Source organism: Pseudomonas sp. K2I15, assembly GCF_002204795.1.
GTDB lineage: Bacteria > Pseudomonadota > Gammaproteobacteria > Pseudomonadales > Pseudomonadaceae > Aquipseudomonas.
Window position 1 is genome coordinate 57,672 of sequence record NZ_NIXO01000014.1, and the last position, 57,671, is coordinate 115,342.

The 57,671-nt window shown below is 59.8% G+C and carries 47 protein-coding genes and 1 pseudogene (2 of these 48 cut by a window edge); 13 read left to right on the forward strand and 35 right to left on the reverse strand.

From position 1 onward, the window contains the following. Positions 1 to 265, forward strand: partial view of a GNAT family N-acetyltransferase gene (locus tag CEC48_RS11475; RefSeq protein WP_088423833.1) — the 3' portion only. It extends 227 nt beyond the left edge of the window; only the last 265 of its 492 coding nucleotides appear in the window; the start codon falls outside the window, past its left edge; its stop codon occupies positions 263 to 265. A gap of 101 nt (positions 266 to 366) precedes the next feature. On the opposite strand, the gene CEC48_RS11480 is transcribed toward CEC48_RS11475, so the two are convergent. The 4 genes from CEC48_RS11480 to CEC48_RS31550 form a co-directional block, all read right to left on the reverse strand. After that, positions 367 to 588, reverse strand: a complete 222-nt coding sequence (locus CEC48_RS11480; RefSeq protein ID WP_088423834.1) for a hypothetical protein — start codon at positions 586 to 588, stop codon at positions 367 to 369. Between the two features lie 151 nt (positions 589 to 739). After that, positions 740 to 2,974, reverse strand: a complete 2,235-nt coding sequence (locus CEC48_RS11485) for a TonB-dependent siderophore receptor (RefSeq protein WP_088423835.1) — start codon at positions 2,972 to 2,974, stop codon at positions 740 to 742. Positions 2,975 to 3,120: 146 nt separating this feature from the next. Continuing rightward, positions 3,121 to 4,863, reverse strand: coding sequence for a phosphoethanolamine transferase CptA (locus CEC48_RS11490; protein ID WP_088423836.1), 1,743 nt, complete (start codon positions 4,861 to 4,863; stop codon positions 3,121 to 3,123). Between the two features lie 153 nt (positions 4,864 to 5,016). Continuing rightward, a complete protein-coding gene (locus CEC48_RS31550) occupies positions 5,017 to 5,193 on the reverse strand; it encodes a DUF6026 family protein (protein ID WP_176438704.1) in 177 nt (58 codons plus the stop codon). Positions 5,194 to 5,437: 244 nt separating this feature from the next. On the opposite strand from CEC48_RS31550, the gene gnd reads away from it, so the two are divergent. The 3 genes from gnd to CEC48_RS11505 are packed head-to-tail and all read left to right on the forward strand — an operon-like array spanning position 5,438 to position 8,786. Then, entirely contained in the window at positions 5,438 to 6,445 is a 1,008-nt protein-coding gene (gene gnd, locus CEC48_RS11495) for a phosphogluconate dehydrogenase (NAD(+)-dependent, decarboxylating) (RefSeq protein WP_256579701.1), read from the forward strand. Beyond that, positions 6,442 to 7,965: a glucose-6-phosphate dehydrogenase gene (gene zwf, locus CEC48_RS11500; RefSeq protein WP_088423838.1), complete on the forward strand. Its 1,524-nt coding sequence runs from the start codon at positions 6,442 to 6,444 to the stop codon at positions 7,963 to 7,965. Before gnd ends, zwf begins: the two co-directional genes overlap by 4 nt. Further along, the gene (locus CEC48_RS11505) at positions 7,962 to 8,786 is read left to right on the forward strand and encodes an HAD family hydrolase (RefSeq protein WP_088423839.1); all 825 of its coding nucleotides are present in this window, start codon (positions 7,962 to 7,964) and stop codon (positions 8,784 to 8,786) included. Before zwf ends, CEC48_RS11505 begins: the two co-directional genes overlap by 4 nt. A gap of 136 nt (positions 8,787 to 8,922) precedes the next feature. Here CEC48_RS11505 and CEC48_RS11510 read toward each other — a convergent pair whose 3' ends face one another. Beyond that, on the reverse strand, positions 8,923 to 9,183 hold the full coding sequence (locus CEC48_RS11510) for a hypothetical protein (RefSeq protein ID WP_088423840.1): 261 nt from the start codon (positions 9,181 to 9,183) through the stop codon (positions 8,923 to 8,925). Positions 9,184 to 9,524: 341 nt separating this feature from the next. On the opposite strand from CEC48_RS11510, the gene CEC48_RS11515 reads away from it, so the two are divergent. Next, the gene (locus tag CEC48_RS11515; protein WP_088423841.1) at positions 9,525 to 10,853 is read left to right on the forward strand and encodes a sigma-54 dependent transcriptional regulator; all 1,329 of its coding nucleotides are present in this window, start codon (positions 9,525 to 9,527) and stop codon (positions 10,851 to 10,853) included. Positions 10,854 to 10,918: 65 nt separating this feature from the next. On the opposite strand, the gene CEC48_RS11520 is transcribed toward CEC48_RS11515, so the two are convergent. The 7 genes from CEC48_RS11520 to CEC48_RS11550 form a co-directional block, all read right to left on the reverse strand. Next, complete coding sequence (locus tag CEC48_RS11520) at positions 10,919 to 12,232, reverse strand: hypothetical protein (protein ID WP_088423842.1); 1,314 nt, start codon at positions 12,230 to 12,232, stop codon at positions 10,919 to 10,921. A gap of 49 nt (positions 12,233 to 12,281) precedes the next feature. After that, positions 12,282 to 13,028: a hypothetical protein gene (locus CEC48_RS11525; RefSeq protein WP_088423843.1), complete on the reverse strand. Its 747-nt coding sequence runs from the start codon at positions 13,026 to 13,028 to the stop codon at positions 12,282 to 12,284. 37 nt (positions 13,029 to 13,065) lie between these two features. Beyond that, positions 13,066 to 13,746 carry a C39 family peptidase gene (locus CEC48_RS11530; protein WP_088423844.1) on the reverse strand — a complete coding sequence of 227 codons (681 nt, stop codon included), beginning with the start codon at positions 13,744 to 13,746 and terminating at the stop codon, positions 13,066 to 13,068. Between the two features lie 61 nt (positions 13,747 to 13,807). After that, a complete protein-coding gene (locus tag CEC48_RS11535; protein ID WP_088423845.1) occupies positions 13,808 to 14,503 on the reverse strand; it encodes a hypothetical protein in 696 nt (231 codons plus the stop codon). A 78-nt stretch (positions 14,504 to 14,581) separates the two neighbouring features. Further along, positions 14,582 to 15,139: an adhesin gene (locus tag CEC48_RS11540; protein ID WP_088423846.1), complete on the reverse strand. Its 558-nt coding sequence runs from the start codon at positions 15,137 to 15,139 to the stop codon at positions 14,582 to 14,584. Position 15,140: 1 nt separating this feature from the next. Beyond that, positions 15,141 to 15,587, reverse strand: a complete 447-nt coding sequence (locus CEC48_RS11545; RefSeq protein ID WP_088423847.1) for a hypothetical protein — start codon at positions 15,585 to 15,587, stop codon at positions 15,141 to 15,143. Between the two features lie 320 nt (positions 15,588 to 15,907). Continuing rightward, positions 15,908 to 16,903 carry a FecR family protein gene (locus CEC48_RS11550; RefSeq protein ID WP_088423848.1) on the reverse strand — a complete coding sequence of 332 codons (996 nt, stop codon included), beginning with the start codon at positions 16,901 to 16,903 and terminating at the stop codon, positions 15,908 to 15,910. Positions 16,904 to 17,055: 152 nt separating this feature from the next. Here CEC48_RS11550 and CEC48_RS11555 point away from each other — a divergent pair, with 152 nt between their 5' ends. Beyond that, positions 17,056 to 17,325 carry a PepSY domain-containing protein gene (locus CEC48_RS11555; RefSeq protein WP_088423849.1) on the forward strand — a complete coding sequence of 90 codons (270 nt, stop codon included), beginning with the start codon at positions 17,056 to 17,058 and terminating at the stop codon, positions 17,323 to 17,325. Positions 17,326 to 17,381: 56 nt separating this feature from the next. On the opposite strand, the gene CEC48_RS11560 is transcribed toward CEC48_RS11555, so the two are convergent. Beyond that, a complete protein-coding gene (locus CEC48_RS11560) occupies positions 17,382 to 22,481 on the reverse strand; it encodes a dermonecrotic toxin domain-containing protein (RefSeq protein WP_088423850.1) in 5,100 nt (1,699 codons plus the stop codon). Positions 22,482 to 22,651: 170 nt separating this feature from the next. Between CEC48_RS11560 and CEC48_RS11565 the strand changes: the two genes are divergently transcribed. Continuing rightward, the gene (locus CEC48_RS11565; protein WP_088423851.1) at positions 22,652 to 23,689 is read left to right on the forward strand and encodes an Ldh family oxidoreductase; all 1,038 of its coding nucleotides are present in this window, start codon (positions 22,652 to 22,654) and stop codon (positions 23,687 to 23,689) included. A gap of 39 nt (positions 23,690 to 23,728) precedes the next feature. Here CEC48_RS11565 and CEC48_RS11570 read toward each other — a convergent pair whose 3' ends face one another. Beyond that, a complete protein-coding gene (locus CEC48_RS11570; protein ID WP_003217958.1) occupies positions 23,729 to 24,049 on the reverse strand; it encodes a YqjD family protein in 321 nt (106 codons plus the stop codon). Between the two features lie 176 nt (positions 24,050 to 24,225). On the opposite strand from CEC48_RS11570, the gene CEC48_RS11575 reads away from it, so the two are divergent. Continuing rightward, complete coding sequence (locus CEC48_RS11575; protein ID WP_088423852.1) at positions 24,226 to 24,477, forward strand: hypothetical protein; 252 nt, start codon at positions 24,226 to 24,228, stop codon at positions 24,475 to 24,477. Between the two features lie 70 nt (positions 24,478 to 24,547). Here CEC48_RS11575 and CEC48_RS11580 read toward each other — a convergent pair whose 3' ends face one another. The 5 genes from CEC48_RS11580 to CEC48_RS11600 form a co-directional block, all read right to left on the reverse strand. Then, entirely contained in the window at positions 24,548 to 25,681 is a 1,134-nt protein-coding gene (locus CEC48_RS11580; RefSeq protein ID WP_088423853.1) for a lactonase family protein, read from the reverse strand. A 131-nt stretch (positions 25,682 to 25,812) separates the two neighbouring features. After that, entirely contained in the window at positions 25,813 to 26,769 is a 957-nt protein-coding gene (locus CEC48_RS11585; RefSeq protein ID WP_088423854.1) for a 2-hydroxyacid dehydrogenase, read from the reverse strand. 32 nt (positions 26,770 to 26,801) lie between these two features. Beyond that, positions 26,802 to 27,560 (reverse strand): SDR family oxidoreductase, encoded by a 759-nt coding sequence (locus tag CEC48_RS11590; protein ID WP_088423855.1) that lies wholly within the window; start codon positions 27,558 to 27,560, stop codon positions 26,802 to 26,804. A gap of 42 nt (positions 27,561 to 27,602) precedes the next feature. After that, entirely contained in the window at positions 27,603 to 28,295 is a 693-nt protein-coding gene (locus CEC48_RS11595; RefSeq protein ID WP_088423856.1) for a fumarylacetoacetate hydrolase family protein, read from the reverse strand. 98 nt (positions 28,296 to 28,393) lie between these two features. After that, on the reverse strand, positions 28,394 to 29,743 hold the full coding sequence (locus CEC48_RS11600; RefSeq protein WP_088423857.1) for an MFS transporter: 1,350 nt from the start codon (positions 29,741 to 29,743) through the stop codon (positions 28,394 to 28,396). Between the two features lie 585 nt (positions 29,744 to 30,328). Between CEC48_RS11600 and CEC48_RS11605 the strand changes: the two genes are divergently transcribed. Next, positions 30,329 to 31,261 (forward strand): AraC family transcriptional regulator, encoded by a 933-nt coding sequence (locus tag CEC48_RS11605; RefSeq protein ID WP_088423858.1) that lies wholly within the window; start codon positions 30,329 to 30,331, stop codon positions 31,259 to 31,261. A gap of 120 nt (positions 31,262 to 31,381) precedes the next feature. Here the strand turns inward: CEC48_RS11605 and CEC48_RS11610 are convergent, their stop codons facing one another. From CEC48_RS11610 to CEC48_RS11620, 3 genes are read right to left on the reverse strand one after another with little or no spacing between them, the layout of a single operon-like run. Then, a complete protein-coding gene (locus CEC48_RS11610) occupies positions 31,382 to 31,930 on the reverse strand; it encodes a GNAT family N-acetyltransferase (RefSeq protein WP_088423859.1) in 549 nt (182 codons plus the stop codon). A gap of 22 nt (positions 31,931 to 31,952) precedes the next feature. Continuing rightward, entirely contained in the window at positions 31,953 to 32,414 is a 462-nt protein-coding gene (locus CEC48_RS11615; RefSeq protein WP_088423860.1) for an LEA type 2 family protein, read from the reverse strand. Between the two features lie 13 nt (positions 32,415 to 32,427). Next, positions 32,428 to 33,855, reverse strand: a complete 1,428-nt coding sequence (locus CEC48_RS11620) for a nucleobase:cation symporter-2 family protein (protein WP_088423886.1) — start codon at positions 33,853 to 33,855, stop codon at positions 32,428 to 32,430. A 235-nt stretch (positions 33,856 to 34,090) separates the two neighbouring features. Between CEC48_RS11620 and CEC48_RS11625 the strand changes: the two genes are divergently transcribed. Beyond that, on the forward strand, positions 34,091 to 35,716 hold the full coding sequence (locus tag CEC48_RS11625) for a methyl-accepting chemotaxis protein (RefSeq protein ID WP_088423861.1): 1,626 nt from the start codon (positions 34,091 to 34,093) through the stop codon (positions 35,714 to 35,716). Positions 35,717 to 35,825: 109 nt separating this feature from the next. Here CEC48_RS11625 and CEC48_RS11630 read toward each other — a convergent pair whose 3' ends face one another. From CEC48_RS11630 to CEC48_RS11650, 6 genes and pseudogenes are all read right to left on the reverse strand, one after another. Next, positions 35,826 to 36,803 (reverse strand): NAD(P)-dependent oxidoreductase, encoded by a 978-nt coding sequence (locus tag CEC48_RS11630; RefSeq protein WP_088423862.1) that lies wholly within the window; start codon positions 36,801 to 36,803, stop codon positions 35,826 to 35,828. Continuing rightward, positions 36,803 to 38,098, reverse strand: coding sequence for an MFS transporter (locus CEC48_RS11635; protein ID WP_088423863.1), 1,296 nt, complete (start codon positions 38,096 to 38,098; stop codon positions 36,803 to 36,805). The genes CEC48_RS11630 and CEC48_RS11635 overlap by 1 nt, the downstream gene beginning before the upstream one ends. Before the next feature lie 44 nt (positions 38,099 to 38,142). Next, a pseudogene (locus tag CEC48_RS31830) lies at positions 38,143 to 38,262 on the reverse strand (outer membrane lipoprotein carrier protein LolA); the annotation flags it as partial. Beyond that, a complete protein-coding gene (locus CEC48_RS11640; RefSeq protein ID WP_088423864.1) occupies positions 38,210 to 39,172 on the reverse strand; it encodes a sugar kinase in 963 nt (320 codons plus the stop codon). The pseudogene CEC48_RS31830 and the gene CEC48_RS11640, both read right to left, overlap by 53 nt. Continuing rightward, positions 39,165 to 39,947, reverse strand: a complete 783-nt coding sequence (locus tag CEC48_RS11645) for a sugar phosphate isomerase/epimerase (protein WP_088423865.1) — start codon at positions 39,945 to 39,947, stop codon at positions 39,165 to 39,167. Before CEC48_RS11645 ends, CEC48_RS11640 begins: the two co-directional genes overlap by 8 nt. A gap of 45 nt (positions 39,948 to 39,992) precedes the next feature. Continuing rightward, positions 39,993 to 41,012, reverse strand: coding sequence for a LacI family DNA-binding transcriptional regulator (locus CEC48_RS11650; protein ID WP_088423866.1), 1,020 nt, complete (start codon positions 41,010 to 41,012; stop codon positions 39,993 to 39,995). 272 nt (positions 41,013 to 41,284) lie between these two features. Here CEC48_RS11650 and CEC48_RS11655 point away from each other — a divergent pair, with 272 nt between their 5' ends. The 3 genes from CEC48_RS11655 (at position 41,285) to CEC48_RS11665 (ending at position 48,013) form a co-directional block, all read left to right on the forward strand. After that, positions 41,285 to 43,243, forward strand: coding sequence for a hypothetical protein (locus CEC48_RS11655; RefSeq protein ID WP_141099667.1), 1,959 nt, complete (start codon positions 41,285 to 41,287; stop codon positions 43,241 to 43,243). A gap of 127 nt (positions 43,244 to 43,370) precedes the next feature. After that, entirely contained in the window at positions 43,371 to 45,467 is a 2,097-nt protein-coding gene (locus CEC48_RS11660; protein ID WP_141099668.1) for a hypothetical protein, read from the forward strand. Positions 45,468 to 45,748: 281 nt separating this feature from the next. Next, positions 45,749 to 48,013: an autotransporter outer membrane beta-barrel domain-containing protein gene (locus tag CEC48_RS11665; protein WP_088423869.1), complete on the forward strand. Its 2,265-nt coding sequence runs from the start codon at positions 45,749 to 45,751 to the stop codon at positions 48,011 to 48,013. A gap of 60 nt (positions 48,014 to 48,073) precedes the next feature. Here the strand turns inward: CEC48_RS11665 and CEC48_RS11670 are convergent, their stop codons facing one another. From CEC48_RS11670 to CEC48_RS11700, 7 genes are all read right to left on the reverse strand, one after another. Further along, complete coding sequence (locus tag CEC48_RS11670) at positions 48,074 to 48,538, reverse strand: hypothetical protein (RefSeq protein WP_088423870.1); 465 nt, start codon at positions 48,536 to 48,538, stop codon at positions 48,074 to 48,076. Between the two features lie 267 nt (positions 48,539 to 48,805). Continuing rightward, positions 48,806 to 49,405 (reverse strand): LysE family translocator, encoded by a 600-nt coding sequence (locus CEC48_RS11675; RefSeq protein ID WP_088423871.1) that lies wholly within the window; start codon positions 49,403 to 49,405, stop codon positions 48,806 to 48,808. 55 nt (positions 49,406 to 49,460) lie between these two features. After that, the gene (locus tag CEC48_RS11680) at positions 49,461 to 50,300 is read right to left on the reverse strand and encodes an AraC family transcriptional regulator (RefSeq protein ID WP_088423872.1); all 840 of its coding nucleotides are present in this window, start codon (positions 50,298 to 50,300) and stop codon (positions 49,461 to 49,463) included. A 168-nt stretch (positions 50,301 to 50,468) separates the two neighbouring features. After that, on the reverse strand, positions 50,469 to 51,110 hold the full coding sequence (locus tag CEC48_RS11685; RefSeq protein WP_088423873.1) for a DUF1345 domain-containing protein: 642 nt from the start codon (positions 51,108 to 51,110) through the stop codon (positions 50,469 to 50,471). A 40-nt stretch (positions 51,111 to 51,150) separates the two neighbouring features. Then, complete coding sequence (locus CEC48_RS11690) at positions 51,151 to 54,246, reverse strand: efflux RND transporter permease subunit (protein WP_088423874.1); 3,096 nt, start codon at positions 54,244 to 54,246, stop codon at positions 51,151 to 51,153. A 14-nt stretch (positions 54,247 to 54,260) separates the two neighbouring features. Next, positions 54,261 to 55,418, reverse strand: a complete 1,158-nt coding sequence (locus tag CEC48_RS11695) for an efflux RND transporter periplasmic adaptor subunit (RefSeq protein ID WP_088423875.1) — start codon at positions 55,416 to 55,418, stop codon at positions 54,261 to 54,263. Between the two features lie 145 nt (positions 55,419 to 55,563). Further along, on the reverse strand, positions 55,564 to 57,671 hold the 3' portion of the coding sequence (locus tag CEC48_RS11700; protein ID WP_088423876.1) for an efflux RND transporter permease subunit. Its footprint extends 991 nt past the window's final position; 2,108 of the gene's 3,099 nt are visible here — the last part of the coding sequence; the start codon falls outside the window, past its right edge; it ends in the stop codon at positions 55,564 to 55,566.

A 57,671-nucleotide genomic window follows, 5' to 3' on the forward strand; every position in this document is an offset into this window, starting at 1 on the left:
TGAAGGGTTTTCCACTTTTGCCTGCCGCCCGCTGGTCAATGTGCACGACGTAGTGGTGATGGATAAATTCCGTGGCTTGGGGCTGAGCCAGAAGATGCTGCAAAAGGTCGAGGAGATCGCTCGCCAGCGCGGCTGCTGCAAGATCACCCTCGAAGTGCTTGAAGGCAATGCGGTGGCGCAGTCGGCTTATCGCAAGTTTGGTTTCGACGATGCGGTATTTGATCCGGGGCATGGCCGGATGTTGTTTTGGAGTAAGCCGCTTTAATTAATGTTTATTTAATCAAAGGCAAAAAAAGGCGCCAGCAAGTGGCGCCAAGTTGGCCTTAGCTATCAGAGCGGAATAGCACAGGGTATTACAGGTAAGCATCAGCTGTTGGGTTGTTGCATCTCGGTAGTTTGTTCGGCAGAAGCGGGCTTTACGGACTTGCCGTCGGCCAGTGCTGTTTGCTTATCTGCGCCGTGGGTTTGTTCCTGGACGAAAGTGAAGTTGTTGTAAAACTCCTTCGAGCGCTCGGAGCCGCCTTCTGCAAAGGCTGCTACGGAGGTCATGGTCATCAGGCCGGCAAGGATAACAGTCGAAATTTTCATGGCAGTGTCTCATTAAGTGTGTGGGGGTCCGCGCGTTGTGGTCAGCGGCGGGATAGGCAGACTGTGGGCCAATAATATTAAGTAAGGGTTAACCTCTTGCTGGCCGAAAGTTAACGATTTTGTTAACTTCGGGTTCGGCGAGGGGGAGTGCTTAAAGCTTCCAGTCCAGTGCCAGCGTTACGGTGCGCGGGTCTCCCCAATAAACGCCGTTATAAAAACCGACGTTGTTGTAATATTTCGTATCAAACAAGTTGTTTACGTTCAATGACGCCGACAGGTGCTTATCAAACTCATAACGCGACATGAGGTTGACCAACGCATAAGCCTCCTGACGGATGGCCGTGCTCTGGGTCATGAGGCTGCCATTGGCATTACGGCCCACGGGGCGGCTGGCGTAGCGATAGATGTCGCTCTGCCAATTGACACCGCCACCTACCGTCAGCGCGCGCCAGTTGCCGGGCAGGCGATACGTCGTGGAGGTACGCAGCAGGTTGAGGGGCTGGGCGGTGTTGTTGCGTTCTTTTTCGCCATTCACGGAGTGGGTGTAGGTGTAACCGGCTTTTACGTTCCAGTCGGGCATTACTTCGCCTGCGACCTCCACTTCGAAGCCCTGCACCTTGTTACCCTTGCCGCCGGACTTGTAATACTGCTCGCCCTTTGGGCCCAGCGGGATGGAGTCATCGACCTCCGCCACGTTGTCCTGAGTCGTCCAGAACACGGCGCTCGACAGGGTCAGGCGATCATCCAGCAGGCTGCCCTTGAGGCCCAACTCATAGCTCTTGCCGACAATCGGCTCCAGGTATTTGTCGCTTACGTCCTTTTGCGTCTGCGGTTTGAAGATGTCGGTATAGCTGACATAGGCCGTGAAATCCTGATTGATGTCGTAGAGCAAACCGGCGTAGGGCGTCCAGACGTCACTTTGGGTCTGGCTGCTGTGACGTATGTTCACCAACTGCCGTTCCTCGTACTCATAATTGGAGCTGGTGGACTTCCAAGAGCCGTAGCGGCTGCCCAGCACGGCATGCCAGTCGTCGCTCAGGCTCAGGCGCGTGGCCAGATAACCGGCCTTTTGATAGGTGCTGCCGGTGCTCGAATCCATGCCGGTGGTTTCATCGGCAAATTCAGGGATGCCTCCGGTGTCTGCCCAGTCCGGAATTTGCAGATAGCTGTCGGGCCGATCGCCAATAATGTAGGGCGAGGAGTCTCGGTGGCGCGCCTGACCGTAGCCGACCATGGCCTCATGCTCGCGTCCCAATAACGAATAAGGCCCCGCGACGTTGAAGTCCACCGCATCCATTTTATCTTTGCCTGCGAAATGGCTGCTGTAGGCGCTGACGCCGCTGCGGTCGGCGCTCGGGTAACCGCCGCCGCCGTAGTAGACCTTGCCGTCGGTTTCGCTTTGCCGGTGGGTGTAGGCGGCTTTGAAGCGCCAATCATTGGCCAGTTTCTGGTCAAGGGTCGCGAAGGTGGTGCGGTCGGTCAGCGGCCAGTTGCTCCAGGGTGTGGTGATGTTGTTGGAGCGTGGCATGTTGGCCTTGCCGCCCAGCGAGTTCCAATACGGCACGCTGCCCCAGGTTGCGCCTTGAACCTGTTTGTCCTGGTAGTCATAACCCACTGCCAGCACGGTGCTGTCGGTCAGGTCGGCTTCGAGAATGCCGTAGCCTACCTTTCGCTCAAGGGCATAACGGTCGCGAAAGGATTTGCTGTCACGGTAGGCCAATACTGTGCGGCCACGCAGGCGCCCGTCGAAGGCGAGGGGGCCGCCCACATCGACGTAGCTGTAGTAGTTGTCGTAGCTGCCGGCACCGGTGCCGACGTTGGCTGCCCATTCGGCGGTAGGGCGTTTGCGCACCATGTTGATGGTGCCCGAGGGGTCGCCGGCGCCGGTGGTCAAGCCCGTGGCGCCGCGTACCACTTCGATGCGGTCATAGATGATGGTGTCAGAGTCGGACTTCAGCCCGGTAAAGGTGTTGAGCATTCCATCGATCTGGAAATTCTGGATGGCGTAGCCGCGCGAATAGAAGTTGAAACGTTCGGAGTCGTTTCGCTGTACCACCACGCCGGTGGTCTGGTTCATGACTTCGCTCAAGGTGCCCAGCTTGAAGTCGTCCATCTGCTGACGAGTGATGACCGAGACGGACTGCGGGGTTTCCTTGATCGACAGGTTCAGGCGTGTAGCGGTGCTCATGGCGCCGGTGGTGTAGGAACCGGTGCCTTCGGTGTCGGAGCCAAGGTTGGCAGCTGTGATGTTGGTACTGGCCAACTCCAGCGCTTTGGCGGTTTCTTCGGTTTCCTGATAGGGGTCGTCAGCCAGCAGGTCGGTGCTCAGCCCTGCGCTGAAAAGCCCGAGGGTCAAAGTCATGGAACGGGTAATAGGCGCTAACATTGCAGCGAATTCCTTGTCGTCTTTAAATTGATCACGCGATTTAAAGACGGTGGGGAACGGCGTACTTTAGGTTTGGATGAGAATAAGTCTTATCCGTATGTTGCAGGCTTCAGCGCATTGCACGCTGAAGCCTTGGGGTGAGGGCGTTACTTGGCGACCCAGTCAGTGGAGTCGGTTTTCTTTGGCTTGAGCAGGCTGAAATCGATCAAGGCCTTTTGTTGGCGTTCGTAAGGATTGCCAATCAACAGCGGCCGGGGCTTGAAGCTGTCGCTGACCAGGCTCTTGCTGTGGTCCAGTTCATCGAAGCTCAGCCCCGCCATGTCGGCCCAGGTATGGATCAACTGCGAACTGCTGTAGGGCCGCTGCAAGTCGCCGCCAAAACTCCAGTCATGGCTTTCACGCCACTTGGGCGATGCATAGGCCATGAACGGAATGGTGTACATCGGTGCCGTCGGCTTGCCTTCGTTGCGGCCGAGGGTGCTGTGGCCGGCCGAGTCGAACACGTCTTCACCGTGGTCGGAGAGGTACAGCAGGAAGCCGTTCGGGTCAGTCTTGGCGTAGTCCTTGATCAGGCTCGACACCACGAAATCGTTGTACAGCACCGCGTTGTCGTAGCTGTTGTAGGTCGGCAACTGCGCGTCGCTGATCCCGGCAGGCACGCCCTGGCGATCGGTGAACTTGTCGAAAGTCGGCGGGTAGCGGTACTGGTAGCTCATGTGGGTGCCCAGTAGGTGCACCACGATGAACTTGCGCTCTGCGGTGTCAGACATGGCCTTGGCGAACGGCTCCAGCACGTCGCCGTCGTACTGGCGGGCGTTCTGGTTGCGGTTGTTGTTGAGGTACACCTGCTCGTCGGCCTGTTCGGAAAAGGTCGTGAGCATGGTGTTGCGCTTGGTCATGGTCTGCTGGTTGGTGATCCAGAAGGTCTTGTAGCCGGCCTGCTTCATCACGCTGACGATGGACGGGGTCTTGAGGTACAGGTCAGGGTTTTCTTCGTCGGCGAAGGTCAGTACCTGTTGCAGCGCCTCAATGGTGTACGGGCGCGGGGTAATGACGTTGTCGAACACCGCCAGTTGGTCGCGCAGCTTGTCCAGTTCCGGGGTGGTGCTGCGCGGGTAGCCATACAGGCTCATGCGCTGGCGGTTGGTGGACTCGCCGATCACCAGCACCAGGGTCGATGGCTGGCCGGCCATGCTGTCCTTGAGGTTGGTCAGGGGCGCAATCTTGCTGGCGCTGGTCAGCATGCCTTGCATGCTGTCCAGTTGTTCGGTGTAACGGCGGTAGGCCACGATCATCTGCCACGGCACGGCCGGCTCGATGCGGGTTTCGAAGCGGTCGATGGCCAGTTCCATGGTTTCGCTCTTGGCGATCTGCTTGACCAGCGGGTAGCCGACGATGGCAATCACGATGGCGGTGGCCGCCACCATCGCCTGGCCACGGGGCAGGTGCACCGGGCGCACACGGGTCCACAGGAAAACGGCCATGGCAGTGTGGGCAATGAACGCCAGCACGATCCACCAGGCGAAGTATTGGGTGGCGTATTCGCCGGCTTCAGAGATGTTCGACTCGAACATAATGAAGATGACGCTTTGGGAGAATTCCTGCTGGTAGATGAAGAAGTAACCCAGGCTGGCCATGGAGCAGGCCCACAGCACCACGCCGATCAACCCCGCCAGCAGGCGCGCGCGGCGCGGGAATAACAGCATCGGTGCCAGCCACAGCGCACTCATGAAGAATGCCTGACGGAAGCCGCTGAAACCGGAGGTGCCGGTCAGTTGGATCAGCAGTTGGGTAATACCCGAGAAATACCAGAAGAACAGGAACATCCAGCCGAGGCCGGCCCAATCAAAACCTTTCGCAGACGTAGTGCTGCGTTTGAACATCGCCATCCAGCGCTCCAACCCGATAATTTTTCAGTGCCTGCGCAAGAAAGCGCGCAGCAGAGGGCCTGCGCACGTGGCGCGACCCTATTCGGCGGGAGTATCGGGATGAAGATGTGAAAACTTCGTGAGTTATACCTGAACGGTTCGTTCAGCTCACGTTCAGCAAAGTGCGGGCTGGGCGCCGGACGGCTGATTGAGCTGGCCTTGCAAGTGCGAGCGCAGACGCATGACTTCCTGCTGCAGTTGGTCGCGTTCGTCTTTCAACTGGCGCAATTCATCACGGCGAATGTTGACGTAGAGGGTCTGTGGCGGACGGGTCATGTGTGCAGTGCTCATTGCTTACCTCGCAAATAGCCGGTGTATCGCGCTGCCAGAGCGCTTGATTCGAGGCTCTCGGCAACAGTCGGGGCAATTCTGAATTCTTTTTTTAACGAAGGGAACTTTTTTATTTTTGATGGTCGTTGTGACTTTTGCCCCGATGAAGGCTAAAGGATGGCTACTTTTTGTCATGAAACTATGCAGATCCGCTCTGGACTAACCCTCATTAGCCTCATTGCGCTATAAACTGTGACACACATTTATTCGTAGTAAGGAGCATCAGCACATGCAACTGGGGATTATTGGACTAGGCCGCATGGGTGGCAATATTGCGCGACGCCTGATGCTCAATGGGCATACCACCGTGGTTTACGACCGCAATGAAGCATTCGTAAAAGGTTTGGCAGGCGAGGGCGCCACGGGCGTTTCCGACCTGGCGGGCCTGGTGGCCGGGCTGCAAAAGCCCCGGGCGATCTGGGTGATGCTGCCGGCAGGCGACCCCACCGAAAATACCATTGAAGAACTGAGTAACCTGCTGGAAGACGGTGACGTGATCATCGACGGCGGCAACACCTTCTATAAGGATGACATCCGCCGGGCCAAGGCCCTGTCGGAAAAAGGCCTGCACTATGTCGACGTCGGCACTTCCGGCGGCGTATGGGGCCTGGAGCGCGGCTACTGCATGATGATCGGCGGTGACGCCGAGACCGTTAAGCTCCTGGACCCGATCTTCAAAAGCCTGGCGCCGGGCCTGGGCAACATCCCGCGCACCAAGGACCGTTCGGCTGCCGCTGACAGCCGTGCCGAGCAAGGCTATATCCACGCCGGCCCCGCCGGTTCCGGGCACTTCGTCAAGATGATCCACAACGGCATCGAGTACGGGATGATGCAGGCCTTCGCCGAAGGTTTTGACATCCTCAAGACCAAGAATTCGGAAAACCTGCCGCAAGACCAGCGCTTTGACCTTAACGTTGCCGATATCGCCGAGGTCTGGCGTCGTGGCAGCGTGGTGTCGTCCTGGCTGCTGGACCTGACCGCCGATGCATTGGCCACCGATCCCAAGCTCGACGGTTATTCCGGCTCGGTTGCCGACAGCGGTGAAGGCCGCTGGACCATTGAAGCTGCCATGGAGCAATCGGTGCCGGTGCCGGTGCTGTCGAACTCGCTGTTCGCGCGCTTCCGCTCCCGCCAGCAAAGTACCTACGGTGACAAAATGCTCTCTGCCATGCGCTTCGGCTTTGGCGGCCATGTGGAGACTCCCAAAAAATGACCGCCAACGGCAAGAAACCCAAGGCCGAACCCGCTCCGCCCACCACCCTGTTTCTGTTTGGTGCCCACGGTGACCTGGTCAAGCGCCTGCTGATGCCGGCGCTGTACAACCTCAGTCGCGACGGGCTGCTGGGCAACGGCTTGCGCATTGTGGGCGTTGATCACAATGCTATCAGCGACGCCGATTTCGCCAAGAAACTCGAAGACTTCATTCGCACCGAGGCCGCCAGCAAGGTCAAGGGCAAGGGTGACGACGCCCTGGACCCACAATTGTGGGCCCAGTTGGCCAAGGGCATCAGCTACGTCGAGGGTGATTTCCTCGACGACGGCACCTACGCCGACATCGGCAAGAAGATCGCCGACAGCGGCACCGGTAACGCGGTGTTCTACCTCGCGACCGCGCCGCGTTTCTTCGCCGAAGTGGTGCAGCGCCTCGGCGCTGCCGGCTTGCTCGAAGAAACCCCGGAGGCATTCCGCCGGGTGGTGATCGAAAAGCCTTTCGGCTCGGACCTGGTCACCGCCGAAGCGCTGAACGCTTGCCTGCTCAAGGTGATGAGCGAGAAGCAGATCTATCGCATCGACCATTACCTGGGCAAGGAAACGGTACAGAACATCCTCATCAGCCGTTTCTCCAACGTGCTGTTCGAAGCGTTCTGGAACAACCATTACATCGACCACGTGCAGATCACCGCTGCCGAAACCGTCGGTGTGGAAACCCGTGGCAGCTTCTTCGAACACACAGGCACCCTGCGAGACATGGTGCCTAACCACCTGTTCCAGTTGCTGGCGATGATCGCCATGGAACCGCCGGCCGCCTTTGGCGCCGATGCGGTGCGGGGCGAGAAGGCCAAGGTGATCGGGGCCATACGGCCCTGGTCGCTGGAGGACGCGCGGGCCAACTCGGTACGCGGCCAATACACCGCCGGTGAAGTCGCCGGCAAGCAACTGCCGGGTTACCGTGAAGAAGCCAACGTCGCCCCCGACAGCAGCACCGAAACGTTCGTCGCCCTCAAGGTGATGATCGACAACTGGCGCTGGGTCGGTGTGCCGTTTTACCTGCGTACTGGCAAGCGCATGAGCATCCGCGACACAGAGATCATCATCTGCTTCAAGCCTGCGCCTTACGCGCAGTTCCGCGATACCGAAGTCGATGAGCTCAAGCCCACCTACCTGAAGATCCAGATCCAGCCGAACGAAGGCATGTGGTTCGACCTGTTGGCGAAAAAGCCCGGGCCAACCCTGGACATGGCCAATGTGGAGCTGGGGTTTGCCTACAAGGACTTCTTCGAAATGCAGCCGTCAACGGGTTACGAAACCCTGATCTACGACTGCATGACCGGCGACCAGACCTTGTTCCAGCGCGCCGACAACATCGAAAACGGCTGGCGTGCAGTGCAGCCATTTCTCGATGCGTGGAAGCAGGATGACGGTATCCAGGCCTACAAGGCGGGTGAGGATGGCCCGGAGGCGGCTGATGCGTTGCTGGCCCGCGATGGCCGCACGTGGCACAGCCTCGGATGAGTGACTTGCCGAGTCAACCCATCCGGTTTGTGTTGAGTGATATGGACGGCACGCTGTTGCATCCCGATCACAGCCTCAGCCAACGCACCATCGATACGGTTCGCGCCTTGCGCGCGGCCGGGGTGTTTTTCAGCCTGGCCAGCGGGCGCCCGCCCAAGGCCATGCGTCAGCAGGTGGAGGCACTGGGCATTGATCTGCCGATTGCCGGCTTTAATGGCGGCACGCTGGTCAATCCCGACGGCAGTATTCTGGTGGCGCATCACTTGCCGGCAGAAGCGGCGTTGGTGGCGCTGGCCTTGTTTACGCCGCAGCCGGAGGTGGAAGTCTGGGTGTTTGCCGACGGTGACTGGCTGCGTCGCGATCCTGGTGGGCCGATGGCGGTTCGCGAGGAGCACGGCCTGGGCTATGGGCCAATCGTGGTGGAGAGCTTCGAGCCGTTCCTGGATCGGGTCGACAAGATTGTTGCGGCCAGTGCCAATACCCAATTGCTGATCGAGCTTGAGGCGCAGTTGCAGCCCAGAGTCGAAGGGTTGGCTCAGGTTTCCCGCTCGCAGCCAGTATTCCTGGATGTAACGGCGATGAAGGCCAACAAAGGTGAAGCCCTGAAAACCCTGGCGGCGCACCTCGGTGTACCGCTGGAGCAGACGGCAGCCATCGGTGATGGCGGCAACGACCCTGCGATGTTTCACGTGGCGGGGTTGTCGATCGCCATGGGCCAGGCCGAAGAGGTGGTCAAGCGCCAGGCCAGTGTCGTTACCGGCAGTAATGTCGATGATGGGGCGGCGGAAGCCATTGAGCGGTTTATTCTTTCGGCCCACTGATTAGCAAACACGGTAATAAGTAGTCAGCTATGCAAAGTTGCAACTTGCATCGCTGACTACTCACTCGTGTTAGTGCTGATCAATATACTGCGCGGTCCGGGGCACACTTTAAGGTGCCGCCCAACGCCAGTTTCAGTTACTTGGGCATCGCCCAGGATTGCAACTGATAGCCATCTTTGTCGAGTTCAGCGCGGGCCTGCAACAGCAAGTCTTCGAGCTGTGCCGGGTCGGTATAAGTGCTGGAAGACAGCTGCTTGCTTCCGATACGGGTATTGGTGCGGTCGATGACGCTCAGGCTCAGGGCGCCGTTGCCGTCGTGCCAGGCCACACATTGAAAGGGCTGGAAAGCACGGTCTGCGATCAAAAGAGCTTCGTTGATGCGGAGCGGGGCGTTCATGGGGTCTTCTCTCTAAATGCCCATTCAAGTGAAGCCGTTGGTTGGGCGTGCCTAACGACTGGTTACTTGTACTGATGCACGATCACCGGGTACGGGTCACATGTTAGAAGAAGATTTTTCAACTTTCCCTGATTAAAGTCATGTAAGGGGCTATTTTGAAAGCCTCATGAAAGTTACGCTGCGGCAATTGACCGCACCCGTCCACGGAAAAGGCCCGGTTCGTTCGCGACTTATAGCGAATCGGTACAAAGGCTGCGTCAAGATCTTGCTAAGGTCATCAGCAGTCTTCCCAAATAGCTGTTTTTAAATAACTTTAACGATTTTGACGCCAAGGAATAGTCATGATTGTTACACCTGCCCAGCGTCGCCTGCTTGTGGTCGATCCCTGTGACGACTGCCACGGGCTATTGCCCGGTTTGCGGGCGGCGGGGTGGGACGTAGACAGCTGTGCCCTGGAGGCGGTGGGTGAGCGTTCCTGTGACGTGGGATTGTTGCGCCTGCAGCCGTTTCACCTGGAGCGGCCCGAAGCGGTCAAGGAACTGATCAGCCGCAGCGGCACCGAATGGATCGCCGTGCTCAACCAGGAAGTGCTGCGCCTGCAAAATGTCGGCGATTTTGTCTGCGAATGGTTCTTCGATTTCCATACCTTGCCGTTTGACGTGTCGCGGGTGCAGGTCACCCTAGGCCGCGCCTTTGGCATGGCGCGCCTGCGAGGCAAGGGCAACAACGCGCCTGCCGGCCAGCCGGAACACGAGCTGCTGGGCGATAGCCGCCCCATCCGTGAACTGCGCAAACTGCTCGCCAAACTCGCGCCTACTGAATCCCCGGTGTTGATTCGTGGTGACAGCGGCACCGGCAAGGAATTGGTCGCCCGCACCCTGCACCGCCAATCCCAGCGCCACGCCAAGCCGTTTGTGGCGATCAATTGCGGGGCGATTCCCGAACACCTGATCCAGTCCGAACTGTTTGGCCATGAGAAGGGCGCGTTTACCGGCGCCCATCAGCGCAAGGTCGGGCGTATCGAGGCGGCTCATGGTGGCACCTTGTTTCTCGATGAAATCGGCGATTTGCCCATGGAGCTGCAAGCCAACCTGCTGCGTTTTCTCCAGGAAAAGCAGATCGAGCGGGTCGGCGGCAGCCAACCGATTCCGGTGGATGTACGCGTACTGGCGGCCACCCACGTCGACCTGGAAGCCGCGGTCGAAAAGGGCACCTTTCGTGAAGACCTCTATTACCGGCTCAACGTCCTGCAAGTGGTGACCGCGCCGTTGCGCGAGCGCCATGGCGACGTGGCGATGCTGGCCAACCATTTTTCACACTTCTACAGCCAGGAAACCGGCCGCCGCCCCCGCAGCTTCAGCGAAGACGCGCTGGTGGTCATGGGCGAACACGGTTGGCCGGGCAATGTGCGCGAGTTGGCCAACCGCGTACGGCGTGGCCTGGTACTGGCTGAAGGGCGGCAGATCGAAGCCGTTGATCTGGGACTGCAAAGCCAGCAGGCAATCGCGCTGCCGATGGCTACACTGGAAGATTACAAGCACCGCGCCGAGCGTCAGGCGCTGTGCGATGTGCTCAACCGGCACAGCGACAACCTGAGTGTCGCGGCCCGTGTGCTGGGGGTTTCCCGGCCAACGTTCTACCGGTTGCTGCACAAACACCAGATCCGCTAGGGCGGGTAAACCGAAAAGCCCCGCAACGACCCTTATCGTTGCGGGGCTTTTCCCGTTGTCATGCCTTAAAAATAATACGGGAATTTCAGGCTGAAGCTGAACGACGGCGCATCCGGTGTGATGCCGATGGCCAAGTTCGGCACGATCGTCAGGTTGTCGGTTGCCGCAATCGTCATGCCCACGTTGAAGTACCCCGCGTTGGCATCGCTGGAAACCACCGACTGCCAGTCGCCGCCATCCGGCTTGAGCTTGCTCTTGCGTTGCACCAGGTCGGACACCGAGAACGACATACTCATCTTCTCGTTCAACGCAAACGCTACACCTGCGCCGATCTGGAAGCTGTCGCCCAACTGCACTTTGCCTGGGGTTTTCTGGCCGACCTGGGAGCTGATATCGCTGAACGAGTCTTCCAGGTTATGGGTATACGACAGCGAGCCAAACAACACGGCCGGGTCGAAGGTCTTGACCAGCGAGATGCCCGGCGTAATCGACCACACACCGTTGCCGGTGGGCAGGTTTTCCGGCACGTAGAGGTTGGTGTTGGTCGGTGACTGGATCAGCTTGATGCCGAACGGATCCTCGCCGGTGGGCGCCTTGACCCGCACCGACACCACCGCATCCGGCAGGTTGACGCTCTCGTCGAGGAACTTGTAGGCAATGCCAAAGTTGACGTCGCCAATGGTCGGGTCGCGCGTGACCGATTGTTCCGAGGTCGCCGTGCCGCTGCCGCCGTTGGCACCGCCAGACTGATAGGTCGACTCGCGGTACACCACCGGCACGTTCACGTCGAATTGCCAGCGGTTGTCGAGGTTGTAGCGGCCCGTGAGGTCGACGGTCCAGCTGTCTGACTTGATCCGGTCCAGGTTGATGTTGCCGAGGAAGATCGAGTCCAGCGCCAGAAAACCGTTGAGCGTCAACTGGCGGGCATCGTAGCGCGAATACGTCACGCCGGTTTCAAAGCTGAACTTGCCGTTGCCAAAGAAGCCGCTGGCCTCGTTGTACAGGTTGCTCACGCTTTGCGCCGGGGCCGAATCGTCCTTGAGGGACTGGCCGTAGGACGCGCCACCGGCTGCACCGCCGGAGGCGGCCGCTGCGCCGACTCCCGGCGTGTTGCCGGCCACTGTGGTACCGCCTTTCTGGAAGTCTGCCGGGGATTTGGCCAGGCGTTTCGGGGGTGGCGCAGCAGGCTGTTCTTCAACCTGCCGCACCCGTTGTTCCAACACCGCCAGTGCTTTTTGCTGCACTTCGTAGCGTTGCTTGAGTTCCAGCAATTCCTTTTTCAATGTGTCGATGTCGGTGTCCGGCGCTGCATACAGGATGGATGCGGGCAGGAGCGTGCTTAAACAAATTACGGCACGTAACGATAGCGATCGATGCATGAAATAAGCCGTCCCTTTCTAATGCGCAAGTGTCGAGGCACAGCGTAGTTCAATAACTGTTAGTGCGTAGGCCCTTGAGTTGATTCAGGTTGAGGTTCTGCCCCAAATTGTTCAAACCGTTGTTGCCGAGCACCACATTGAGCTGCGTCATGTTGCTGACAAAGTTGCTGTTACCCTGCAAAACCGTGCCCTGCAGAACATTGCCAGCGCCGATTTGCTGGATCACGTTGCCTTGGTTGTTGGCGGCCAAAATCGCCATTTGCAGCCCGCCATTCTTCGCCGAAACGCTGACCTGGCCAGCACCGCTGTTGCCGGTGATGGTTTGGCCGGCGACCAGTGCCTGCCCGGATTGCACGATATTGGCCGGCGACAAGCCGTTCTGGCTCACATTGATATCGACGTTGTTGTTCGCGGTATTGCCATCGCCGGCGGCGCGTACGCTCTGGGTAACGCCCTGGCCGGTGCCCAGCCCGGAGCCGCCGACGACCGTGCCGGTGCCCGTGGTGGGCGTCGAGCCGTTGCCGGTGGTGCTGGTGGTGGTCACATAAAACTGCGGGGTGATGGTGGACGAGTTGACGTGCATGCTGGCTGAGCCGGTGATGCTGTCGCCGGCGGCGTTGGTCCAGGTGCTGCTCATCACAATCCCGAAACTGATGATCCGGCCCGGCATTACGTAGCGACCGCGCAGTTCAGCCAGTTCCGAGTCCTTTATTTCAATCGGCTTGAACACCGATGACGCATAAGCGGGCATTGAGGCTGCCAGGCACATGACCGTCAGCCAACGGTAAGTGTTCATCGTTTGCTCCTGGAGCATCCTGCCCCTTATTGCGCTTCTAGAAGAAGTCGCTCTGGATAAAACCGAAGTCCATCAATTCACTGTCCCGGACCGGACTGAACTCATTGATCCGGTTTTTCGCGGTCAGCGGTGTGGGCGGGTCGAGCAGGACGTTGGCTTTGTCGTAGCCTTCGCCCAGTACGGCGAAGACGATGCCATTCCAGCCTTTGACGAAGTCGTCGCGGGCGTAACGCTTGTGGCCCAGTACCGGGTCGCCAATGTAGACCCAGTCTTTGTCGGCGCGCTGCATCACCACGAAGTGCTTGTAGCCGCGAATCTCCAGCAGCACCACCACCGGGATTTTCACCGTGAGCAGGGTGTCTGCGTTGATCCGGTAACCCCGGGCGCGCATGCCGATGCTTTCCAGGTAGCGCTTCATGTCCAGCATGGAGAAGCCCTGGGTGCGGACCAGGTCCTGGTCGGCGTTGATCAGCATGCCCTTGATGATGTGGTCTTCATCCACATCCATCCAGTAGGCCTGGCGCAGGATGGTGGCCAGGGCGGCGGCGCCGCAGCTGAAATCGGTTTTCTGTTCCACCAGGTTGGCGAACTTGCGTTCACGGATGCTCTCGACTTTCTTGTAGATCACGCCACCGCCGGGCATGGCAGCAATCGCCATTTGCCCCGCCCAGGACGGGCCGGTGAGCAGTAACAGGAAGGTGAGGGCGATGATCCGCATGATCGAATGGCCTGGTGGACACTGGAATAAAAAGGGGCCTTGTTGCCAAGGCCCCGTTGGATCAGAAGCGTACGCCGGAGGAAATCACAGTGGTGTTGCCCTGCTGATTGCCCACGCCTGCAGCAATGTTGGCGCTCAGGTTGCCCGAAGAGCCATTAAGCGAGTTGTTGGCGCTGGCGCTGTTCACGACAGGCAGGTAGGTGTGGCTGCCCCATGGGCCAGACTGAGTGGCCACGGTGTTCAGGTAGGCGTTGTCCACGCTGGTTTGCGTGGTGTTGCTCGATGCGGCAGCAGCAGCACCCTTGGCAGAGGCAATCGCCAGTTGGTTTTTCTGTTGGTTGAAGTTACCCGCGGCAACGTTCACGCCCAGGTTGCCGGAGCTGCCGTTGGCCGAGTTGTTGAGCGAAGCGTTGTTGTGGGTAGCCACTTGCACGGAGATGTTGTTGTGGTTGTCTTGGGTAATGGTACCCAGGGCAAACACGGCATCTGCGTCACCGGCCGCAATGGCGGTCTGGTTGTCTTGTTGGTTGCCATCACCGGCTGCGATGTTGGCCTGGGCGTTGCCGCTGCTGCCGTTCAACGAGTTGTTGGCCGATGCATTGTTCTGGGTGCCCAGGTTGAGCACGGCGTTGTTGTGGCTCGACTGTGCATCGGAAACGGCGGCTACCACGGAGGTAGGCTGATGAATGGGTGGGTTGGCATGTGCGGCGGCAGCCATGATTGCAGCGAGAGCGAAGGCCAGTGGTTTAAGAGCCATTGTAGTTTTCATGGTATTTCCCCTTGCTTCTAATTAGTTGGTTAAGTGTTGGTACGGTCTAGCGTTGCGATCCAATGCTCATTGGATCTGCACATTCAGGGCGTTAGCCATGCGGTTCCCCACCCCGGCACTCTGATTCACCTGTACCACTCCACGGCTGCCGGTGAAGGCCTGGTCGCTGGTAACGACCTGGCGGCTGCCAGTGGTAGAGGTGAACCCTGAGTTTGTTGACAGCGCCACGTTCTGTTGCGACATGACGCTGTCGTCGATGCTTTGCGGGCCAGCGTTAACGCTGATCCGCACCGCATTGATCATCTGGTTGTTGGCCCCGGCCGACTGGTTGACGCCCAGTACACCGTTGCCATTGCTGAAAGAGTTGCCCTGGATCGCCACCTTGGCGTTCTGGGAGCGGTCGGCAGGTGCACCGCCGATGGTCTGCGTGATCGAGACACCGGACTGGGCATTGCCACCCACTGAAATGACCCGGTTGTTGGTTTGCTGTTGCTGATCGCCGGCCGCCTGGTTGATCGAGACGATGCCGTTGTATTGCTTGCCGGAGTTATCGATCAAGGCGCTGTTGTCGGCCATCGCCGATGCGCTGCCCAGGATCGCGAGGAACAACCAGGAATATTTCATCTCACTGGCCCCCCATCAGGCTGCCGATGTTGTTCAGAGGCGCCATACCGCGGGAGATTGAGCCGTTGATTTGGCCCGATAGACTGGAGCCGCCACCATGGCCGGCCGCTGCGCCCGCACCGAGGCCCACGCCGCCACCGTTGTTGGTCAAGCCGGGAAGGTTGCCGCCGGGCAAAATGGCGCGAGTGATACTGGAGCCGCTGCTGATGTTGGCGTAGTCGTTATCGCTCAGCTCGCTGGTAGCCCGCAGGATCTGTGGGGCTGCGTTGGCATTTACGGTGACGGGGTTGGGGTCGACGCCGGCAGTGCGGCCAGCCATGTGGCCCTGGACGGTGCGCTGAATCACGATCACACCATCGCCTGCCGCGAGCACTGGAAGGCTCACGCCGGTACTCAGTACACAGCTGATCAGCAGGAGGCTCAATGAGCCTGGATTAAGTGTCTTCACGACGGCATTCCTTATTCTTGGCGCTGACCCTAAACAGCGCTATCAGGAAGAGAGCAGGAGCTGTGCCGCTTTTGATTTTATGAAGGGATTCAACGTGTTATGAGCGCGGGAAAAACAAGGCAGGCGGGATGTGTTTCAAAACTGAGACGACAGGCCCGCGTTCAGCCCGCCCGCCACGTGTCTCACGGATGAAACACTGCGCGCCATAAACCCGGCAGTCCGCAGCCGGCTGTCAGCTCAGCCGGTGCAAGTGTTTCAAAAGTGGACGGTTACAGACAGGCGATGACCTTGGGAGAGGGCGCACGCCCTCCCACCGCAGGTCAGATTTTCGGGGTTTTACGCGGAATGGAGTTGAGCACGGAGTTGCCGTCCTGGTTCTGGGTCAGGTAGACCGGCAGGACCTTGGGCAAGGAGGGAACGAGGTTGGACACTTCGTTGATGTTGTAGATGCCGCCAATGCGAATCGTACCGGTGCCGGTGTCAGCCAGCATCACCGGTTTGCTCAGGTAGCGGTTGATCAGCGGCAACGCGTCGGCCAGGGCCAGGTTGTCGAGGATCAGCTTGCCGTCCCGCCAGGCCAGGGCCGTGTCGCCGGGGGCAATCGACTGGGCCTGGGGGATGGCGTCGCCACGGTTGTAGCTGGCCTGCATCCCGGGAGACAGCCGCAAGCCGCTGTGGGCGTCGTCACTGGAGACCAGCACCGAGCCTTGCAGCAGCATGACCCGCACATGGTCTTCGTATTTCCAGACGTTGAACTGAGTACCGGTCACCCGAACCTGACCATCTCCGGCATGGACGATAAAGGGGTGTTGCGGGTCATGGCTGACCTTGAAAAACGCTTCGCCCTTTTTCAGGGTAACCCGGCGTTGGTCCTTGTAATTGCTGTAGACCAACTCGGTGCCCAGGTTCAGCTCCACTTGGCTGCCATCGTCGAGGGTGACCTGGCGCAGGGCGTTTTGGGCTTCGTAATGTTTGTACGAGCTGGGCAGCCAACCGGCTTCCCAACCCGTGAACGCCGCCAGTGGCAACGCCACCAGGCATATCGCCGCCGCTACCGCGTAGTTGCTTAAACGGCTGCGCGGCTGCAGCCGCACCACGACCGGGGCCGGCTCGTTGCGGGGCAGATGGTCGGCAACGTCCCAGATTTCCAGCATGGCCGCGTATTCGAAGGCATGCAGAGGATGCGCGTCGTGCCACTGCTCGAAAGCCTGACGCTCGGCGGTTGTGCAATCGCCCGCATGCATGCGCATGCACCAGTGCGCAGCGGCATCGGTGATGGCGTCATATTCGGCTTCTGAAAGGGACTTATCTGTCATTAACTCATCCTGATTTCGCACATTCTAACCTCCACAGCAGGATGGCGAGAACAGCCATCATGGCGAATGCACATCAATTGGAACTAATTCTCGTCTGGGCGGCCCTAAAAAATCAGGACACGTAACATTCTTTCCCTCAATGGAGCACGAAAATGCTTAAGAAAACCTTAGTCGCCATCGTTGCAACTTCTGCCTTGCTCAGTGCCGGCGCCGCGTTGGCAGACAAGCCGGGCGCTGGCTGGATCACCATCGAAAAAGCCATCGAGACCGCCAAGACCAAGGCTGGCTACATCGAGATCTACAAGATCGAAGCCGACAATGACGGCTATTGGGAAGGGGAAGGGCGCAAGTCCGACGGCATCGTTTATGAGTTCCGCATTGACGGCGCGTCGGGCAACGTATTGCGTGACCAGAAAGACTGAATAGCGGGTTGAGCGAAGCGTGCGCAGGCTGATTCAGGCCTGCGCAGGCCAACCCGTCAGGGTGACGGGGGCGCTACCAACGGCACCGGATCCAGCTGACGCCCCAGTGTGGTGATCAACAGTGTCAACGAGTCGGCGTTATCAATCTGGGTGTGGAACCGCCGCATCAGGTCGGTTTTGAAAATCCCTCGCGCGTCGCTCAGGTCCACGCCGCCTGTGGTATCGAGAATGTGCTCCACGATGTAGTCCTCTTCCGGGGCTGCCCCAAGATCCAGCCCTGTCGCGTCCGTGGATTTGAACAGTTGCCCGATGGGGGTGCGCACTGAGTAGGTATTTTCCTGGATGTCTTGCAACCAGGCCTTCAGATCCCGTCCTTCCTGGGTCTGTACTTCAACCAGATCGGAAAAAGGCGATGCGGAATTGATATACGCCGCGTCGACGGTTTTGCGCACGATATGCGTCAGTTCATGAATCAGCGTGGTGGCGCGCGCATGGATTTCCTTGTCGAAATAACTGATCAGGCGGCCCTCGAACGAGGCGGTGGGCGGATCAAAGAAGTTGTCGGTGAGGTAGATGCGCCGATACGGATCGTTATCCATGATAAACGCCCAATGAATGTGAGGGTCGGCAATGTGCGAGCCGGAGACGAAGCGCTTGGAGTTGAGTGAGTAGAGCGACGGCTCCAGCGCTTCATCGAGGAGGCTGGTGACGACTTCCATGAGTTTGCTGGAGAGCTCTGGGGGCAAGGTGCCCGGGCCCGTGATGGGGTCCGCCGGAATCCCAAAGAAGCGGTTGATGAAACGATGAACCCGCGTCACAGGTGCGTATTTGGCATCCAGCAGCTTCAGGTTCTGCTGACAGTTGTGCAGGTAAAACGTGGCCAGGTCCAGCGCATCCACAATCGCCTCGGCCCGGCGTGGAGAGACGCGGCGAATCTCGGCCATGCCGCGGGCCTCGACGTTCATCACCCGGCGCACTGCCACGTTGATCTCGCGACGGTCGAGCAGGGCGCTAAAACCAGGACCGTGGCGGCGCACCATGGGACGGTTTTCGACGGTCCATTTACGCTCGTTATCCAAGCGCATCTGCGGCCCCTTGGACCGGGCACTGAAAAGTCGCCAGTGCCCGCCGGCCGGTTCTGCGCGGTAAACCTTGCCCTCACAAGCAAGGTAATGGCGGTTGTCTTTCGACGTGTAGACCCCGGAACTGGCGGCGCTCAGTTGGTCCAGGCTGGTGTCGCCGGCTTCGTACGATTGCAGCCGGGTGCGTGCCTGCGCGGTGACGTCGATGTCTTGCCATGTGTTGGCCGTGGGTGTCGGCGCAGGACTTGCACTGGGTGAATCTTCCATCAACTCGCGCAATGAGGCCATTTGCGCTACACCGCCAATAAACGTCTCCAGTGCGTGGCGCCAGCGATGTTGCTGCAAGTCTTCGGCAGAGGTCTTGAACAGTGTGTAGCTCTGCCAGATCACCAGAGGGATCATCAGCCTGCCCGGCAGCAACCCCTGCGCTTGTTGCAGGCCACGGGTAAACAGGGCCTTGAGGGTGTCCCAGGCAGACCGGCCATTGGGATTGCCTTGCTGTTCGAGCAGGTGCGCGATCAACGCAATGTTGTCCAGGTACAACTGTTTGAGCGCCTGGCCGGTGATCGGGTTGGTCGTCAACGTGATCTCGGTGGTTTGCCCGATGGTGCTGGCCCAGAGGTTTTTATAGGTGGCTTGCGCGGTGGTTGGCAGACGGCCGAGCACCCAGTCCTGCAACAAGCCGGGCACGTTCAGCCTGCGCAAAAAATCCGCCTCATTTTCGAACTCCTGGAACAGGTGGTGTGGGCCGTAGGGTGCATACATCACCAGCGGGGACTTTTCGGCGGTGTTGATCAAATAGATGCCTAACGCCTTGAGGGTGCTGGCACCTGCCGTGGCGATCAACTCCAGCGGGCGGATGCTGGCCGTGGCGCCCTTGACGGCTGCGCGGGCAATCGCATCCGGCATGTCGAGCACCTGCTCGATCAAGCTCAAGCCGGTCGGCGACAGCTGCTCTTGTAGCTTCAGGGCGTGGGCGTGTTGCAACAATTGCCAGGGCAGTTGCTGGATAAACCGCTGCTCGCGTTCCAGGGCGCCCGGCTTGCCGGGCGTGAGCTTCTCGGCCACAGAGGCCTTTTGGTCCTGTGCGAGGTTCAGACGGGCGAGGATCTGGCGGACCACAGCAGGCGTCAGGCCAACGGCTGTGGACTCAACGTCGAAGCTCGCGGCCTGCTGTGTGACGTGATTCAGGGCGTAGTCCACCAGGTTCTGGCGCTGGCCGGCCAGCACCAGCTTGGGGAGGATGTAGACGTGCTCCGGGTGCACCTTATACTCCGTCAACAGTTCGTCGAGCTTGTCGTGAAGGTACTTCGTCAGTGGGGGGAAATCGTCGAGGTAATCCTTGTCGTCCTTGAGGCTATGGCGGTATTGCTCAAGGATTTCGACATGACGCCGCTGCTGGCGGACCGATGCCATCCCCAGCCAGGCGGGTAATGACTGTTGCGCCAGGAGCGTCTGGGCGATTTTCGCGGTGTGCTCAAGATCGTTGGCCGGCAAGGTTTTTTCCAGTTCTTCAAACCGTTCCAGCAAGGTGTCGCCGGGTAGCTTGAGCGTCAGGCAGTGGGCCCGTTGTGCGGTGTAATGATCAATCCAGGACTGCTGGCGATGTTGTGCAACCGCGCCATTGATCTGCATGAAATGGCCGAGCGGGCAGGGCAGGTGCGGTTTGAGGTAGCGCGGGTCGAGATTCTCCAGCAGGCGCATGCGCCGGTCCGGGTCGGCGAGGCGTCGTTCCAGCTCCAATTGCAGCTGGCTCACATTGGGGAAACTCTCCAGTCCTCGGGCTGGCGTCCATAACAGCGCCCGCCCTGAGTGCGACGGGTCCAGGCCGCCGCGTTCGGTGAGCATCAGGCAATGGGCCAACGGTACCCTCTGCGCCAGGCCTTGGGGTTCGACGGTCAACGCGTAGGCATCCGGGATGAAACCCTCCAGCGCCTGGCGCTTGCGCCGGTCGGGCCGTTGAAGATCCAGCACCGATTGCACGATGGCTTCGTCGCGGGCGTCCAGGCTGTTGTTAAGGCGCCTGAGCCTGGCTTCTCCCTGGATCGCGATCGACATGGCATGGGCCATGGGTACCTTGAGGTTTTCCAGGTACTCGCGGGGCGTATTGGCGATGTCGTGGTTATGGAATTTGATCTGGGTGGCATCGAGAATCGTGTTGGCGTGCGGTATGTCCAGGTTGCCGAGTTTTTCGACACGACTGCTGTCACGCGTTTGGTACAGGCCGTAGTCGGGGGTTTGAGGAATCGGGCCCACGCCTTGGGTCAGGCGCCCGGCGAAGTAACTGCTCAGGCTTTGGCTTTCCAGGGGCGGCGCCGTTTCTGTGTCCCTTGCAGTGCTGGCGTATCGATTGACGTAGATAGCCTGTGGGTCGAGGCCACGCAGGCCCCGGCGATTGAACTCGGCGGCCAGTGACTGGTTAATGATGTTCGCCAGGGTTGGCTGTGCACGAATCTGCTCGACCAGCAGTTGCTGGATGCTCACCATCTGTTTTTGTAACAGGGCAGCGCGCTCTGCGGTCAGTGAAACCGGTCGGGTCGGGTCGGCCAATACCGAATGGGGCGTCCAGCGCCCGGCGCTGTCCAGCCCCGGAAGTCGGCTATCGATCATGTAGCGCACGTCCAGCGCATGATCCACCAGGGCTGCGGGCTCGATGCCGGCGCGCGTGCGGCGGTACAGGTCGAGGGCGTAGCCAAGGTTGCGCTGTTGCTTGCTGATGATGTCGTCGACCACGTGCTCAAACAGGTTGCCGGTGATGGGTTTGCCCGAAAACTGCAGCGCCTTGAAACCCACAAACAGCGCCCGCTCCTCCAAGGACATCAGGTTGTAGAGGTCGTTTTCGTACCCGGGCGCCTTGACCATCGCCTTGAGCGCATCCATCAGGTCGTCCTGGCTTCCGAGCACCTGCAACCCCTTGTCCGGGTTGTAGAGAAAGGTCTGCGAGTTGCCGATCATCAAGGTACTGGCTAATTCGACGACGTTGGCCGAGTGTTCCCAGATCAGCACCTTTTCAAAGCGCAGTGCATGGCCATCGTGCTCGGCCTGGCTGCTTTCGGACGGGTACAGGGCAGCCAATGCCAGGCTCTGTTCGGGGCTGATGATGGAACGTTGTCGCTTGAGCAGGATGTCCAGTCGCGCGTTGGCGGCCATGGCCTGGGCGAACCAGGCCCGACGCGAAACCCTTGGCAGCATCTCGCTGTTCCAGAACGTCTCCAGCGCACTTTGCAGGAACGGGATCAGGTGGCCGGCGGCCTGCACCATGGCGTTTTCCCAGTGCTGGGTGTCGCGGGACTGGCGTTGCGGATCCTTGGGGTCAGGTGGCCGCTTGGGATGGAGAAACTCCCGGGTTTGCCCGGCAGGCCAGGCTTGCTCGCGGTAGAACAACAGCACGGCGTCTGTGACTGGCAGCGAATCAAGCCAACGCGGTACAGGGTGCCCGGCGGGCTGCCTGGCGAAAAAACTGACGTGGGCTTCGCTGGGGTCGATGCCTGGGAACCGCCGTCGGCAGACGCTGCCGAGCAGTTGCGAAAGCAGGGTGTGCAGCGCCGGTAGCTGCTTCAGCTCATCCAGCAGCGCCTGGCGGTTTTTGGCCTGGTAGAAATTCAGGGTTTTTTCCTGCTCGCCAAATACGTCACCGAGCATGTTTGCAAGGGTCAACACCAGCGTGCTATCGAGTACCTGTGATGCCTGTTGCTTCAAGGGCAGGAAGTGCAGCAATTGTGTGGCTTGGCCCTGGCTTTTCAGGCGCTCGGCCAGGGTTGTCAGTACCTGGGCCGGGTTATCGAACTTTTCCAGGCCGCCATACGGGGTGTAGAGGAAAGTGTGGGGGTATGCGCTGGTTGAACTCATCACAAAGCTGCCAGCCAGCTCGACGGCGTCCGCGGCTTCTTTATTCAGCAAGATACGCTGTGCAATCATCGGCGGCGACTGTTGCCGGCGCCCTGCGTCATTGGCAAAGAACACTTTGCCGAGAAACTCGATGTCCTTGCTGTCGATGTTCAGTCGACGCTCACGGTCCAGCGCCCTCCAGCCCACACGCATGGCTTCGGGAAAAAAATAGGGTTTCTGGCTCATCATCCTGGTCCTTGGGGAAGTACGGGCTGACCCTACCCGCAGGCTGGCGCCCCAATGCGCTAGATATGTCTGCTGCTCCCTGTCGACAGCCACGGTGCAAACCCTGTCTAATCGGCAGACCGATTCGTCGTACGCTGTTGCCCTTTCCAATAATTAAACGGGAGCTTCAGATGTCTGCATCGCCTTTGGATGTCGAGTCTTCATCAGAGCGACTCAGTTATGCGCAATTGACCGATTTGCTGCGCCAGGTATTCATGCGCCACGGCACGTCGGCCGAAGTCGCCCAGGTGCTGGCCGAGAACTGCGCCAGCGCCGAGCGCGACGGCGCCCACAGTCACGGTGTGTTTCGCATTCCCGGTTACGTCTCCACGCTGGCCAGTGGCTGGGTCGACGGCAAGGCCGTGCCGGTGGTCGAGGATGTCGCCAGTGGCTTCATTCGCGTCGATGCCGCCAATGGTTTCGCCCAGCCCGCACTGCAAGCCGCCCGCCGGTTGTTGGTAGAGAAGGCCCGAAGCGCCGGGATCGCCTTGCTGGCGATTCATAATTCCCACCATTTCGCAGCCCTTTGGCCGGACGTCGAGCCCTTCGCCGAAGAAGGCCTGGTGGCCTTGAGCGTGGTCAACAGCATGACCTGCGTAGTGCCCCACGGCGCCGACCGCCCGCTGTTCGGCACCAACCCCATTGCCTTTGCTGCGCCCCGCGCCGATGGCCTGCCGATCGTATTCGACCTGGCCACCAGCGCCATCGCCCACGGTGACGTGCAGATTGCCGCGCGCAAGGGCGAACGGCTGCCGCCCGGCATGGGCGTCGACAGCCTCGGCCAGCCAACCCAGGACCCCAAGGCGATCCTCGAAGGCGGCGCGCTGCTGCCGTTTGGCGGGCACAAGGGCTCAGCCCTGTCGATGATGGTCGAACTGCTGGCCGCGGCCCTCACCGGTGGCAATTTCTCGTTCGAGTTCAACTGGTCCGATCACCCTGGCGCCCGCACGCCATGGACTGGCCAATTGCTGATCGTGATCGACCCGAGCAAGACCGCCGGGCAGAGCTTCGCCGAGCGCAGCCAGGAGCTGGTGCGGCAGATGCATGCGGCAGGGCTGCGGCGTTTGCCGGGGGATCGACGCCATCGCACAAGGGCGAAGGCACTGGCAGGCGGGATTGAGCTTGATTCGCAGGAGCTGAGCCGATTGCGGGTGCTGGCCCAGGCGTGAAGCGCGCTGCGCCCGGGGAGGGCGCAGGCGTTTTTCAGGTCAGTTGCGGCGACCCAGCAACAGGCCGACCACCAGGCCAAACCCGGCGGAAATCGCCACGGTCTGCCATGGATGGCCACCGATGTAGGTTTCGGTGGCATCCACCACCGGCTTGCTGCGCTCACGCACGTTGGACACCGAGTCCAATGCCTGCTTCAGCTTGATGGCGACCTGTTCACGCAGGGTTTCACCTTCTTCTCCCACCAGTGAAGCGCTGCTTTTGAGCAGCTTGTCCGATTCTTCGATCAGCGCGGTCAGCTCACTGAAGGCTTGATCCTTGATTTGGTCTTCGACGGCTTGGGCGGCAGATTTTCGGGCCATTGGGTTAACTCCTTGCTAGTGAATGTGGCAATGAATGCGCTCGATGAAGAATGGAGTGTTTGAAGCTGGCAAAAGTTGCAGGTTTTTTTCCTGCTGTCAGCTTAGGTGAAATCCAGGCCAAGAAATTTCGACCTACAGTGTAAGATGTCACCTATTTGTGCAGCAGGTAATTCAACATGAGCTTCAATCTGGCCAACAAGCCCCTTGCCGAGCGCGCCGCGCTGGAAGATGAAAAGTCCCGTCTCTACGACCTGTGGCAAAGCAACCTGGGCAAGGCCAAGGGCGAGGCTGCCCGCCTGTTTGGCGAGCGCGCCAAGCGCAAGGGCAAATGGTCCGAATGGGTACGTGCAGAGCTGGACGGCATGTCGCCGCCGGAGTTCTCGAACATGGTGCGCAGTGAAGTCAATCGCCTGATGGCGGCGAAATAAAACAGGCTTCGATCGCCTTATGCACCCAGCGCTGCAACGGATCGAGTTGTGTCCTCCCTCTGCCCGAAGATTACTCCGCCGACGTTTGCAGTACCTCAATCCATAACGCGCCTTTGCCCGAAGCCGCTTCACCGGCACGTTTCAAGGCGCCGTTGCTGCTGACGGCATAAGTGCCGACTTTTTCGCTTTTCTCGCCTGTCACGAGCAACCAGCGCCCATTGGGTGAAAAAGCGATATTGCGTGGCTGCTGCTCTTGCACCGGGTAGTTCTCGAGAAAATTCAAAGCGCCTGTTGAAGGGTTAACCGCGAATGCCGAAACCGAGCTGCTGGTGCGCTCGCTCATCAACAGTAGCTTGCCATCGGGCGAGATCCGCAGGTCCGCCGCCCATATACGGGGGGTGGGGTCGTCCTTCAAGTCGTTGTTACGTGCGTCGCGCACTTCGCCGTGAGCCAGTTTCAAACGCTCGGGAATACCATTGGCAACGGCAATCTGAGTCAACGCGCCGGTGCTTTCATTGATTGAAAACGCGGTGACCGTGCCGCTCATTTCACCGACCACGTACAGGTATTTTCCGTTCAGGGAAAAGGCCAGGTGCCGAGGCCCTGTATGTTCCGGGACACTGACGTAGCCGAGGCCTATGGGGGTGAGCGCGCCGGTTTTGGCATCAAGGCGATATTGCAGCACCCGGTCTGCGCCAAGATTGCCTACATAGGCAAAACGGTTGCTCGGATCGGTACGAACCGAATGTGCATGCGGACCTGTCTTGTAGCTAAGGATGCTGGCAGAAGGCTGATAGGCCTTGTCGATGGCCTGAACACTCACGGTGTCGGCACCGTAGGATGCACCGAGCAGATAGTGGCCTTTTCTATCGGTAGATAGGTAAGCCATGCTTTCTGCCAGCGGTGCTTTGGACTGCGCAGTCAGATGTCCGCTCTTGGGATCTATGCTGTAGCCCAGCACCTGGAAGGGCTTGACCCGCAAGGCGGCAAACAACACTTTGCCGTCAGGCGAGATGGCCATCGGGTTGACCTGATCACCGGCGTTGACCTGTTCAACAAGGCGCAGTTCGCCGTTGTTCTGGTCAAGGCGATACTGGGAAATCAGGCCGTCTCCCGGGCTCGAGATATAGGCAAAAGTGGCAGCATTGGCTTGCAGGCTGAGGCCGTAGGCAACGGCAGCGGCCATGAGGAGGGTTTTTCTCACAGGTCATACCTTATTTTTATAGTAGTGGTCAGTCATCCTATGACTTCTCTTGGGCGACATCAATCGCTGTTTTTCTGAGGTTGGAAAGAGACGTCGTGGCTCAGGCGCAATGTCTCCCCGGTTGCCAACGTTCAATCAGTCACAGACCCCTGCGGTATTCTCCCGGCGAAACTGTCCACCAGACTCGCCACCACCATCTCTCCCATTCGCGTGCGTGTCTGTACCGTCGCACTCGCGCGATGGGGCTGCAACACCACGTTCTCGTTACCAAACAGTGCCTCGGGTACGTTCGGTTCATCCACAAACACATCCAGCGCCGCCCCCGCGATCCCACCGGAAGCAAGCGCTGCCATCAGGTCGACCTCGTTGACCAGCTTGCCGCGCGCCACGTTGATCAGATACCCGTTCTTGCCCAGTGCTTGCAGAACCCCGGCATCGATGATGGCCTCAGCCTTGTCAGCGGCGGCGGCGAGAATCAGTGCGTCACTGTTGCTGGCCAGTTGCTTCAGATCGGCGATAAAAGTGTGGTTCACATCGCTCATCGGCTGCAGGTCGGTGTAACTGATCGGGCAGCCGAACGCTTCGGCCCGGGTCGCCACTGCACGGCCTACCCGGCCCATGCCGACGATCCCGATGCGCATGCCCGACACCTGACGTGCCAGCGGCAAAGGGGCCAACGGTGTCGGGCTTTGGGGCCATTGGCCAGAACGTACGTAACGATCACTGGTGCACAGGCCCCGGCACACGGTGATCAACAAACCGATGGCCAGGTCGGCGACATCCTCGGTCAGTGCGCCAATGGTCGCGGTCACGCGTATCCCGCGATCCCTGGCGTAAGCCAGGTCTACCGCGTCGGTGCCGACGCCATTGACCGCCACCACTTCCAGTTTGGGTAATTGCGCCATCAGCGCCTGGCTGATGCCGGTATGACCACCGGTGATCACGCCGCGAATGTTCGCGCCGTGTTCCTGCAAGTAAGCCTGCTTGTCGGCCTGTTGGAAGTAACGTCTGATGGTAAATAGCTCATCGAGCCGCGCGTTGATTTCAGGGATCAGAATCGGGCTGAGCTGCAAGACTTCTGGCTTCATGTAAACCTCGCGTAATGGAATAAAAGGCCGGTTTAACCGCGACCGGCAAACGGCATGGCACTGGCCATGACGGTCATGTTCAGGACGTTCGCCTCCAGTGGCAGGCCGGCGATGTAGCGCACGGCATCGGCCACATGCTTGACGTCCACCATCGGCTCCACGGCGATGGTGCCGTTGGCCTGGCGCACGCCTTTGGTCATGCGCACCGACATTTCGGTCAGGGCGTTGCCAATGTCGATCTGGCTGCAGGCGATATTGAATTCGCGCCCGTCCAGGGCCAGGGATTTGGTCAGCCCCAGCACCGCATGTTTGCTGGCGGTGTATGCGCTGCTGAAGGGGCGTGGGGTATGCGCCGAGATCGAACCGTTATTAATGATGCGTCCACCTTGTGGCTGTTGCCGGCGCATCAGCCCGAAGGCGCCGCGTGCGCAGAGGTAAACGCCGTTGAGGTTGGTGTCGATCACGTTTCGCCACTGCTCGAAGGTCAGTTCATCCAGCGGCACGGCTGGGGCATTGACCCCGGCGTTGTTGAACACCACGTCGAGGCGTCCGTATACCTCGGTGATGGTGGAAAACAGCGCATCGACACTGGCTGGATCGCGCACATCAGTGGGCACCGCCAGCGCTTGGTGTCCTTCGTTGAGTGCCAATTCGACCAAGGCCTGCAACGGCTCCGGCCGACGTCCGGCCAATACCAGGGTGAATCCGTCGGCCATCAGAGCCAGCGCCACGGCGCGGCCGATTCCGCTGCCGGCGCCGGTGACCAGGGCCACTTTCAAAGGTTTGGACATGTTGTTATCTCCTCTTTCAATTCACGAGTGTGTATGCCGGCCTCAAGGTCGCTGACCGACGCGCATTTCCAGTTGGCCGATGCCGTCAATCCCGGCGTGAATAATGTCGCCCGGTTGCAGCACATCGACGCCGGCCGGGCTGCCGGTCATGATCAAGTCACCTGCCCGCAGCGCTACCGATTGCGAGATGCGGCTGATGATTTCACTGACCGACCAGATCTGACTGTCGAGGCTGTCGCGCTGGCGCTCTTGGCCGTTGACGTTGAGCCACAAATCGCCGTCCGGGTGTCCGGCGCGAGTCACTGGCACGATGGCGGTCATCGGCGCGGCGCCGTCAAACACCTTGGCACCTTCCCACGGCAAGCCATTGCTTTTGGCAGCGCGCTGGACATCACGGCGGGTCAGATCAAGACCGGCTGCATAGCCCCAGACATAGGCCAGCGCCTGACTCTGCGGAATATTGGCGCCGCCCTCGCCGATAGCCACCACTAATTCAATTTCGTGGGCAAACTCTTCGGTCAACGGCGGGAAATTCACTTCGCCCGTCGCATCCACCACGTTGCTCGCCGGTTTCATGAAGAACACTGGCGGCTGGCGGGACTGGCCTTGGGTGTCTGGCCATGGGTAGTTGCGGCCGACGCAAAATACCCGGCCAACGGGAAAGCGTTGCAGGCTACCAGTAACCGGCAAGGTCACGGGCAGGTCCGGGGTAAACACATACTCTGTCATCGTCATTTTTGTAGTCGTCCTGATAGAAGCGTCAGCGTACGGCGGCGATCTTTTGCGAAGTTGGACAAAAGCCGCCTCGTGTTGGATAAAAACCGTTTCTTGTCTCAGCGCGCCTTGAGTTCGATGCGATACAAGCGACCTAGCAGCAACGAATAGGACAAGGTCCCGATCAGCGCCACACCGCCAATGAACCAGAAGGCATAGGCAAACGAGCCTGTGGCTTGGACGATGCCGCCAACCACAATCGGGGTAACGATCCCGCCAATGTTGGCGGCCAGGCTGGTGACTCCGCCGGTCAGCCCGATCAATTCCTTGGGCGCGATTTCCGAGACCGCCGCCCACGATGACGAAGCGATTCCTTGGGCGAAGAAGGCAATGGTCAGCACGGCAATGCAGATCGCGTTCGAGTCGGTGAAATTCACCAGCACAATCGACATGCCCAACATCGATCCGACCACCAATGGCAACTTGCGCGCGAAAGACATTGAGTAACCACGGCGTATCAGCAAGTCCGAGACGATGCCGGCCAGCAAAATGCCGACTGTCGCACCCACGAAGGGCAGCACCGCGAAGATCCCGGCCTTGATCATGGTCAGCTTGCGTTCTTCAATCAGGTAAGTCGGGAACCAGGTCAAGAAGAAGTACAGCGCCGAGGTGCTGGCGAACTTGCCGATGCAAATCGCCCAGATCTGGCGATAGCTGAACAGCTCGGCGACCTGCCGCCAGTTGAACCGGGTGCGCTCCTGGCTGCTCTTGACCAATCCACCGCCAGCTTCGATGTACTCCAGTTCTTGCTTACTGACGTTCTTGCAGCTCAGCGGATCGCGGTACAGGTAGAGCCAGATCACACCGAACGCAATGCCGAGTATCCCGGTGCTGTAGAACACATGGCGCCAGTCATAGGTCGTCGCCAGCCATAGCAGCATGCCGGTAAACAAGGCCGTGCCCAGATACTGGCCGCACACATAAATGCTGCTGGCCAGGCCCCGCTCGCGCGCCGGGAACCATACCGTCACCGCTCGGGTGTTGGCCGGAAACGCTGGGGCCTCCATGGCGCCGACAGCCAAGCGTAGCGCGAACAGCGAAGTGAATCCTGTGGCAAGGCCTTGGCACACGGTGACCGCCGACCAACTGATCAGCGACACCCCGTAAGTGAACCGGGAACCGAAGCGATCGGCGATGAACCCGGCGGGCACCAAGGCGAGTGCATAGGTCCAGGCAAATGCGGAAAAAATCAGGCCCATTTCGAGCTTGTCCAGGCCCAGGTCTTTGGCCATGAATGGTGCGGCAATCGAGATGTTCACGCGGTCGATGTAGTTGATGATGGTCGCAATCAGCAGCAACGACAGCATGAACCAGCGCCGACGCGTCGGCAGTCGCTGAGGCAGCAGGGCATCCCGGGCGACGGCGCTCACCGATGGCGCGTTGGACGGGGAGGTTTGCGAGTTCGACATGAGTGGACCTTTTTATTGTTAGAAGAATCGAGATGTTCGCGCGCAGCCGAAACCGATGCCCCAGTGCCGGGGCAGAGCAATGGCTACTTAAATGAGAGGCGCGGACAGCCGCTGTCAGGCGCTCAGATGCGCCTTCGGACTGGCCTGGTCGGGGGAGGGGTGGCGAGGGAAAAAAATAGGTTCATCACGTGCGCACCTTTTGATTGTTTTTAGGAGGGGCGGGCTTCATTGGTTGTTACAGTGGTCGTACAACCTCCCAAAATCAACGAAGACGTTAGATCGTTTTTTCTTCCGATAACGCCGGTAAACGCACCTGTCCAAAAGAATCAAAGCGCTTAATTTCAATATAATTATCTGTTGTGTTTGATAACCATATGTTTTTATTGGATTTAAAATTATTTATGTTGACGGTGTTTTTTGGACAGACGACATAGCACACACGGCTACAATTAATTTTATGAATTCCGTTGTCATCCTATGATGTGTTGAAGTCGAGCGGTGTTCGACTTCACAATCACCCCTGCCTGCGCCTCAATGGTGGCGCGACGACAACCCGCCCATGTACCTGTCGAGGATCCTCAGCAGATGTCGTCACCGAGTCGAGTGCCCACGTACGTCATGCAGCAACGCAGCGAGTTGACGGACTTTTACATCCGCGACAAAAAGGGGCGGCGAGCCGAAACCAGCCCGCATCGCCATGAGTATTTCCAGATCCAGGTCAACCTCGGTGGCGATACCGTGCAGCACATCGGCAATGTCGAACGCCCGTTTCCGCGTAATACGCTGGCCTTCATCCTGCCGCATCGCGTGCACGTGATTCCGCATCCGGCCGACAGCAATTTCATGGTGATCAATTTTTCCCAGACCTTCCTGTTGCCGCATTTGCAGTGCGACCCGATGGATCTCGAAGAAGTCTCGATTCTGCTGGCCCCTGAGTTGTCGCCGTTCCGTTTCCAGGAACATCTGGATTTCATTTTGGGCGATGAGGACTTCCGCAAAATCGTTGCCTTGATCGAACAGATGCGAGTCCTGGATGAGAGCCGTCAGTTCGGCACCCGTGAGATACTCAAGGGGTTGTTGTTGCAACTGGTAGGGAGCGTTTGTGCCTTGTATGCCGAGCCGCTCAAACGATTGGCCGAAGAGAATGCCGCCGAAGTCAGCCGGCGCGATGCGCTCAGCAGGATGTCCGAGTATTTGCGCAAGAATATTGCCGACCCCGACCTCAATCTGATCAAGGTGGCAGCGGCGACTTACCTGTCACCCACATACCTGACGCACTGGTTGCGCAAGGAAATCGGCAAGACTTTCACCGAGTTGGTGCTCGAGCGCCGGATGCACGCGGCCCGCAATTATCTGCTCAATGGGACACGACCGGTGGGGGAGGTGGCGAGGCTGTGCGGTTTCGCTGACGAGGCTTATTTCTCGCGGCGCTTTCGACAAATACATGGCCAGCCCCCTGGACAATTCAGACGCCGGCAACTCAATCCCGATACTCCGCAATTGCCGTCCAACACGTGATCGACAGCTTTAGGTGATGTGGCGGCACGCTTAGCCCTGATGCCTCCTTGCACCGAAGTCGGCAATCGCCGTCGCCTAAACATGCCAAGGTTGCGTAGCTGATTGAAGCCGGCCTGCTATTTATCGCTGACTGATGAGCCATTCCTCGCGAGTAATCTCCCAAATATCCTTGGGGAAACTGCCCGCGACAAACCGCCCTTCATCGGTCCTGACCAACCGCATCCCCGTCCGCTCGGAGATCCTGCGCGAGGCCACGTTTGGCGCCGCCTTCGGCACCCGCATCAACGGCCGCCCCAGCACCTCAAACCAATACTCGGTCACCGCCGCACTGGCCTCCGCCATCAACCCCTGGCCCTGCCATTGCGGCGCGAGCCAAAAGCCCCGGTTGTTATCCACTTCATCCATCAGGCTGATATTCCCGATCAACCCTTCAGGCGCGCTTTTCAGGCGGATCGACCAATGCCACTCCACACCCCGCGCCATCGCCGGCAACGCGACATTCTCCAGATAACTGCGCGCCCCATCCGCCGGGTACGGCCAAGGCACCAGGGCATTGAGATAACGCACCACCTCCCAATGAGGAAATTGCTGCTGCACGCCCTCGGCATCCTCCAGGGTCAGCGGCCGCAGAATCAAACGTTCCGTATACAGCGTGGGTATAGCGTCCATGTGACGAGGCTCTCCGTGATCGTTACCAGGTGGCAGTGTTAGGCAAATCCAGCGTCCCGCGATCCACAAAACGCATGGTCCCGAACAGCCCACCCGCCAGTTTCCCGCGCAACACATAGGGCAGGTTATTCAAACTCTGGGTCTGGCTCAAGCCAAGGGTCTGACGCAACACGGAAAACGCCGAAACACTCACCGGCACCGTCAGCAACGTCTCTGAGAACCGTGGGATGGAACCACTCTGGTCACTCACCCCTGACGCCAGCGGCCGGCCATTGACCTCCAGGTCCAGGGCCACGCCGCTGTAGTCGATTGCGGTTTCATTCGGGTTCTGCACCCGCAGCTTCACCGCGAAACGCACCTCAAGGTCCTGGCTTTGCAGCGGCTCGATGCCCACCACGTTGATGTTCACCGGGTCGCGGTTGGGGAACAGCGCGCAGCCGCTCAGGGTGAGTAACAGCAGTGACAAAGCCATGAGCTTGCGCATAAAACGGGTTCTCCTATTTCGTGACGTCCGGGTCCTGCATCACCTTGAGGGTGGAGGCTTCCGGATCAAATTCATCTTCTTCCAGTTCTATGAACTCCTCAGGCAGGAAGATGTTCAGCAAGATAGCGCAGAACGCTCCCACGGTGATCGGCGACTCGAAGATGTTGTGCAGCGCCTTGGGCAGCTCGCGCAGCACTTCCGGTACCGCCGCCACACCCAGGCCCATGCCCAGCGAGATCGCCACGATCAGCACATTGCGCCGGTGCAGGCCGGCCTCGGCGAGGATCTTGATCCCGGCCACCGCCACGGTGCCAAACATGATCAGGGTCGCGCCGCCCAATACCGGCTTGGGCATCAGTTGCAACACCGCGCCGATCATCGGGAACAGGCCCAGCAACACCAGCAGCCCGGCGATGAAATACGCCACATAACGGCTGGCCACGCCGGTCAACTGGATCACGCCGTTGTTCTGGGCGAAGGTCACCATCGGCAGGCTGTTGAAGGTGGCCGCCATCACTGAGTTGAGGCCGTCGGCCAGCAAGCCGGACTTGATGCGCTTGATGTACAGCGGGCCCTTGACCGGCTGTTGGGAAATCATCGAGTTGGCCGTCAGGTCACCGGCTGCTTCCAGGGGGGAAATCAGGAAGATCACCGCCACCGGGATAAACGCCACCCAGTCAAACGAAAAACCGTACTTGAACGGCACCGGCACGCTGATCAATGGCAACGGGGGCAGGGCGGCCAGGTCGACGCGGCCCATCCACCAGGCCACCACAAAACCCAGGGTCAGGCCGATCACGATTGAACCCAGGCGCAGGAACGGGTTGTTGAAGCGGTTGAGCACCACGATGGTCAGCAACACCAGGGCCGCGAGGCCCATGTTGCTGGCGGCGCCCAGGTCACTGGCGCCAAAACCGCCGGCCATGTCGGTGACGGCCACCTTGATCAACGACAAGCCCATCAAGGTGATGATGGTGCCGGTGACCACCGGGGTGATCAGCTTGCGCAGCTTGCCGATGAACTGGCTGAGCACCACTTCGATAAACGCCGCGAAGAAGCAGATGCCGAAGATCGTCGACAGAATCTCATCGGTGCCACCGCCCCGGGCCTTGACCATGAAGCCGGCGCTCAAAATCACGCTGATAAACGAAAAACTGGTGCCCTGCAGGCACAGCAGGCCCGAACCCACCGGGCCGAACTTGCGTGCCTGGACGAACGTACCTAGCCCCGACACAAACAACGCCATGCTCACCAGGTACGGCACTTCGCTTTCAAGGCCCAGTACGCCGCCGACGATCAGTGTCGGGGTGATGATGCCGACAAAGCTGGCGAGCACATGTTGCAGGGCGGCAAAGATCGCCGCGCTGAAGTGCGGACGGTCTTCGAGGCCGTAGATCAGGTCGGATTTATAACGGGGGCGAGGGGTTTGAGCGTCAGACAAAATACGGGCCCGGGTAGGAAAAAGGAGGCGCAGGATGCCAGAAAGCGCCAGTCGCCAGAAGTGTGAAAAAATATTTCGAAACATCCCCCATTAAATCCTCAAGCCTGCCGATATCCCTTATAGGCCCACATACCTATTACAACAGTGGCGCCAACCGGTCAGAACGGCGCGTTGACGCACACTGACCGTGCCGCAGCAGGGATGCTCGCAGCCACTACTTCTGAGAGCGCCCCTTATGTCCCTCCGTCAGCTGAATATCGCCCCACGAGCTTTTCTCGGTTTTGCCTTCATTGCGTTACTCGTCATTGTCCTGGGGGTGTTTGCCGTCAACCGCATGGGCGTCATCCACAGAGCCACCACGGAGATGGAAACCAATGAGCTGCCCAGCGTCGGTTTCCTGGGGGTCATGACTGAAAACGTACTACGTTTGCGTATCCTCTCGTTCCGCGTCCTGGTCAATCGCGACGCGGCGGGTTTGCAGGAAGCCGAGGGCCGCATCGTGGTACTCACCGACAAGGTGCGCCAGGCCCAATCCGCCTATGCAGCGCTGCCGGCCGAAAATGAAGAAGCGACGCTCTATAAGCAGTTTGCCAGTACCCTGGACGCCTACTTGGCGGCCCAGTCGGAAATGATCGATCTGTCGCGTCAGAACAAGACCGATGACATGCTCAAGTTGATCAACTCGCGGATCAAGGACGGGACCGACCTGATGGGCGTGCAGTTGAACAAACTGATTGCCCTTAACAGCGAGGATGCCAAGCGGTCTTCCATTGAGGCGGGCGAGGGTTATCAGAACGCGATCACCGGCATTATCGCTGTGGCTGTGGTCGCCGCGCTGATGACCGTTTTGCTGGCTTGGCTGCTCACCCGCAGCATCGTCGCCCCGCTGCAAAAAGCCGTTGAAGCGGCCGAAACCATTGCCGGAGGCAACCTCACCAAACTTATCGACGTCGACGGCAAGGACGAGCCGGCCCGACTGCTCGGCGCATTGGCCGCCATGCAAGCCAACCTGCGCCAGACCATCCAGCACATCGCCGGTTCGGCGACGCAGCTTGCGTCAGCAGCGGAAGAACTCAGCGCCGTCACTGAAGAAGCCTCCAAAGGCTTGCAGCAGCAGAACAACGAAATCGACCAGGCCGCCACCGCGGTCAACGAAATGACCGCGGCAGTGGAAGAAGTGGCGCGTAATGCCGTGTCCACCTCCGAGGCGTCCAGCCAGTCCAACCAGGCCGCGCGGGAAGGGCGCGACCGTGTGGTGGAAACCGTGGGCGCGATCCAGACCATGACCCAGGACGTGCAAAACACCTCCGTGCTGATCGAGGGCCTGGCCACCCAGGGCCGCGACATTGGCAAGGTGCTCGACGTGATTCGCGCAATTGCCGAGCAGACCAACCTGCTGGCCCTCAACGCGGCCATTGAAGCGGCGCGTGCCGGTGAAGCGGGCCGTGGTTTCGCGGTGGTGGCGGATGAAGTTCGGGCCCTGGCCCATCGCACTGCGCAGTCAACCCAGGAAATCGAAAAAATGGTCGCCGGTATCCAGAGCGGTACCGGTGAAGCCGTGAATTCCATGCAGCAGAGCAACCAGCGTACCCAAAGCACCCTGGAAATGGCACGTGCCGCCGGTGTGGCCCTGGAGCAGATCACCCAGTCCATCAGCCTGATCAACGAACGCAACCTGGTGATCGCCAGCGCCTCGCAAGAGCAGGCCCAAGTGTCCCGCGAGGTGGATCGCAACCTGGTGAACATCCGCGACCTGGCGACCCAGTCGGCCGCGGGGGCCAACCAGACCTCAGCCGCCAGTCACGAACTGTCGCGCCTGGCGGTGGATTTGAACGGGATGGTGGCGAGGTTCGTCATCTAACAGGCACTACAACTCAAATGTGGGAGCTGGCTTGCCTGCGATGCAGACACCTCGGTGTATCAGGTACACCCAGTTGATGCCATCGCAGGCAAGCCAGCTCCCACTGTAATCAGTGTTTCCAGGCGGTCGGGTTCACCAGGTTCTTCGGCTTCTCACCCGCCAGCGCCGCCAGCAGATTGTCCACCGCACACGTGGCCATCGCTTCCCGCGTCTCATGGGTGGCGGAACCGATATGTGGCGTCGCCACCACGTTGTTCAGGCGCAACAACGATGAGTCATGCCCCAGCGGCTCGCGCACAAACACATCCAGTCCGGCCGCGCGAATCGTGCGCTGTTGCAACGCTTCGATCAGCGCCGGCTCGTCCACCACCTTGCCCCGGGATATATTGATAAAGATCGTCTCCGGGCCCATCAGTGCGAACTCTTCAGCACCAATCAAACCTTCGGTTTCAGCGGTCAGTGGCAAAGTCAGACAGACAAAGTCGGCTTGCTGGAGCAGGTCCGGCAGGCTGCGGTATTCGGCGTTAAAACGCTGTTCCACCGCAGGCTTTGGCGAGTGGCTGTGGTAGATCACCGGCATGCCGAAACCGAAATGCCCGCGTTGAGCGAGGGCTTCGCCAATGCGGCCCATGCCGATAATGCCCAGGGTCTTGCCGTGCACGTCGCTGCCGAAATGCAGCGGGCCGATGTTCTGGTTCCAGTTGCCCGCGCGCACCATATTGGCCAGCTCCACCACCCGCCGAGCCGTCGCCAGGATCAGCGCGAAGCCGGTATCGGCGGTGGTTTCGGTCAGCACGTCAGGCGTGTTGCTGAGCAGGATGCCGCGCTGGGTCAGGTAGTCGATGTCGTAGTTGTCGACGCCCACCGACACGCTGGCGACGGCCTCAAGGTTCGGCGCCAGGTCAAGCAATTTGGCGTCCAGGCGCAGGCTGGCGCCGAGCAACCCACGAGCTGCCGGCAAGGCTTCGCGCAGTTTGGCCAGGCCGCTTTCATCCAGCGACTCAATCAGCGTGACCTCGGCCTGCTCATGCAGGCGGGCCATCAGCGGCGCAGAGAGTTTTTTGTAGAGCACGACAGACTTTTTCATCAGGTCTTTACCTTCAATTCAAGGGAATGCAGCGGGGCGCGTTCGCGGTCACTGGCGCCGGGCTTGAGAAAGATCGTCAGCACCACCGACACCAGCAGCGCGCCGCTCATCAGCAGGTACGAGGCGCCCGGCGAACCGGTGCTGCTGTTGAGGTAGCCCACCAGGTAGGAGCCGCCAAAGGAACCGAGGGCGCCCATGCTGTTGATCAGTGCCATGGCGCCGCCGGCGACGTTGGCCGGGAGGATTTCCGGCACGATCGCGAAAAACGGCCCGTAAGGTGCGTACATGCAGGCCCCGGCGATCACCAGCAGGGTGTACGACCACCAGAAGTGTTCGGCGCCCAGCATGTAGGACGCATAAAACGCGATGGAGGCGATCAACAACGGCGGCCACACAAAGCGTTTACGTTTTTGCAGTTTGTCCGAGCCCCAGGACACTACGAGCATGCCGATCACTGCTGCCAGGTACGGCAGCGCCGACAGCCAACCGGCCTCGACCATGTCCATCTTCAGGCCAGCCTTGAGGATCGACGGCAGCCACAGCACGAAGCCATACACGCCAATGCTCCAGCAGAAAAACTGCAGCGCCAGGATGATCACCTTGGGTGAGCGAAAGGCTTCGGCGTAGTTCTTCACCGCCTTGATACCCACCTGTTCTTCGGCGAGGGCGGTTTGCAGGTCTTTTTTGTGCTGCTCGCTCAGCCATTTGGCGTCTGCGGGTTTTTCATCCGCCAGCTTCCACCAGATAAACGCCCACAGCACGGCTGGCAGGCCTTCGATGATAAACATCCAGCGCCAGCTGAAATGCTGCACCAGATAGCCCGACACCACCGACATCCACATCATGGTCACCGGGTTGCCGAGGATCAGGAAGGTGTTGGCCCGTGAGCGTTCCGCGCGGGTGAACCAGTGGCACAGGTACACCAGCATCGCCGGCATCACGGCGGCTTCGACCACCCCGAGCATGAAGCGGATCACGATCAGCATGTAGGCGTTGGACACCATGCCGGTCAGGGTGGCCAGGCCGCCCCAGAGGATCAGGCTGACGAAAATCAGCTTTTTAACGCTGCGCTTTTGCGCGTAGATCGCGCCCGGCACCTGGAAGAAAAAGTAGCCGAGGAAGAACAACGCACCGAGCAATGACGACATGCCTGGGGTGATCATCAGGTCTTCGGCCATCCCGGAGGCGGCGGCAAAGCCGTAGTTGGCGCGGTCCAGGTACGCCAGGCTGTAGGTGATAAACACGATGGGCATGATGTACCACCAACGGCGGGTGGCGAGTTTCAACGGTTCCATAAAGTGGCTCCTGAGCTTGTTGTAGTTGTGGCAACAGGTAACTGGGTAGCAGCGAGCTTGCTCGCGAAAAACCTAAGGGCACCGCGTTTATTCAGGTGGCCCGTGTCATCGTTAACGACCTTCGCGAGCAAGCTCGCTCCTACAGTAAGCGGGCAGATCTTCACGCAACGGCAAACCTTCCATGTCGCCACGGCTCTGCACCGCGCGGCTGCCGATCCAGTTGCCGCGCTGTACGGCCTCGCTGAAGCTAAGGTTTTCCAACAACGCACTGATCATGCCGACGGCAAACCCGTCGCCAGCGCCCACCGTGTCGACCACTTTGGCCACGGGAACGGCGGCGACAAAACCCTGATCCAGTTGCGTGCGGTAATACGCGCCGTGGGGGCCGAGCTTGATGGCCACGGCTTCCACGCCCTTGTCGAGGTAAAACGCGGCGATGTCGGCCGGGTCTTCAAACCCGGTGAGCAAACGGCCTTCGCTCAGCCCCGGCAACACCCAATCCGCCAGGCAGGCGAGGGCGTTGATTTCGCTGATCATGCGTTGCTCATTGGCCCACAGGGACGGGCGCAGGTTCGGGTCGAAGGACACGCTGCGCCCGGCCTCGCGCATTTGCGTCATCAGTTGGCGCGACAGCTCGCGCGTGGCATCCGACAGCGCCGGAGGAATACCGGTGGCGTGCAGGTGCCGGGCTTGCAACAGCTCAGGCTTGATCGCCTCGACCGACAAATGGCTGGCGGCCGAGCCGCGGCGGAAGTATTCCACCTGCGGATCATCGCCGGCTTCTTCGCGGGACTTGAGTTGAAAGCCGGTGGGATGCAGCGGGTCGATCGCCACGTGCCCGCAGTCCAGGCCTTCGTTCTGCAAGGTGTCTACTACAAAACGCCCGAGGGAATCGGCGCCCACGCGGCTCAGCCACGCCACGTTGAAACCCAGGCGCGACAGGCCGATGGCGACGTTGCTGTCGGCGCCGGCAATGCGCTTGTGAAATTGCGCAACCTGGGCCAGGTCGCCGGTCTGTTCGGCGACAAACATCGCCATGGTTTCACCAAATGACAGGATATCGATCTTAGACATGCGCGTTCTCCACGCGGGGCTGGCCAAGGACGGCGAGGGCGGCGACCTGCTGTGCGGTGACCTGCACCAGGTCATCACCTTGCAGCGGAAATTCCACGGCCCGGGTAATACCTTGAGTCATAGACCTGAGCAGTTGTTCCCACAGATGCAGGTCGGCGGCGCCCGGCGGCAGTGCTACCAGCTTGCCGTCGGCGCGTCGGGCCACGGCCTTGCAGTGCAGGTAATCCACATGCCGGCCCAGCAGGCGTGCGGCGGTGGTCGCAGATTGGTCCTGCCATTGCCAGTTGCCGATGTCGAAGGTCATTTTCACCGGCACGGCCAGGCGCTCGGCTTCGTTGAAAAAACGCTGCATGGGTTCAATGCGCCCGCCGTGCAGGGTCTGGTCGTTCTCCACCAGCAGCTTGACCGGATGCCGGTTGAGCAGGGCGCTCAAGCTGTCCAGGTCGTTGGTGTCGGTGAAATAACCGAGGGAGACTTTCAACCAGCGGGCGCCGAACGCCTGGGCGCGGTCGAGGGTAGCGGCCAGTTCGGCGTTGGGTTGCGAGCGGCCTGCCACCCAGAGTTCCAGGGGCGAGGAGAACACGCATTCCAGGCCTTGATCGGCGGCGGCTTGCGCCAGTTCAGAAGGTTGTTCGGTGGTCAGCAGTTCTTCACGCCATTCGATGCGTTGCGCGCCGGCCTGGGCCAGCACTTCAACAAAAGCCAGCTGGCCGCGATCGCGGACCAGGTCGGCGCCGTAGCTGGAAAGGCTGATGGAAACGGGGTATTTGTGCATTGTTGTTTACCTCTGAAACCGGTTTCATTTTTTGGCAAAAAAATATCAGGTGGGTTGGGTCGAGCCGCGAACAATCAGTTGCGGCAGGAAGTCCAGCGTTCGTGTCGGTGCTGTATCGCCGCGCAACCGCTTGAGCAAACAGTCAAACGCGCTGGCACCAATGGCTTCGGTAGGCTGGGCGAGGGCGGTGATGCCGCTGCCCACCAGTGGGTACCAATCCAGGTCATCCAGGGCGATCAAGCCGACATCCTCAAATAGCTTGCAGCCCAGTTCTTTCAGCGCACGGGTGCAGGCCAGTGCGGCAATGCCGTTGGCGCAAAACAGGGCTTTGGGGCCGGCTTGAGGCGTGGCGAGGAAGCTTTGCAGGCGGGCATTGAAGTGGCTGTGGATCTCCAGCACGGCGCCGCTTAAAGCACTGCGCTGGCTGATCTCGGCCTTGAAACTTTCCAGACGTTCCAGCCGTGAGCTGGTGCCATCGGTGGCTTCGCAGACCAATAGCAGGTCGCGGTAGCCTTGTTGTTCGAGATGTTCCACCGCCATGCGCACCGCCACCGGGTTATCCAGCCCCACCAGGTCGCTGTGCAGCGGCTCGACCTTGCGGTCCACCAGCACCAGGGGCATTTCCCGTTGAAGTTCCAGCAGTTGATCAAGGTGATGGCCGAGGGTATTCACGATCAGCCCTTCGATGTTGTAGGCACGCAGGGCCGCCAGGTGCTGGCTTTCCTGCTCGTCGTCGCGGTCGGTGTTGCACACCACCAGGCTGTAGCCGTGCTGACGGCAGGCGGTTTCCACACCATGCATCACGGCAATCGAATAGGGGTTGCGGATATCGGCCACCAGCATGCCGATCAGGCGGGTGCGCCCGCGCTTCAGGCCGCGGGCCATCTGGTTGGGGCGGTAGCCCAGCTCGTCGATGGCCTGCTCGATGCGCAGGGCGATGGCGTCGGAGAGCAGGGCGCGGTCGTCGCCGATAAAGCGCGACACGCTGGCTTTGGAGACGCCGGCGCGCTCGGCCACGTCAAGCATGGTCACACGGCTGCGCTGGGCGGCGGAAAAAGTAGTCACAGTGACGGCCTTTCTTATTGGAGGTATGGACGGCAGTGGAATCAACGCTGAAACCGGTTTCAGAAAAGCATCAGCGTGCCCACCTCGTCAAGAAAATCTTGGCTGCGCAATCCCAGCCTGGGTGAGTGAAGCCGACGAACGGCGGCCTTACCTGTTAGTTCTGACAGTATCCCCAAGCATAAAGCAGGAGTTCAATTGCTCGCAGGCAGATCGCTTTCGGTGCACATCGGAGCGACGGTAAACGGGTGCGAGATGATTCCTGGGAGAGCCGGATGAATACTTCAACCGCAGGTCAACGTGGTGCAGGTGCACCGGGTGTATTTGTCATACAGGCGCCGACGGTGGTCGACGCGCTGCCTGACGGATTGATCCCTGTGCGGTTCACGTTTTCCCCTCTGCAGATAGATATCGTGGAGCCCTGGACCGTTCTGCCCGTGGCAGGACTCAGTGCGTTTGTGATCTTTATCTGGGATGTCGCCGGTGCCGCCCCCACCGAACTCCCCCCTATAGAACTGCGTGGTCCCATTACCGCTTTGGACTTTCCCTATCGTGTTGAGATCCCCGAGTCATGGCTATTGAGCAGCGCCGTCGTTAATCTCTCGTTCCGCGTTCACAATGTCAGGCCAGACAGTCCCACGTTCGATGAATCGAACAGCGTGACGATTACCATCGACCACGATGCCCCTGGTCGTAGCCGCGAGCTGGACCCGGCGATTTTTCCGGTCGACCCCATCACTGAAGGTTATCTGGGCGCCAATCCACTTGTGCCCATCGAGATCCCTGACACCTATTTTGATCGCAAGGTCGGTGACGAGGTGTTGATTTACCTGAGCGCGATCAACTCGTTACCCACGGGCGCGCCCACGTTGATTTCGTCGCCGCTGCCCACTGACTCCGGTCCGATCTTCGTTGACGTTCCCCGTGATTTTTTTCGCCGATTCCCGGGCGCCCGAAGGCTCTATTGTTTCTATCGGTTGAGAGACCGCGCCGCAAACCTGAACCTGGCATTTTCGCGAGTCGCAGAAGTGGAACTGCTGCTGAACACGCCTCCGTCGGACCTGCCGCAGCCGCAGGTTCCTGCCTATGACGCAGACCTGCTGATCGACCGTGCGGACGCTCGCCGAATCGTTTCGGTGCGCGTTCCCTCGGACTATCTGGGCTGGAATCCGGGCGACCAATGTTATGTCGAATGGGATGGTATTTTACTACCGCCAGTGGAGGTGATTTCCACGCCCTTTTCAGTTCCGGTCAGTTGGCCGGTGCTGATCGCCAATGGGGCCGATCTGCGGCGCCTGGTGGACGTGGGGGTACGCTATTTCATTCGCCGGGCGGGCGACACGGTAGGGCCGGGTGTGGTCTCGCCCTGGACCCTGGTGACGGTGGACATGACCATTGCCGGTCGGGATCACGCTGATGCGCCTGCTTTGCTGAATCGGACCCTTGCGCTGGTGAACGTCTTTGGCAGTGTTTCCAATACTGCCAACTACCTCGACTTTCGCGACAGTATCGGGTCAGTGAGAGTCACATTCCCCTTGTTTGACAATCCGCAGCTGGGTGAAGTCGCTGATCTTTACTGGCCGTCCCGCCCGGGCCCCGTGGCCACCTATACCGTCAAGCCGTTCGATATCGGCGGTGCAACGGTGACCTTTGACAATGAGGTTGACTGGCAGGTGATTGTGGACGGCGGCACCAACGCCCGCACGCTGGTGCACTACCGGACCAGCAATTTCGTCAATGAGCAGTTGTCGCCGGACCAAGTGGTCAGCGTCAACGTTGCACCGCCTGTCAGCTACCCTCGGCCCAGCTTCCCGCAATCCACGGCGGCCACGAATTTTATTCTCACCTGCGCCACCCAGCCGCCCATCTGGGATGGCGTTCAAGTATTGATCGGCCCGGATTCGCGCATACAGCACGGGGATCTGGTCCGGTTGACCTGGCAGGGTTACCGGCAGAGCCCGGATGTCGATCCCATCCCTGAAACGCTCGAGACCTTTGATCATACGTGGGACGAGGTTGCCGATGCGGCGGGTTACACCTTCCTGGTCCTGCCCTACGAGCTGTTGATCAAACCGTTGAAAGACAACGCGGGGGCGGAGGCGACGTACACCGTGTTCCGGGGAGGGATCCCGACAGGTACTTCGTCGTCCCGGTTCGTACAACTTGATCGCGTGGTCAATTCATCGCCACCGAACCCTACTTATTGCGGCCCGGGAGGTAACGGTCCTGAGTGAAGGCTAAGACCAATGGATCAGCGTCAACGACGTTAAACGAAATTAAATGACGCTGATCGGTTAACTATTCCTTAGTTGATTTTTTGCAAGTTTTCGTTGGTCGACAGTTAATCGGTCCAAGAACCTGTTGCCGAAAATCAATGGCGGACAACTCAACGAACAACAACTGGATGGACAAGTGCGTGTTGATGTAACGCATCTATTAAACAGCAATGGAGAAATTGAAATGAGTAAAATTTTCCAGATCAACAACACAATAACACTCGTACCGTCTATAACAGCGCCCACCATTGTGGAAGCGCTGGATAATGTGACGGGGCTTATTCCCGTGCGGGTGGCCGCCGTTGGTATAACCGTTGAGTGCCGTCTCGGCGCTGCCCGGCTTGGCACGGACTGGGTCAGCATCGAAATCAGGACCGCCGGGACGATTCCAGGCCCTTGGTCACTGCTTGTACCGCCGAGGCAAATCAGTACAGCGGCGTTTCCAGTCCCGCCCCCTATATTTAATATTTTTGTACCTGGTGGTGCTGGCGGTTTCGAGAATGGGGTCTATGAACTCAGGAACCTCCAATACCGAAATGGGCCGGCGGGGCCAGGTGCTGCACTGGACGAGTCGTTCCCTGCGCCCTTCAGGGTCGACACCATTGCACCGTATGCCACGCTCTCGATCCCCTTTCAGCCGTTGGTACCGGTTTTGGTCAATGCGCCACCGGGAACCGTCATCGATAATGATTTTCTCACTACGCAAGGTGGTCTGGAAATTGCCATTCCTGATAATACCTTCCTTCCGGTGGCCGGCGCGTGGGAGGCGGGTGACATCCTTGAGTTCTACTGGAGCCCGGTGATGGACCCTCGACCGAAGTTTTTTGTGGGGTCCCAGCCGATGCTTCAAACGGGCAACACGTTTTTCCTGCTCGCAGCCGACATCGTTCTCAGCGGGCTGTATTATTTTTTCTACACGATCATTGACAGGGCCGGCAATCCCAGCCGGCCCTCGTTCAATGAATTTCGAGATGTTTCATTATTGGACGACCCGGTGCTGGAGGCGCCGTTCCTGCCATTGGCGCCCGCTCCGGAGGGTGGCAGTACCGACAATTTGATCGACATCAAAGATTATATGCAGGGCGTCGATGTCTGGATTGAAACCTATACGAACCCGGCCCCACTGGTGGATCGGGGCGAAGTGCAATGGGAGGCCGAGCTATACGGCCCTCAGCAGGGGCCGATTGCAACGTTTCCGGAGGTGTTCCGGAACATGAATGATGCGATCAAGGCGTCTTATACCCAGGTTAAGGGGCCTCAGCCGGTTAGTGTGCGCTACCGGATTGATCGCGGCGGTATATTTTTTTATTCCCCGGATAAAGACATTTTGCTCGACCTGTCGGTGGAAGGTCCGACATTACCCGGTACCCTTGAACCGGGCGACGATAACCCGTTGTTGAACCCGATCCATCTTTTTGGGGCGGTTTCAGATGAGGAAGATGTTCTTCGGGAAGTGGACGCCAATCTGCCTGTTCGGGCAGAAATCATATTGTGGAACGTCCCGGAGTTACCGGCTCCGGGCCTTGATATCACCGTGTTGTACGGCACGACCGAGGAGCGGGTCGGGCCTTTTCCTATAGGTACCACGGCGCCCGGCACGCTTTTGACGTTCGACATCCCTTGGGATGTGGTCGCCAGACACGGTAACGGCCCACAGATTGTTCGCTACGTTGTCACCGGACCTGGTACGACGAACGAAAACCGATCGGGGCCTACCACCGTTAATGTGATTGATGCCGTGTCGGTGATCTTGAATCCTGTTCAGTTCTTGCGCGCCGTGGATCCGGCTCTCAATGTTCTGGATTGTTCGTCGCTACGCCAGAGAGGGGCTGGCACTCCACCGGTGTTATACGCTGAAATCTTTATGCCGGGGGATCCGAGGCTGGCCGGCGGCAGCGTGGTCACATTGACGTTGACACTCCTGGGCGTTCACCCGGAGTTCCCGCCAGGCCCATTCACGCAGGACTTCCCTCACACCTTGAGCGACGATGAGGCGACAAATGGCTACACTTTCCAGATTGATTACCGTCCATTCCTGGCCTTGGTGGTGGTCGGTACGATCGAGGCGTCCTACACCGTGCCGGTCGCAGGGGGGGCCACAGGGCGTGGTACTCCGGTTGACGGGATTGTGATCTGGAATCCTGCCACTTACTGCGATGGAGTGGTGATCCCTACACCTTGACGCTGTCGAGGACTGTAGAAAAACAAAAGGGAAGCTTGGCTTCCCTTTTGTGCTTCTACAGCAGTCCGGAACGCCCTTCTATTCAGCCAGGATGCATACTTCGGGCTTCTACTGTCCCCGTTTCCTAAGTCAACATTACCAATTACTCGTTGCTGTTCAGATTAGTCCTACATCATCAGGGAAGTTCGATCCGTACTCTTTGCGCCGCACAGGTAAGGCTTCATTCCAAGGGAACGAGCCAAACCGTTTTCAGTGGCTCTATCCTCAGAGAGTGAACAACCATGTCCGTGTTAAAAAACTTCGAGCTCAAGCCATTGAGCAAGATGATGAAAGTTCCAACCATTACGTTTTTCATGTTTGCAGCAGTTCAAAGTACTGTTCATGCCAGCGAGCACTTGATTGGTGACAAACGCACCATTGACTCCAGTGAGGCCAGCAAGGATTGGCAATTGGAGCAGGGGGCTGAACTGACGCTTGATGGCGCAAATGCAAGAAATATTCGGGTCAACGATTCGGCGCTGATAGTCAACGATGGCAGTCGGTTGAATGAGATTCGCGCCACCCAGGGCTCCACCGTCAGCCTCCAGGGGGCCATGGTTGAATCGAACGACGCGTTCTTTGGCGCGCTACGCCTGGACGACAGCGCGGCGACAATTGCTGGCAGCACCCTGACCAGTCACACCAACTTTGGCCTGCAAGCGTTTCAGAGCAATGGCTCCGCCAAGGGCGGGATCGCCGATGTATTCAACAGCACCATCCGTGGTGCCGTGGGTGGTGCGCTTGTGCAAGGCAACAGCGAATTGCACGTCAGGAACTCCCGGGTGGAAGGCACCGGTACTGACAGCACTGGCGTATGGTTCAACGGCGGTACGGTGACTGCCAGCGACAGCACGATCATTGGCGGCAAAAACGGTGTGGTATTTACCGATGAGTATGCCGATGGCGATGTGGGCAAACTGCTGCTCGACAATACCAGCGTCGAAGGTCGCAGCGGTTCGGCCATTGCGTTGAACGGTGGTCACTTCGGTGCTCCCGTGGTTGAAATCGACGTGCGCAACGGCTCGACCTTGACCGGCGGCAATGGTGTGTTGCTGGAAGTCAACGACGGTTCAACCGCGAGCATGAATGTCGACAACAGCCGGTTGACCGGCGACGTGATTGTTGATGCTGACAGCACGGCACACTTGAGCCTGCAGAACCACGCCGGGTTGACCGGGCAGATGCATAACGTCGCCAGCCTGAACATCGGCGAGCAGTCTTACTGGGAGTTGACTGGCAACAGCGACGTCGGCGCCCTGACCCTGGCCGGCGGTACCGTGAAGTTTGGCGCCACCGACGCGTTCTATCAGTTGGATCTGGAAAGCCTTGCGGGCAACGGTACGTTTGTCATGGGCACCGATTTTGCCCAAGGCAAGACCGACTTCCTGAACATCAACGGTGAAGCCAGTGGTAACCACAGCCTGTTATTGGCGGCCAGTGGTGCCGAGCCAGTCAACCCCAGCGAGATTCACGTAGTACACACTGGCGGCGGTGACGCCGAGTTCTCCCTGGTGGGTGACAAGGTGGATGTGGGCGCTTATTCCTACGGCCTGAAAAAAGACGGGACTGACTGGTTCCTCGACCCGAACAACCGCGCCATCAGCCCAAGCACCCGCTCCGTGCTGGCCTTGTTCAATACTGCACCGACCGTGTGGTACGGCGAAGCAACCTCGTTGCGCACGCGCATGGGTGAGCTGCGTTTCGAGCCGGGTCAGGCGGGATTGTGGATCCGTGGCTATGGCAACAAATACAACGTCTCTGACAACAACGGTGTGGGCTACACCCAGAACCAGCAAGGTTTTTCCCTGGGTGCCGACATGCCGTTGGCCGATAGCCAGTGGCTGATTGGCGCAATGGTCGGTCACAGCAGTTCCGACCTGAACCTCAAGCGCGGTACCTCGGGTAATGTCAAGAGCTACTATGTGGGCGGCTACGCAACCTGGCTGGACGAAGACAGCGGCATGTACTTTGATGCGGTGGCCAAGCTCAACCGTTTCCACAACGAGTCCAAGGTCGGGCTGAGCGACGGCACCGGCTCCAAAGGCAAGTACGCCAACACCGGCGGCGGCCTGTCGGCAGAGTTCGGGCGTAACATCAAGCTGGGCGATGACTTCTTTGTTGAGCCTTATGCTCAACTGTCGAGCGTGGTCATCCAGGGGGCCAATTACAGCCTGGATAATGGCCTGCAAGCGAAGGGTGAAAGAACCCGCTCGATCCTGGCCAAGGCCGGTGCCACCGTTGGGCGCAACATCCAGCTCGACAGCGGCAGCGTTGTTCAGCCATACCTGCGCGCAGCAAGGGTGCATGAGTTTGCCAACAACAACAAAGTCGCCGTGAACAACAACGTGTTCAACAACGACTTGTCGGGCTCTCGTAACGAGTTCGGCGCAGGCCTTGCGGTGAAACTGTCGCAGAACCTGCAGTTGCACGCTGACTTTGAACACAGTAGTGGCCAGAAAATTGACCAGCCCTGGGGTGCCAACGTAGGCGTTCGTTACTCCTGGTAAACCGCCGCAAATAAAAAAGCCCGTATCGAAAGATGCGGGCTTTTTTGCGTTTGCTTGAGGTCAACTCAGCAGATCAAAGAACAGCGCTAAAGCATGAGAGTTACCGTGGGGGTCGGTTTCGGTCGTTCCGTTAATAACGCTACCGCTGATGCTGATAATGCCAGCGGTCAGTCGCTGAATAACCAGTTCTCCCGTGATGCAACGCACCGCGTAATGCTCCGTTGGGGATTTTACCGAATACCAGATCCGGACTTTTGTGAACTCGGAGTCCTCCAGCTGTATGATTTTACCGGTTTCGATGTCATCGGGGAGCTGGATATAGAACTCTTTGATCGTGACGGAGTTATCCGCATAACGGCCGTTGATACCGTATATGCCAAGGTCGTAGTCGTGCACTACCGTCTTGGTCTGCGGGTTGAGGATAATTGAATCGACAGACGCGGTAAAACGGCCTTCGGCCGTCAGCGCCTTGGGACGCAGTAGTCTTTGCTGGGCGGGAGTTAACTGTTGCTGTTGTGCCGACATGATCGCTTCTCCATCTTCGATGATTATGCGAAAACCAGGGTTCAAGTCATTCTGGTCAGGCTATGAAATAGCAACGTTGCCCGGCCTGTAAACTGTCAAAAGTAACAGTTTACAAAGCCTGTTTTCTGCGAGTGATTGACCCACCGCTTCGTTGGAAGGCTTGGGGTTATTAGACGCCGTTCCCGCGCGCTGTCTACTGGTATAAATGACAGTCTAAGAACAGTTTTTTAACTCCCTTTGATGCTAAGCGTCGTAGGCCCAACGCCCTTACACAATGACGCTCAACCACGTCGACACCAGTAGCAGCACGGCCATGCAGCGGTTAAACCGCTGCATGGCCGTGGGCGAACGAAACAGTCGGGTTGACCCGGCACCCAGCAAGGCCCAGGCACCCAGGCAGGGCAGGGAAATCACAAAGAACGCCAGGGACAGGTACAGCACGTGAGCTTGCCGCTCGTCGCCAGCGCCCGCGAATACACTGATTACCGCCAGCGCCATCATCCAGGTTTTGGGGTTCACCAGTTGCAGGCTTGCGCCGCCCACCAGGCCCATGGGTTTTTGTGTCGCGTCCGGGGTGATCGCCATCGCGGGGGCGCTGAATATCTGCCACGACAAATAGCTCAGCCAGGCCACGCCGGTCCATTGCATGGCGGTTTGCACCTTCGGCAGCTGTGCGAGGGACTGGCCGAACCCCGAGCCCACCACTAATACAATCCCTGCCGCGCCGGCACAGGCGCCCAGCACTATGGGCAAGGCGGCTTTGAAACCATGGCGTGCACTGTTGCTCAGCACCAGGATATTGGTCGGGCCCGGGGTGATGGAGGCTACGAAGGCGAACAACAAAAAAGGCAGCAAGGTAGGGAACATGGCAACGCGACTCCAATCAGCAGATCAATGAAGTCGATCTTCACAAGCCTGGCCGTTACCTGTCTGGAAGATTTGAGCAGCGCTTGCGGTAGGCAGCCGGTGTGAGGCCATAGGCCCGCACGAACCAGCGGCCCAAATGACTTTGATCGGCAAAGCCCAGGTCTGTTGCGACGTCGGCGGGTTGGGCGCCCCGGGCCAGTAAATGCCGGGCGCGGGCCAGGCGCAGTTGCACCAGGTAAGCGTGGGGCGGCAGGCCGAAGGCACATTTGAAGGCGCGAGTCAGGCGGAAGCGGTCGACACCGGTGGCCATCGCCAACTCGTCCATGCCGATGTCTTGATGCAGATGGGCGTGCAGGTATTCCCGGGCCTTGTGGGCTACCAGCGGCAAGCGTGGGTCTTCGCGATAGCGCTGGCGCCACTGCAGCTGGCCGGTCAGGCGCTCCAGCAGTTGGTCGAGGGTGCTTTGGCGCACGATGCGCAGCTCGCCGTGGTGCAGGCTTTGAAAGGCGAGGCTGGTGGCCTGTGCCAGGCGCGGATCAGTGGTCAGGGTGCTGGCAAAGCTCAGTTGACTGTTGACCGGCGCTTCCTCGAACACGGCCGACACTTCCCTCTCCAGCCAATGCGGGTCGAGGTACAGCATGCGGTAGGTGAAACCCTCGACGGTGGGGGCGTCACCGTCATGGATTTCGCCCGGCTCCAGCAAAAACACTTGCCCGGGGGTGCTGTGATGGCGGGCCCGGCGACAGTTGAATTGCTGCACGCCTTGCTCGGTAACGCCCACCAGGAAACTGTCGTGCCAGTGCGGGTCGTAGGCATGGCCCTCGAAATGCGCGCGCAGGGTCTCGATGCCGGTGTCGGCGTCCTGGGACAGGTCGATCCAGTTGCGTGTGGCCATAAAACACCGATGGGGTGGAAAACTGTAGGAGCGAGCTTGCTCGCGAAGAACCTGAGAGCACCGCGTCAAATCAGGCAGCCCGCGTTATCGTTGACGCTCTTCGTCGGAACGCCGCCCGAAGCAAGCTCGCTCCTACAGGGCGCTGGCGTCTAGAAGTTTTGTGCAGCCTCAACCGAACAGCCCGGCGGCAATGTTGATCGAGAACCCCAGGATCGCGGTATTGAACAGGAACCCGATCAACGATTGCCCCAGCACCACCTTGCGCATGGTGCGCGTGGCAACTCCGACGTCCGCGGTTTGCACCGCCACGCCGATGGTGAACGAGAAGTACAGGAAGTCCCAGTAATTGGGCGTGCGTAAATCCTCGGCAAAACGCAGCGCCGGCTCGGGGCCGTTCCAGGTGTAATACAGGCGCGCGTAGTGCACGCTGAAAATCACCCCGATCAACAGCCATGAACCGATCACCGTCAGCCCGGTAAACCCATAGTGCAACAGGCGTTCGGTACTGCTCAGGTCCTTGCTGCCCACCAGTTCAAAGGTGATGGTCGCCAGGCTGGCAATCGCCGCGATGCACACCATGAACAGCACCAGCCCGGCGTTCTCGTCCTCGACCTCGGCGATGCGTTTTACGTCGTCGGCGCGGGCATGGCTGGTGAGCCACAGCATCAGCACCAGGTAGGTCCAGACCCCGGCGTTCCAGCCGATGAGGATTTTGCTGATGATCGTATCGGCTGGAGCCAGAAGGCCCACCGCCAGGCCCAATACGGCGGCGGCGGACAGGCGAGGGTGGGTGCGGGCGAGGAAGGGCATGGCGCTCACAAATCAGGGATGTGTAGGCACCATAGCGCATTTATGACACCGGGCGCTTGCGCACCAGCTTCATCACCACCACGAAGAACACCGGCACAAACACCACCGCCAATGTTGCGGTAATCATCCCGCCGATCACCCCGGTGCCGATGGCCTGCTGGCTCGCCGAACTGGCACCGGTGGCAATCGCCAGCGGTACCACGCCGAGGATGAACGCCAGGGACGTCATGATGATCGGCCTCAGGCGCAGGCGAGCCGCCTTCACGGTGGCCTCGATCAAATCATCACCCTGATCGTACAGGTGCTTGGCGAATTCGATGATCAGGATCGCGTTCTTTGCCGACAGGCCAATGATGGTAATCAGGCCAACTTTGAAGAACACATCGTTGGGCATCCCGCGCAGGGTGACCGCCAGCACCGCGCCGAGCACGCCGAGCGGCACCACCAGCAAAACCGCAGTTGGGATCGACCAACTCTCGTACAGCGCGGCCAGGCACAGGAATACGATCAGCAGTGACAAGCCGAGCAACAGCGGTGCCTGGGAGCCAGACAAACGTTCCTGCAACGACAGGCCGGTCCATTCCATGCCCATGCCGGCAGGCAGTTGGCCCACCAGCCGCTGGATTTCATCCATCGCCTCGCCGGTGCTGTAGCCGGGCGCCGCCTCGCCGGAAATGGCGATGGCCGGGTAGCCGTTGTAGCGAGTCAATTGCACCGGCCCCTGGATCCAGCGCGCCTCTACAAAGGACGACAGTGGCACCATGTTGCCCGCCGCGTTGCGCACATGGATCTTCAGCAGGTCGGCCACCTGGCTGCGTTGATCGCCGTCGGCCTGTACCACCACGCGCTGCATGCGGCCCTGGTTGGGGAAGTCGTTGATATAGGCCGAGCCGACGGTGGTGGCCAGCACGGTGCTGATGTCGGTAAAGGCAACCCCCAGGGTATTGGCCTGCTGGCGATCGATTTCAAGCTGCACTTGCGGTGCTTCCGCCAGGCCGTTTTCCCGGACATTGGCGAGCACGGCGCTGTTCCCGGCGCTGTCGAGCAATTGCATGCGGGCAGCCATCAGTGTCGAGTAGCCAAGCCCGCCACGGTCTTGCAGGCGCAGCTCAAAACCGCTGGACGTGCCCAGCCCGTCAACTGGTGAGGGCTGCACGCTGTACACCACAGCCTCCTTGAATTGGCTGAACGCCTGGTTGGCGCGCTCACCGATAGCGGCGGCCGAGTCCTGGGCCGAGCGCAGCGACCAGTCCTTCAGGCTGGTATACACCATCGCCGCGTTTTGCCCGCTGCCGGGAAAGCTGAAACCCAGAATCACCGTGGTATCGGCCACTCCGGGCTCGCCGGCATTGTGGGCTTCGATCTGGCGGGCGATTTCCACCGTGCGCTGCTTGCTCGCACCGGGCGGCAGCTGGATGTCGGTGATGGTGTAGCCCTGGTCTTCCTCCGGCAAAAACGAGGAGGGCAGGCGGCTGAATAACAACCCCATCACCACCACCAGCACGCCATACACCAACAGGTAACGGCCGCTGTGCTTGAGGGCGCTGGTCACCCGGCGTTGGTAACCGTTGCTCAGGTGCTCGAAACGGCGATTGAACCAGCCAAAGAACCCCGCCCTGGCATGCTGCTCACCCTGGGCCATGGGTTTGAGCAAGGTGGCGCACAAGGCCGGGGTCAAGGTCAGGGCGAGAAACGCAGAAAACAGGATCGAGATGGCCATCGACAGGGAGAATTGCTGGTAAATCACCCCGATCGACCCCGGCATGAACGCCATCGGAATAAACACCGCCACCAGCACCAGGGTGATCCCGATAATCGCACCGCTGATCTGGCCCATGGCCTTGCGCGTCGCTTCCTTCGGTGACAGGCCTTCGCTGAGCATGATCCGTTCGACGTTCTCCACCACCACAATCGCATCATCCACCAGGATGCCGATGGCCAGCACCATGCCGAACATGGTCAACACGTTGATCGAAAATCCCATCGCCAGCATCGTGGCAAAGGTGCCCATCAGCGCCACCGGCACCACCAACGCCGGGATCAGGGTGTAGCGGATATTTTGCAGAAACAGGTACATCACCAGAAAGACCAACAGCATCGCCTCGCCCAGGGTCATCAGCACCTTGAGGATCGAGGCGTGGACGAAGGGCGAGGTATCGTAGGGAATCATGTAGCGCACGCCTTCGGGAAAGTAGCGGGACAACTCGTCCATCTTTTCCCGCACCAGGGCCGCCGTGCGCAAGGCGTTGGCCCCGGGTGACAACTGCACGCTGACTTCGGTGGAAGGCTCGCCATTCAAACGCGTGGAGAACTGGTATTCCTGGCTGCCGATTTCCACCCGCGCCACGTCGCCGATACGCACGGTGGTGCCGTCGGGGTTGGCCTTGAGCACGATGTTGGCGAATTCCTGCGGGGTCGAAAGCTGGCCCTTGACCAGGATCGAGGCGGTAATCTCTTGGGTCGAAGGGCCCGGCAAGTCGCCGATGCTGCCCGCCGATACCTGGGCGTTTTGCCCGGCGATGGCGGCGTTCACATCGGCCGGCGTCAGGTTGAAACCCATCAGCTTCTGCGGGTCGATCCAGATGCGCATGGCGCGCTCCGAGCCAAACAACCGCGCGCGGCCAACGCCGTCCAGACGCTTGATCTCGTTGACCACGTTGCGCGCCAGGTAGTCGCTGAGTGCGGGGGCGTCGAGGGTGCCATTACGGGCGGTGAGGCTGATGATCAGCAGCAACCCCGAGGACACCCGCTCGATACGAAGCCCTTGGGCGATCACTTCGCGAGGCAAGCGCGGCTCTACGGTCTTCAGTCGGTTTTGCACGTCGACCTGGGCCAACTCGGGATGCGTGCCGGGCTGGAACGTGGCGGTGATGGTCGAGGTGCCGAGGTTGCTCTGGGACTGGAAATATAACAAGTTGTCGGCGCCGCTGAGCTCTTGCTCGATCAGGCTCACCACCGTGTCATCCAGGGTTTGCGCGGACGCGCCGGGGTAAGTCGCGACAATTTCGATTTGCGGCGGGGCCACGTTCGGGTGCTGCGCCACCGGCAGTTGCGGAATAGCCAAGGCGCCGGCCAGCAGGATAAACAGCGCCAGTACCCAGGCGAAAATCGGTCGCTCAATAAAAAAGTGCGGCATGGCGGATCCCCTTTTTATCGACCAGACACTTGGGCGATCGGCAACACCGGGTTATCGATCTGCACGGTGTCGCCGGGGCGGGCGTGTTGCAGGCCTTCGACGATAATCCGGTCGCCGTGCTTGAGGCCGCGGCTGACCACCCAGCGGTCATTGATTACGGCGCCCAGCTCCACCGGCTGTTGGCTGACGACGTTTTCGGCGTCCACCAACAGCACCAGGCTGACGCCCGCGCTGTCGCGGGTGATGGCGCGCTGCGGCACGCTGATGCCCTGTTGGTCGATGGCTTGTGCCAGGCGCACCCGTACGAAGCTGCCGGGCAGCAGGTCGAGGTCGGGGTTGGGGAATTCGCTGCGCAGGATGATCTGCCCGGTGCCGGGGTCGACACTGATTTCGCTGAACAGCAGCTTGCCCGGTAACGGATAGACGCTGCCATCGTCCTGGATCAGCGTGGCGTGCACCTGGTCCTGGCCGACCTGCTGCAAGTGCCCGGCACGGAAGGCCCGGCGCAGGTCGTTGAGTTCACGGGTGGACTGCGCCAGGTCGGCATGGATCGGATTCAGTTGCTGAATCACCGCCAATGGCGTGCTTTCGTTGTGCCCAACCAGGGCGCCCTCGCTGACCAGCGCCCGGCCTATACGCCCGGAGATGGGCGCGGTGACCGTGGCGTAGGCCAGGTTCAGGCGCGCCCGTTGCAGCGCTGCCTGGTGTGCCGCAACATCGGCGCTGGCTTGCTGCGCGGCGGTGCGGGCGTTGTCGTATTCCTGGGCGCTGATGGCGTTACCGTTGATCAATTGACGAAAGCGTTGCTCTTGCAGGCGGGTGCGCGAGGCATCGGCCTGGGCGCGTTGCAATCCGGCCTGGGCGCTGTCGAGGTCTGCCTGTAAGGGCGCCGGGTCGATATGGAACAACACGTCGCCTTGGGTGACGTCGCTGCCTTCGGTGAATACCCGTTGCAGCACCACGCCAGGCACACGGGCCCGGACTTCGGCGATCCGTGGCGCGGCAATACGCCCGATCAGTTCGCTGTTGATCGACAGGGGCTTGGCTTCAAGGGTCTCGACAGCAACCTTAACGGGCGAGAGTGCCAGCTCGCCGTCGGGCGCCTTGGTACAGCCCAGGAGCAACAAGGCAAGGGCCGGCGCACCGATTGCAAACTGCAGTTTTCTGTACATGAACATCCCTCCATAAAGTGGGAGGGATGCTAGGAGTGGGGTGGTTAATGCGCTGTTAAGCCGGTCCTACAAGACACGGCGTAACCTGCGATGTTGCGTTTCAGGATGTGTGGCGAGGGCGTTGCACCCTCGCCATCCTGCTGTGTCAGCTGTCCTTGTGGCGTTTCTTGACCAGCTTCATCACCACCACGAAGAACACTGGCACAAACACCACCGCCAGCGTCGCGGTAATCATCCCGCCGATCACCCCGGTGCCGATCGCCTGCTGGCTCGCCGAGCTGGCACCGGTGGCAATCGCCAACGGCACTACGCCGAGGATGAACGCCAGGGACGTCATGATGATCGGCCGCAGGCGCAGGCGCGCAGCTTTCAACGTGGCATCGATCAGGTCTTCGCCCTGGTCATACAGGTCCTTGGCGAACTCGATGATCAGGATCGCGTTCTTCGCCGACAGGCCAATGATGGTAATCAGGCCGACCTTGAAGAACACATCGTTGGGCATCCCGCGCAAGCTCACGGCCAGTACCGCACCCAGCACGCCGAGGGGCACCACCAGCAACACCGAGGTCGGAATCGACCAGCTCTCATACAACGCCGCCAGGCACAGGAACACGATCAGCAGCGACAAGCCGAGCAGCAGCGGTGCCTGGGAGCCGGACAAGCGCTCCTGCAACGACAGGCCGGTCCATTCCTGGCCAAGGCCTGCGGGCAACTGGCTGACCAGCCGCTGGATTTCCTCCATCGCCTCGCCCGTGCTGTGGCCCGGCGCCGACTCACCGGAAATCGCGATGGCCGGGTAGCCGTTGTAACGCGTCAACTGGGCGGGGCCCTGGATCCAGCGTGCTTCAACGAAGGCCGACAGCGGCACCATCTTCCCGGCATTGTTACGCACATGGATCTTCATCAGGTCGGCCACCTGGCTGCGCTGATCGCCTTCGGCTTGCACCACCACCCGCTGCATGCGGCCCTGGTTCGGGAAGTCGTTGATATAGGCCGAGCCAATGGCCGAGGACAGCACGTTACCGATATCGGCAAAGGAAATGCCCAGGGCGTTGGCTTGCTTGCGGTCCACTTCCAGTTGCACCTGAGGCGCCTCGGCCAGGGCGCTTTCACGCACGTTGGCCAGGATCGGGCTTTTCTCGGCGGCGGCCAGCAGTTCTGTGCGGGCTTCCATCAGGGCGGCATGGCCGACGCCGCCACGGTCTTGCAAGCGGAACTCGAAACCACTCGACGTACCCAGGCCATCCACCGGCGGCGGCAGGATCGCATAGGCAATCGCGTCCTTCAGTTCGCTGAACGCAGCGTTCGCCCGGTCTGCAATGGCCGCCGCAGAATCCTTACTGCTGCGTTCTGACCAATCCTTGAGCGTGGTAAACGCCAGCGCGGCGTTCTGCCCCGAGCCGGAAAAGCTGAAGCCCATGATCATCGTGGTATCGCCCACACCCGGCTCGCCGGCGTTGTGCGCCTCGATCTGCTCGGCCACCTGCACCGTGCGGTTCTTGCTCGCACCCGGCGGCAGCTGGATATCGGTAATGGTGTAACCCTGGTCTTCCACCGGCAGGAACGAGGAGGGCAGGCGACTGAACAACACCCCAAGGCCCACCACCAACACCAGATAGATCAGCAAATAGCGACCGCTGCGCTTGAGGGCATAGGCCACCCAGCCTTCATAACGGTCGGTGAACTGCTCGAAGCGCCGGTTGAACCAGCCGAAGAACCCGCCTTTTTCATGGTGCTCGCCCTTGGCAATCGGCTTGAGCAAGGTGGCGCACAGGGCCGGGGTCAAGGTCAGGGCGAGGAACGCCGAGAACAAGATCGAGGTGGCCATCGACAACGAGAACTGCTGGTAGATCACGCCCACCGAACCCGGCATGAACGCCATCGGCAGGAACACCGCCACCAGCACCAGCGTGATGCCGACAATCGCCCCGGTAATCTGCCCCATGGCCTTGCGCGTGGCCTCCTTGGGCGACAGGCCCTCGGTGACCATGATCCGCTCGACGTTCTCCACCACCACAATCGCGTCGTCCACCAGGATGCCGATGGCCAACACCATGCCGAACATGGTCAACACGTTGATCGAGAAGCCCAGCAACAGCATGGTCGCAAACGTGCCCATCAACGCGATCGGCACCACCAGCGTCGGAATCAGGGTGTAGCGGATGTTTTGCAGGAACAGGAACATCACCGCAAACACCAGCAACATCGCTTCGCCCAGGGTGTACACCACCTTGGTGATCGAGACCTTCACGA

What these genes read in the sequence shown, in the direction of transcription:
- CEC48_RS11585 (WP_088423854.1), bottom strand. Translation starts at nt 26,769, where the DNA reads ATGAAGCCAGAAGTCTTGCAGCTCAGCCCGATTCTGATCCCTGAAATC.
- CEC48_RS11695 (WP_088423875.1), bottom strand. Translation starts at nt 55,418, where the DNA reads ATGTACAGAAAACTGCAGTTTGCAATCGGTGCGCCGGCCCTTGCCTTG.
- CEC48_RS11675 (WP_088423871.1), bottom strand. Translation starts at nt 49,405, where the DNA reads ATGTTCCCTACCTTGCTGCCTTTTTTGTTGTTCGCCTTCGTAGCCTCC.
- CEC48_RS11575 (WP_088423852.1), top strand. Translation starts at nt 24,226, where the DNA reads ATGAGCTTCAATCTGGCCAACAAGCCCCTTGCCGAGCGCGCCGCGCTG.
- CEC48_RS11615 (WP_088423860.1), bottom strand. Translation starts at nt 32,414, where the DNA reads ATGCGCAAGCTCATGGCTTTGTCACTGCTGTTACTCACCCTGAGCGGC.
- CEC48_RS11490 (WP_088423836.1), bottom strand. Translation starts at nt 4,863, where the DNA reads ATGGCGATGTTCAAACGCAGCACTACGTCTGCGAAAGGTTTTGATTGG.
- CEC48_RS11550 (WP_088423848.1), bottom strand. Translation starts at nt 16,903, where the DNA reads ATGACAGATAAGTCCCTTTCAGAAGCCGAATATGACGCCATCACCGAT.
- CEC48_RS11485 (WP_088423835.1), bottom strand. Translation starts at nt 2,974, where the DNA reads ATGTTAGCGCCTATTACCCGTTCCATGACTTTGACCCTCGGGCTTTTC.
- CEC48_RS11515 (WP_088423841.1), top strand. Translation starts at nt 9,525, where the DNA reads ATGATTGTTACACCTGCCCAGCGTCGCCTGCTTGTGGTCGATCCCTGT.
- CEC48_RS11565 (WP_088423851.1), top strand. Translation starts at nt 22,652, where the DNA reads ATGTCTGCATCGCCTTTGGATGTCGAGTCTTCATCAGAGCGACTCAGT.
- CEC48_RS11560 (WP_088423850.1), bottom strand. Translation starts at nt 22,481, where the DNA reads ATGAGCCAGAAACCCTATTTTTTTCCCGAAGCCATGCGTGTGGGCTGG.
- CEC48_RS11535 (WP_088423845.1), bottom strand. Translation starts at nt 14,503, where the DNA reads ATGGCTCTTAAACCACTGGCCTTCGCTCTCGCTGCAATCATGGCTGCC.
- CEC48_RS11505 (WP_088423839.1), top strand. Translation starts at nt 7,962, where the DNA reads ATGAGTGACTTGCCGAGTCAACCCATCCGGTTTGTGTTGAGTGATATG.
- CEC48_RS11480 (WP_088423834.1), bottom strand. Translation starts at nt 588, where the DNA reads ATGAAAATTTCGACTGTTATCCTTGCCGGCCTGATGACCATGACCTCC.
- zwf (WP_088423838.1), top strand. Translation starts at nt 6,442, where the DNA reads ATGACCGCCAACGGCAAGAAACCCAAGGCCGAACCCGCTCCGCCCACC.
- CEC48_RS11605 (WP_088423858.1), top strand. Translation starts at nt 30,329, where the DNA reads ATGTCGTCACCGAGTCGAGTGCCCACGTACGTCATGCAGCAACGCAGC.
- CEC48_RS11590 (WP_088423855.1), bottom strand. Translation starts at nt 27,560, where the DNA reads ATGTCCAAACCTTTGAAAGTGGCCCTGGTCACCGGCGCCGGCAGCGGA.
- CEC48_RS11625 (WP_088423861.1), top strand. Translation starts at nt 34,091, where the DNA reads ATGTCCCTCCGTCAGCTGAATATCGCCCCACGAGCTTTTCTCGGTTTT.
- CEC48_RS11555 (WP_088423849.1), top strand. Translation starts at nt 17,056, where the DNA reads ATGCTTAAGAAAACCTTAGTCGCCATCGTTGCAACTTCTGCCTTGCTC.
- CEC48_RS11510 (WP_088423840.1), bottom strand. Translation starts at nt 9,183, where the DNA reads ATGAACGCCCCGCTCCGCATCAACGAAGCTCTTTTGATCGCAGACCGT.
- CEC48_RS11530 (WP_088423844.1), bottom strand. Translation starts at nt 13,746, where the DNA reads ATGCGGATCATCGCCCTCACCTTCCTGTTACTGCTCACCGGCCCGTCC.
- CEC48_RS11690 (WP_088423874.1), bottom strand. Translation starts at nt 54,246, where the DNA reads ATGCCGCACTTTTTTATTGAGCGACCGATTTTCGCCTGGGTACTGGCG.
- CEC48_RS11680 (WP_088423872.1), bottom strand. Translation starts at nt 50,300, where the DNA reads ATGGCCACACGCAACTGGATCGACCTGTCCCAGGACGCCGACACCGGC.
- CEC48_RS11665 (WP_088423869.1), top strand. Translation starts at nt 45,749, where the DNA reads ATGTCCGTGTTAAAAAACTTCGAGCTCAAGCCATTGAGCAAGATGATG.
- CEC48_RS11630 (WP_088423862.1), bottom strand. Translation starts at nt 36,803, where the DNA reads ATGAAAAAGTCTGTCGTGCTCTACAAAAAACTCTCTGCGCCGCTGATG.
- CEC48_RS11610 (WP_088423859.1), bottom strand. Translation starts at nt 31,930, where the DNA reads ATGGACGCTATACCCACGCTGTATACGGAACGTTTGATTCTGCGGCCG.
- CEC48_RS11645 (WP_088423865.1), bottom strand. Translation starts at nt 39,947, where the DNA reads ATGCACAAATACCCCGTTTCCATCAGCCTTTCCAGCTACGGCGCCGAC.
- CEC48_RS11600 (WP_088423857.1), bottom strand. Translation starts at nt 29,743, where the DNA reads ATGTCGAACTCGCAAACCTCCCCGTCCAACGCGCCATCGGTGAGCGCC.
- CEC48_RS11520 (WP_088423842.1), bottom strand. Translation starts at nt 12,232, where the DNA reads ATGCATCGATCGCTATCGTTACGTGCCGTAATTTGTTTAAGCACGCTC.
- CEC48_RS11685 (WP_088423873.1), bottom strand. Translation starts at nt 51,110, where the DNA reads ATGCCCTTCCTCGCCCGCACCCACCCTCGCCTGTCCGCCGCCGCCGTA.
- CEC48_RS11525 (WP_088423843.1), bottom strand. Translation starts at nt 13,028, where the DNA reads ATGAACACTTACCGTTGGCTGACGGTCATGTGCCTGGCAGCCTCAATG.
- CEC48_RS11670 (WP_088423870.1), bottom strand. Translation starts at nt 48,538, where the DNA reads ATGTCGGCACAACAGCAACAGTTAACTCCCGCCCAGCAAAGACTACTG.
- CEC48_RS11540 (WP_088423846.1), bottom strand. Translation starts at nt 15,139, where the DNA reads ATGAAATATTCCTGGTTGTTCCTCGCGATCCTGGGCAGCGCATCGGCG.
- CEC48_RS31550 (WP_176438704.1), bottom strand. Translation starts at nt 5,193, where the DNA reads ATGAGCACTGCACACATGACCCGTCCGCCACAGACCCTCTACGTCAAC.
- CEC48_RS11570 (WP_003217958.1), bottom strand. Translation starts at nt 24,049, where the DNA reads ATGGCCCGAAAATCTGCCGCCCAAGCCGTCGAAGACCAAATCAAGGAT.
- CEC48_RS11595 (WP_088423856.1), bottom strand. Translation starts at nt 28,295, where the DNA reads ATGACGATGACAGAGTATGTGTTTACCCCGGACCTGCCCGTGACCTTG.
- CEC48_RS11635 (WP_088423863.1), bottom strand. Translation starts at nt 38,098, where the DNA reads ATGGAACCGTTGAAACTCGCCACCCGCCGTTGGTGGTACATCATGCCC.
- CEC48_RS11640 (WP_088423864.1), bottom strand. Translation starts at nt 39,172, where the DNA reads ATGTCTAAGATCGATATCCTGTCATTTGGTGAAACCATGGCGATGTTT.
- CEC48_RS11655 (WP_141099667.1), top strand. Translation starts at nt 41,285, where the DNA reads ATGAATACTTCAACCGCAGGTCAACGTGGTGCAGGTGCACCGGGTGTA.